This window comes from Shewanella oncorhynchi (genome assembly GCF_030848765.1).
Lineage (GTDB): Bacteria > Pseudomonadota > Gammaproteobacteria > Enterobacterales > Shewanellaceae > Shewanella > Shewanella oncorhynchi.
Genome location: NZ_CP132914.1, coordinates 1,672,469 through 1,730,139, shown reverse-complemented (window position 1 = coordinate 1,730,139; position 57,671 = coordinate 1,672,469). Strand labels below are relative to the sequence as shown.

Below are 57,671 nucleotides of genomic sequence, written 5' to 3'. Positions count from 1 at the left end.
ATTTACCAATAACGACTGGACGCCATGAATCCTTGGATTTTAGCAATAAGACCCCGTACGCTACCCGCGGCCATAGGTCCCCTACTGATAGGCAACATTCTCGCCCTGCATCTTGAGAGTTACAGCTGGTTAATCGCTGCCACTTCAATGTTGTGTGCTGTCTTATTACAAATCGCCGTCAACCTCGCTAACGACTATTTTGATTTTAAAAACGGCATAGATACAGATGAGCGCTTAGGGCCCGTTCGCGTGACTCAAAGTGGTTTAATTTCACCAACAAGCGTTCGCAATGCCATGATATTTTGTCTCTTAATGGCGCTTGCCGTGGGATCATATCTGATTTGGCACGGAGGCTGGCCCATCGCCATTCTCGCCGCAGCCGCTATTTTAGGTGCTCTTGGCTACAGTGGTGGCCCCTATCCCCTCGCCTCCCATGGGCTCGGTGAAGTAGCAGCATTTGTCTTTTTTGGCTTAGTTGCAGTGGTGGGCAGTTATTATCTGCAGGCAGGCGATACGACTATTAATGCGTGGTTATTAGGTTGTGCGATTGGCTTATTTAACGCTGCGATTATGTTGGTGAATAACACTCGCGACATCCGTACCGACACCCAAGCGGGCAAGCATACTCTAGCGGTACGTATTGGCGAAGCTCAGGCAAAAGTGCTTTATCAAGCCTTAATCTATTTGCCCTTTGGCTTAGTCATCGCTGGCTTTTTATTCGGTATTTTACCCGGTTTACCAGTACTACTTGCGGGATTATCCCTGCTTATCGCCCGCAAACTCAGTAGCGATTTTTATGCCGTTTCTGGTGAAGCCTTAAATCCGTTACTCGGCCGCACAGCTAAGTTAACCATGATTTTCAGTACCTTGTTTAGCGTGGGTTTAGTGTTTACCGCATGAGGGTAAAACCATTAAGCTAGGACAGGCGATCCTGAATAAAAAAGGTTCATATCTTCGATAGATACGAACCTTTTTTATTGGACGCTGCACGACTTCAATTTGGCTTATTATCGACGAGGGCAATCCTCCCCCCATTTATTGCCAGATATAACCAGAGATCAGCGTGTTTAACAAAATACCATTAAAGTTGCGTTTGGCATGGGATGAACCATTATGGCCTGCACCAAAACACACATGTAGCGGTAATAAATGTTCTTCCCGCGGATGACTAAAACGCGCTTCAGGGGCTGATTGCCAATGAGTTAACGCTGTTTTTACCTCGGCAGCACTATCACTTGCCGTTAAAGTTTGCGTCAACCAATGATCAAATTCTGCACTGCGGCTTTGCACTGTGAGATCGCTTGAGAAAAAAGCCCGCATATTGTGAAACGACATGCCAGACCCCACGATCAACACCCCTTGGTCCCGCAGCGGCGCTAAAGCCTCCCCAATCGCTATATGGGTTTTAGGATCGAGGCTGTGGACTAACGACATCTGCACCACGGGAATATTCGCCTCAGGATACATCAACTTAAGTGGTACAAAGGTACCGTGATCAAATGCGCGTTCGCTATCTAAGCGGGCTGCGATGCCCTTATCCGCTAGCTTATTCGCAATCTGTGCGGCTAATTCTGGCTCACCGGGTGCAGGATATGTCAGCTGATAAGCCTCAGGTGGAAATCCATAGTAATCATACAAAATACTTGGCTTTGGGCTACTCGACAAAGTCACCACAGATTCTTCCCAATGGGCAGTGATCAACACAATCGCCTTCGGAGTTGGCATTGGCGCTGTTACTGAAGTTAAAAATGCACGCAACTCCCTATGATTAACATCATTGAGCAAAGGCATAGGGCCACCACCATGGGGCACAAATAGCACAGGCATACGACTCGCGTTAACTTGCATCATAATCCTCTCGTGTTGATTAACTTATATCTGTACTACTGGCTTTAAACTCGGCATTTCTCGCTTAACTCACTGTTCTACATAACACTTCAATGCACGCTTAAAATGCGGAGCGATTCAGCACCAACTGCCGCTGAAATTGCACTAAACGCTCAATAATTTCATCCAGTTTGATAACCAGAAAGAGGCCAGCCGATAAACTCAATGCCGGCAGTGCATTAATCGGCGCTTCATAGTTAAAGTGGAAATAAATCGCCCCCAACATAATCGCCAGTAAACCGCTCGCCGATAGCACTCGGTAGTCACGTAAACACAACCCAAGGGCGCCAATCACTTCCATCAAACCAATAAAATAACCAAAACCAGTGGGAAGATTCATTAATGTGAACGGAACATGGAACATAGACACGCCAAATAACTTGGCAAATCCCGAGATGAAAAACACTATGCTCATCGCCAATGTGACGGTTGCAGCGGCGCGATTGAGTGTATTGGCACAAAGGAATAACTTCTGTGTATCAACCTCTGCAACTAAGCCATTGATACTTGAACCCTTAGTATCACATAAGTTTGAAAATCGCATCGCACACACACCATTGATCTTAATATTGCCGTCAATCTTAGGCATAAATGCGCAGACGACGAGCGAGAATGGAGTAAATTATGAGCCGATAAAAGATAAATAAATATGGAATAAAATCTAAGATCTCCTAAACTAATAATTTATAACTTGCGAGCAATCCTTGTGACCTTAGACCAACTGCTGATGTTTAAAACCGTAGCTGAGGCGGGCTCACTCAAAGCTGCCAGTGACAAGCTACATAAAACCCAACCCGCCATTAGCCAAAGTATCAAACAGTTAGAATCCCAACTCGATCTTATCCTGTTTAATCGCGAAGGTTATCGACTCGCCATCACTGAGCAAGGTCGAAAACTGCTGCAACATACCCTGCGGGTACTGAATGAAGCGCAAGAAATGAAGCAAGTAGCGAAGCATTTAGCCAAAGGTAACGAAGCAAGCATCACCTTAGCTTTTGAAGCCTCCTTTAATCTCGCTCGAATTTTGCCGATTTTAGAGCTGACTCAAAATGAGTTTCCCTATACCCAAATTATTCTCAAACAAGAGTTTTTAACTGGTGCACTCGAAGCGCTGAATCAAGATAAAGCTGAAATCATCATCTCCGCAGGCGGAATTGAGCCCATACGTTCGAGCCATTTAGAATTAGCCTATCTTTTTTCCGGTAGCCTTCTCGATGTTGCAGCACCGCGCATGCTTGAGCGTCATCCGACACTGACCTACGCACGAGAGCTCGTTAATGAATACCAAATCGTGATCCAAGATACAGGCTCAGGCACTGCGAATATTGAGTTTGGGGTACAGGCGGGGCAACGACGTTGGTATGTTAATGATTTTTATACTAAGAAAATGCTTATTCAAAGTGGTATGGGCTGGGGCAAGCTGCCGCACTATATGATTGAAGATTCACTCAAACAGGGCGCGTTGATTGCACTGGATCTGCGTGAAAGGCAAAACAACATTCAACTCGATTACTATGTGATGCGAAAACCCCACTCACCTTTAGGCCCCGTCGCCCAAGCACTCTGGCAAAAGCTGATCGCCTTTGCTACTGATGAACTTGCATAATTAAAAAGTAAAAAGGGCCAACAGGCCCTTTTAAATCAAACAAAAACTACTGTATTTCTTGTTTGGCAATGGCACGATCTAACTTAGCTCGTTCAACTTCGGGTAACGCCTTAATCGCGTTCACTAAGCTGATGAGATCTGTGCCTTCTTCAGCGGCTAACAAGAGTAAATTACTCTTGTTCTGCCAATCCACTTTCAGGCCATGAGCTTTTGCAAAATCCGCAGCAGAAACACCAGGTTTGAGCTTAACAACTAATTTTCCTGTCATTTCTGCAAATGGCTTACCAGACTGAGTCACCACTTTTTGCCCTTTCGTCAACTGTTTTGCTTCTTTCACCACGCCAGCGTCAGTTTTGACAAAATATTGGCTGTCTAAGTTCAAGAATTGCGCTCGGCTCATAGTAACCTCTTTTACTTCTTCCTGAGGTTTATCCAAATCGATTTTGTCATGTGCCATAGCTTGTGCAGATAACATAAGAGCAACTGCAACTAATGATAGATTCAACGCTTTCATTTAATACTCCTTAAGATGCAGACTTGGCAGCGTGGCCATGGAAACGAATTGACCAACCTTTCAATTTACCATCAGCTTCGTTAGCAATAGAAATAGGAGTACGGCCTTTATCAAATTGAATAAACGAGTAGTCCCCGCTATTTACATCGATAAGCTTGATGGTCCATTCACCCTTTGATGATTCACCATAGAAAGCATTAGACAGCATAGGCGTCGCATCGAAACCTGTTACTAAATCTTCTAGGTTGGTTTTATCCATGACACCTTGATATACCAAACCATTATAAGGCGTCATTAACACACTTTTAGTTCCTGCTGGAGATATTAGCTCAACAGCCAGATCCGGTAGGCGTAAGTGATCTGCCGTTAACTCGATTTGTACAGCTTCAATCACTAAATCATCCGCCACCACTTGAGTATCACTGACACCATTGACGTCCGCATCAGGAATCGTTTTTGCCAATTCTTGACTTGCTTGCCATTCAGTTACCACGTATTCACCTAAATCCTCAGCATAGGATTTAGCCAGTTTTACCGCTTCGCTGACGTTAACACGGCCAAAACCATAAAAATTATGGAATGAATAACCCGCAGCATTTTGTTGCCATCCCGGAATAGCAGCATATTCTGGAGCACCTTCACCCTGACCAATAGTAACGGTTTTAGCCGCAATATCAGCTTTCACTTTGGTTGAAGTTTTGGCTAGAACATGACGTATATCGCGCCAAGTCAAATCTGGATTTGCACTCATGATCACAGCGACTGCACCTGAAGTATTTGGTGCCGCGGATGAGGTACCGTTCATCGTTGAAGTGTAATCACAATTTGAGTTTAAAGGATGTAACCCACCGTGGAACGGCGTGCTTGGACGATCTTCTGCAATCGCTGAACCACTCTTACACCCCATAAAATCCGTTGTTACAATCGCAGGATCATCACCCCCATCTTCACCACCGGGGGCTGTTACAAAAATATTCGAGCCCACAGATGAATAGCTAGAGAGTTCACCATTAGCATTAATCGCGCTAACGACTAAGTTATAAATGTTAGCATTGTCAGAGGACATGTTGGAATTATGGAAAGGTAAACCATGGTTAGCGGGATTTTCCGCCGTTGCCGTGAAGTAATCTCCCGGTATCCAAAAAGTATTCCAACGGTAGTATTTATAACCATTACCTGCCGATTTAACGAAGATACTGCCTTTACCATCGAAGCTTTGAGTTGCAATATCTTGATAAACTTCGGTTTCATCTTCATTAAATTTATCGGGAAATGGCACACTGTAACCATAGCTTTGGTTAAAGACACGCGCACTGTCGCTGTAGGCACTGGCACCATGTGATTTTGTAAAGTTTTCAAATGTTTGAACATTTTTAACTTTGCCTGTTGGGTCAGAATCTAAGAAGTTGAAACCAATCAATTTTGCCTTAGGCGCCACACCGCGACCACCGATACCATTCCAACCTTCGGCTGCAATAATCCCACCTACTGCAGTACCATGAGCAGCATCAGCAGAACCGGAGAAAGGTGTAGGGTCAACAGTACCAGTAATTAAATTGTATGAGCCACCATTCACACTGTTGTTCATCAGATCTGGATGAGCAATTTCTAAGCCGCTATCCACCACTGCGACGATCACGCCTTGTCCCATAAATTGGTCTGAAATAGCACCACTCACATTCATATCTTCACCAGCGACACCACGGTTTAGCGCAAAAGCATTCTGTCCTGTATTTTTTAAATGCCACTGGTAAGCATATAATGGATCGCCATTTCTGATATGGATCGTTAAGCTGGCCTCTGCTTGATACTGACCGTCAGATACTTTAAATCTGACAACTTCAGTACCTTCACTCGCATCGGAAGAATAAGTGAATTCACCAGTATTCTTATTAACTAGAGTAAAAGTACCTAGTTTTAAATCAGTAGGATCAACTAAAGAGTAAGTCAAACCACCTTCGACATCTGTCGCATCTAATTTGCCGGTGAATAATAGAGACTGCGACACATCAATGGTCATATCGACAGTTGTTGGTGCTGTGTTGACCTTAGCAACTGGCTCAGGAGCCTTTTTGTCACTTCCACAAGCCGTCAATAAGGCGGCCGTGATGCTTAATGCAACAATGGACATACGCATGGATAGACATTCCTTCTTGTCATTACATTTTATTATTTAATATTGGATAACTAGGATTTATTCGTTATTTATCCGCATTAAATACTGTTATTTTAATTATTATTGAACACCAAAAACCAACATTAGCATTTATTGGTGATACATCTTTTAACATATGAATAATGAGAATGAAAACGGCAATAAACAGAACGGTAGATTGAATATATATCTCCTAGCTATAAACCCAATAAAAATAGACATACTAAATTTAGTTTAACCTTTAAATCACAAGAAAATTAACCAATAAAATCATTAGACTAAATGTAATTTCAAGGAGTTACAATTAATAATACATCTGTTTGATTATATTTTAAAATTTAAAATATATTGTTACACTTTCATAAAAAATAAACATAACAACATGACGTACCAATTTAACCTCAAACAAATGGTTACACTTTAACAAGAGATAGAAATAACAACATGACGTACCGATTTAAATCTAATAAAATTCTGAATATCTTATAAATACATAACGAACTTAAATATTGAGTAGCAATTCAAACTATAAAAAAACATTAAAGCGTATTGAAATTAAATATTAAAAATGAACCGCTGAAAAACCATATATGCAGAAAATTAAAACCACAGACATGATCTTACTAACTATTAAATCTAATTAAGAATTTAACTCTAGGGATAAGGTCCGTCGCGAAAAAATAATAAAAAAGTCATAACTATTATCTTTGGAGATAATGAGTTAATTTTCAGTTCAAATCGATGTAGATCGGGCATAAAAAAACCCTCAATTATGAGTAATGCCGATCAGTTAAGACAGATCGCTTGACGATCTCGCTGAAAAGATCAAAATCCGATGACCTCATGTCATCGGATTTTTTTATGCAACTCTCAGAAGCACTCGCCCGTACTCATATTACCCGCCTAACCGAATTCACCTGCTTAGCAGATGTGTTAGAACCTGAGTTAATTCAATCTTGCCTAGACTCTCAGGGCGTTGCGACGTTAAGACGGCGTAAATTGCCGATGGACGCGATGATTTGGGCCGTTATCGGAATGGCTTTGTTCCGAGGGGAATCTGTTCGGTCACTCATCAACAAACTCGACATTGTTTTGCCGCAAGAGATTGATTATGTTGCACGCAGCGCCGTGACTCAGGCGCGTAAACGATTGGGCAGTGAGGTTATTAGAGAAGTATTTAGTCGCAGCGCCAATACCTGGCACGCGAGAGCTGAACATCCTCATTGGTGCGGCCTTAACTTGTATGGTGTTGACGGTGTAGTGTGGCGGACACCCGATAGTGTCCAAAATCAAGCCGCCTTTGCGCGTACCGCAAACGCTTCAGGCGAAGCTGCTTATCCGCAAATTCGCATGGTTTGCTTGATGGAATTAAGCAGCCATTTGTTGGTCAACAGCGCCTTTGATTCGGTTGCCGAAAATGAAATGAACTTAGCATCCCAGCTCATTCCTAGCATTCCCAATTACAGCCTAACCCTATTTGACCGAGGATTTTACTCGCTCGGCCTGTTACACGCTTGGCAGCAAGCGCAACCTGATAGCCACTGGTTGTTGCCATTGAAGAAAGGCACTCAATATGAGGTGGTGCGAACGCTAGGAAAGCATGATCAGTGGGTGAAACTCACCACTACACCTCAGGCCAGAAAGAAATGGCCGCAGCTGCCTGAAACTCTTGAAGCGCGTTTATTGACTAAGACAGTGAAAGGTAAGCCAGTCGCCATTTTGACCTCGTTGACAGACCCGATGCGTTACCCCAGCGAAGACATCGTCGACTTATATGCCCATCGATGGGAAATAGAACTGGGCTACAGAGAGATGAAGCAACATCTACTGGAGAGCCGTTTTACGCTCCGTAGTCAACTACCGGAGCTGGTGACTCAAGAGTTATGGGGCGTGCTACTGGCCTATAATCTCATTAGATATAAGATGTTGCTGATGGCTAAAAGCTTGCCATCGGTCCACCCCAATCAACTGAGTTTTCGAGATGCGGCGAGTTATATCATCTTCAAGTTGACACAACTGTCATCACAAACACCGGGGAATGTCCCGAGAGACGTATTGGATATAGAACGAAATGCACGGCAATTTAAGCTGGATGGTAAACGGGAAAGGGCATATCCACGAGTTCTTAAAATGAGCAAAAACAAGTTCCCGGTTAGACCAAAGAAAAATGCCGTTCACTCTTAAGTGAACGGCATTACTCAATTATGAGGGCTTTTTTATAATATTACGTACGAATTTTCACATTCACTAAACCTTAGCCAAGGTGCGCTCTTTGGCGCTCCAATCTAAGTGATATTTCTCGCCAGCAGGGGTATCGATACGCTCAAATGTATGGGAACCGAAAAAGTCACGCTGACCTTGGAGCAAGTTTGCTGGTAATGTTTCGCAGCGGTAACTGTCGTAATACGCCAGAGCCGAGCTAATACAAGGTGCTGGAATGCCTTGCATCACCGCAGTCGCGACTGCGGTACGCCATAGGCCTTGCTTTTCAGACAAGGCAGACGCAAAACTGTCCGCCATCAACAGATTGCTAAGATCGGCATTGTCTTCATAGGCTTGAGTGATTGATTGCAAGAACGTCGCGCGAATAATACAACCCGCACGCCAAATTTTTGCAATTTCAGCAAAGTTTAACTGCCATTTTTGCTCATGGGCCGTCATTGCCATCAACTGGAAGCCTTGCGCGTAACAACACACTTTCGCGCAATATAACGCACTTTCAAGGGCTTCAATCAACTGCGCTTTTTGCGCATCATCGATAGCAGGTGCATTTGGCCCAGCCAATTTCTGGCTAAGTTGTAAACGTAAGGATTTTTGGGTACTTACGGCGCGAGCATATACAGCTTCAGCAATCGTCGGTGCCGGACAACCAATTTGTAAACTGCTCACGGCCGTCCACAAACCCGTGCCTTTTTGGCCCGCTTTATCTAAGATCATTTCCACCAACGGTTTACCCGTTAATGGATCGGCCTGTTTTAAGACTTCGGCACTGATCCCCATCAAATAGCTGTTTAAGCTGCCTTTGTTCCAGCGTTCAAACACATCGCCCACTTCTGCAGCGCTCATGCCTAAACCGTCATGCAGCATTTGATACGCTTCGCAAATCAACTGCATATCAGCGTATTCAATACCGTTGTGCACCATCTTCACATAATGGCCAGAACCCGCAGGACCAATATAAGTCGTGCATGGCTCGCCTTCTGTCACTGGATTACCCGGCTCAAAGCGCTCTATGGGTAAACCTGTACTTGCATCAACCTTAGCGGCAATGGCTTTCCAAATAGGTGCAACGTGATGCCATGCATCGATATCGCCGCTTGGCATAAGTGATGGACCGAAACGCGCACCGACTTCACCGCCCGAAACCGCAGAGCTGAAAAATACAAACTGACCTTTGTAGCGCGCTTCACGCTCAACAGTGTCAGTCCATAGGCTGTTACCAGTATCGATAACGATATCATCGGACTCAATTCCGGCAGAAATCAAAGCACTACAGACACCATCGACGGGTGCACCCGCGGGAACAGAAAGCACAAGAATGCGGGGTTTTGTGAGACTGGCTAACATTTCGGTAAGATTAGCACAGCCAAGAATGCGAGGTTCGAGTCCAGCGCGTTCCTGTTTTTCTTGCTGTATAACACCATTAACTTTAACAGGATCGAGGTCAAATGCGCTGACGTGATATTGGTTATCCGCGATGTTTAGCGCGAGGTTTTTACCCATAACGCCAAGGCCAATTACGCCGATATCATTAAGATTGCTGTGGTTTTGCATTATATAATTCCCACGGGTCACAGAGGTTAGAGCTAACCAATTTTGAGGGGTAATTATACCGATCTTTGTAACTTAATTACCAGAGAGAAAAGGCGATGCATACGATTGGCAATCTCGATTACAGTGAGATTGCCAATCCCGTATTGCGAAACGGGTTAGTTAGAACTTAGCCCAAGTGATACTTGTATTGGCACGTTTATCGACAACTTAGTTTGCGAGTTTAAGCCCTAAAACCCCCAGTAATATCAGTATCAAACTGGTAATCTTAAGTAAGCTAACTCCTTCTCCTAACAGGATAATCCCTGCAATTGCGGTGCCCATAGCGCCAATACCGACCCACACGCCGTAAGCCGTACCGATAGGTAGCTGCTTAACCGCGAGTCCTAGTAGCACAACACTCACGGCCATCGACGCCACTGTAAAGATACTTGGCCACAAACGTGTAAAACCTTCGGTATATTTAAGCCCTATGGCCCAACCAATTTCGAATAAACCCGCAAGGACTAATAAGAACCAACTCATAGTGAACTCCTAATTAGGGGTCGTCCCCTACCAAATTAAGGCATGTTTAGGGTCGTCCCTAAGCCGGTGAGAATACAAAGTTGTCAGTGATGTGTATCTAAAATATCCATAGATACACATTGCTTCTAGTGGTGATTTTAGTTGAATGAATTAAACAATTGCTAATGCTCAATTCCCGCATATAAACAACTCAAAATAATGCAATTGAGTAGCAAAAACATTCAATAAATACGCGGCAAGAATAGCAAATCATAATGGACTATTGCTCAAATTGAGCGGGGATATTTGTTTCAATTCGCAACAGCAAGCGATTTTTAGAATGGGAATTTCCTACATGAAATCCCCATTCACTAAACGCAAGCTTAGATTAAGGCATCGGCATAACCCATGCGAGTGAGCGCGGTGCGCACTAGCTCTAAGGTCTGTGGATCTTCTATGGTCGCTGGTGCGGTATATTGCTGATTATCGGCAATTTTTCGCATAGTACCACGTAAAATCTTACCAGAGCGCGTTTTAGGCAATTTTTGAATCGCACTGACTAACCTAAAGGAGGCGACGGGACCAATTTCTTGGCGTACCAGGGTTATTAACTGTTTATGCAGCTCTTCATCACTGATCGTCACGCCTTTCTTGAGTACCACTAATCCGAGGGGAACTTGGCCCTTAAGCGCATCATCTACCCCAATTACCGCGGCTTCGGCCACATCAGGGTGTTGACATAACACTTCTTCGAAGCGCCCCGTCGATAGCCTGTGCCCCGCTACATTTATGATGTCATCGATACGACTCATAATGTAGAGATAGCCGTCTTCATCGGTATAACCCGCATCGCCAGTTAAGTAGTAACCCGGATACATAGACAAGTAACTATCTTGATAGCGTTGATCATTTTTCCACAGTGTCGTCAATGTCCCCGGCGGTAGAGGCAATTTAATCACTACATTTCCCGAAGTATTGGCCGCAACTTGCTCACCTAATTCGTCCAGTACTTCAACCGCATAACCCGGCACAGGTAAAGCTGGCGAACCTGGTTTAATAGTAACCGGCGCTGTGCCCATCAAGTTTGCGGCGACAGGCCAGCCCGTTTCGGTTTGCCACCAGTGATCAATAACAGGTTTAGCGAGTTTAGTGTGCGCCCAGACTAAGGTATCGGGATCGCAACGTTCCCCCGCCAAAAATACATTTTTAAGACAAGCTAAATCAACACCTTGTAGATACTCACCATCAGGGTCTTCACGCTTGATTGCGCGAATGGCCGTCGGCGCTGTGAAGAAGCTTTTAACTTTATATTTGGCAATCGTGCGCCAAAATGCGCCGGGATCGGGCGTACCGACAGGTTTGCCTTCATACATTAAGGTGGTGGCGCCCACCAGCAGCGGTCCGTACACAATGTAAGAATGACCCACAACCCAACCCACATCGGACGCAGCCCAAAACACATCACCCGCTTGAATATCATAAATATGCTGCATCGACCAAGCCAGAGCCACGGCATGGCCACCATTATCGCGTACCACACCTTTAGGCTGACCCGTGGTGCCTGAGGTATAAAGCACATACAAGGGATCGGTAGCCTTAAGCGCAACACAATCGGCCTTAGGTGCAGTTGCTAATGCGGCTTGCCAATCTAAGTCACGGCCCTCAAATAAATCGGCCTGATACTGGCTACGATTCAAAATTAGGCAGTGATCAACCTGATGTACTGACTGAGCTAACGCTTTATCTAACAGAGGCTTGTAAGGGATCACGCCCGAAGGCTCAATGCCGCAAGATGCCGACAAGACCAATTTAGGCTTAGCATCATTGATCCGAGTCGCGAGCTCATTGGCAGCAAAGCCACCAAAAACCACCGAATGAATCGCACCTATGCGGGCACAGGCCAGCATAGCGAAGGCGGTTTCAGGCACCATAGGCATATAAATCACCACACGGTCGCCCTTCCCTATACCAATAGATTGCATAAAGCCCGCGAGTCGGCTCACTTGAGCCTGTAACTCCCCGTAGCTAATGCCGTATTCAGTATCAGTAACAGGGCTCACATATTGGATAGCCACTTGGTCACCGCGTCCAGCCAGCACATGGCGATCAACGGCGTTATAACAAGTGTTCATCTCACCATCGGCGAACCAATGATAAAACGGCGCCTGCGATTCATCGAGCACCGTTTGCGCCGGCTTAATCCAATCGAGTGTTTTCGCCGCTTCTCCCCAGAATTCGGCTTTATTAAGCAAGGATGCTTGGTGCAACGCTTGATGTTTTTGTTGGTTCTGTTTTTGATTTGTGGCTTGCGCTACAGATGCATTTTGCTGTTCGGTCAACATATGTCCTCCAATCAGGACTGCGACTCACATCGTCAGCCGCAATAACTACCCCTTCCTGCTTCTATTATTAGCAAGGAGGTCTAAAGCCCACTATTAGACGTTAGCCTATAACCAGAAGATATTTGTGGTTTTATGTGAGAACACTAATTTAAAGCACACGTTTTAATCTCGCTGCACAGGCTTATGGCAATTGGGATTGACACTTTTTTGCCAACAGAATAAAAGCCAAAATCTTTACCTTTACGTAAACTTCATATATCTTGCTTAAAACTGATTATTTAGGGTGCATGAATGAGCGCAACGAACACACCACAAACGACTTACTCGATCAGTGATCTCTCAAAAGAGTTTGATATCACTACTCGTAGTATTCGTTTTTACGAAGACCAAGGTTTGCTTAAACCTAAACGCCGCGGCCAAACCCGTATTTATAGCCTCAAAGACAGGGTGCGTCTCAAGCTCATTCTTCGCGGTAAACGCTTGGGCTTTTCTTTGGCAGAAACCCGTCGCTTGTTCGAATTATACGATGCCGACAAGAGCAGCACCGCACAGCTCAATACCATGCTGGCGCTAGTGGAAGAAAAGAAGTCCGCCCTACAACAGCAAATGGACGACATCAAAGTCGTATTAATGGAACTCAATTCCGCCGAGCAGCAGTGCCGTTTAGCCTTAGAAGATAACAAAACGGCAAAAGCCTAAATCCCCGTTGACACAAAATCAAATCAATTTGATAGCGATAACGACTACGGATTTAAGTACAAGATTTAAAAGACTCAAGCACCTAAAAATCATAAAAACTATAACAATCTGAAATTAGAACATCTGAAAGGACACAAGCAATGAACTCTCTCTACACAAGTCTGAATTTTGGCCTAGGCGAAGACGTCGATATGTTGCGCGATGCAGTGCAGGATTTTGCCGCGAATGAAATCGCCCCAATTGCCGCGAAAGTGGATCACGACAATGCCTTTCCCAATGAACTTTGGCCTGTGCTTGGAGGAATGGGACTGCTCGGAGTAACTGTACCCGAAGAGTTCGGCGGCGCGAACATGGGCTACCTAGCCCACGTCGTTGCAATGGAAGAAATCTCCCGCGCATCCGCTTCTATCGGCCTAAGTTACGGCGCCCACTCAAACCTGTGTGTCAATCAAATCAACCGTAACGGTAATGCAGCGCAAAAAGCCAAGTACCTGCCAAAACTGGTGAGCGGTGAGCATATTGGCGCGCTGGCCATGAGTGAGCCAAACGCAGGTTCTGACGTGGTTTCGATGAAGCTGCATGCCCGTAAAGAAGGCGACCGATTCATCTTAAACGGCAACAAAATGTGGATCACTAACGGTCCAGATGCACACACCTATGTCATTTACGCGAAAACCGACTTAACCAAAGGCGCACACGGTATTACCGCCTTTATCGTTGAACGTGATTCGAAAGGTTTTAGCCAAGCGCAAAAGCTCGACAAACTCGGCATGCGCGGCTCTAACACCTGCGAACTGGTGTTTGAAGATGTAGAAGTACCAGAAGAAAACATTTTAGGCGGCCTCAATAACGGCGTAAAAGTGCTGATGAGCGGCCTAGATTACGAGCGTGTCGTACTGTCTGGCGGTCCGCTGGGGATCATGAATGCCTGTATGGACATCGTTGTGCCTTACATCCACGAGCGTGAGCAATTTGGCAAATCCATCGGTGAATTCCAACTAGTGCAAGGCAAGTTAGCCGACATGTACACAGGCATGAATGCCGCCAAATCCTATGTCTATAACGTGGCAAAATCCTGCGATCGCGGTGAAACCACCCGTAAAGATGCCGCAGGCGCCATTCTTTATAGCGCAGAACTCGCCACCAAAATGGCACTGGATGCAATTCAACTGCTAGGCGGCAATGGCTATGTCAACGAATACGCCACTGGCCGCTTACTGCGTGATGCCAAGCTGTATGAAATCGGCGCCGGCACCTCAGAAATTCGCCGCATGCTGATTGGCCGCGAACTGTTCAATGAGTCGAAATAACGCGAGTTTAAATAATCTCTCACAAGTGAATGGGTTGCACCTCACTGTAACTTACAGTTTGCGCCACCCATTCGAGCAAGGTGATACCGAGTTTCCGCTTTATAAGGACAATCAAAGTGACGCAATTAAGCAGTCGTATCAACGCCCGTAGCGATGAATTTAAAGCAAAATCAGACGATATGGCCGCCCTAGTGGCCGATCTTAAAACTAAACTCAATAAAATCGAACTCGGCGGCGGCCCTGTGGCGCTAGAGCGCCATTTATCCCGCGGTAAATTGCTGCCACGTCAACGGGTTGAAAAGCTGCTTGATGCAGGCTCGCCTTTTTTAGAGCTATCACAATTTGCGGCGTTTGAAGTTTATGACGAAGAAGTGCCCGCAGCAGGCATTATCGCTGGTATCGGCCGTGTGAGCGGTGTTGAGTGCATGATCATCGCCAACGACGCTACAGTTAAAGGCGGTACTTACTACCCGATTACCGTTAAAAAACACCTACGCGCCCAAGATATTGCCAGCCGTTGTCACTTGCCTTGTATCTATTTAGTCGACTCGGGCGGTGCTAACCTGCCCCGCCAAGATGAAGTCTTCCCCGACCGTGACCATTTCGGCCGCATCTTTTACAATCAAGCGCAAATGTCCGCTAAAGGCATACCGCAAATTGCAGTGGTGATGGGCTTATGTACTGCAGGCGGCGCCTATGTGCCGGCCATGGCGGATGAATCGATTATCGTAAAAGATCAAGGCACTATCTTCTTAGCCGGCCCACCATTAGTCAAAGCGGCCACAGGTGAAGAAGTCAGCGCCGAAGAACTCGGCGGCGCCGAAGTGCACACTAAAATTTCCGGCGTAGCGGATCATTTAGCCCAAAACGATGAGCACGCATTGGAGCTTGCCCGCCGCGCGGTATCACGCCTGAATCATCAAAAAGAAATCAAATCACTCTTAAGTCCTGTCAAACCACCGAAGTTCGACATTAGCGAACTGTACGGCATTGTCGGCACCGACTTGAAAAAGCCCTTTGATGTAAAGGAAGTGATCGCCCGTATCGTCGATGATTCTGATTTTGATGAGTTTAAAGCCAACTATGGCGCAACCTTAGTATGCGGTTTTGCCCGTATTCACGGCTACCCAGTCGGCATTGTCGCCAACAACGGCATTCTGTTCTCTGAGTCGGCGCAAAAAGGCGCGCACTTTATCGAACTGTGCTGCCAGCGCAAAATTCCACTGCTGTTCCTGCAAAATATCACCGGCTTTATGGTGGGTAAAAAGTACGAACACGAAGGTATAGCCAAACACGGCGCTAAGATGGTGACCGCGGTTTCTTGTGCCAATGTACCTAAATTCACTGTGATTATTGGCGGCAGCTACGGCGCGGGTAACTACGGCATGTGTGGCCGTGCGTTCGAACCGACCATGATGTGGATGTGGCCTAACGCCCGTATTTCTGTGATGGGCGGAGAGCAAGCCGCAGGCGTTCTCGCCACAGTGCGTCGCGACGGTTTAGCCCGTAAAGGTGAAGAGTGGTCACTTGAGGATGAAAAAGCCTTTAAAGCGCCGATTGTCGCCCAGTACGATAAAGAAGGTCATCCGTATCATGCCAGCGCCCGTTTATGGGATGACGGCATTATTGACCCAGCGCAAACCCGCGATGTGGTCGGCCTTGCGCTATCGGCGGCATTAAATGCCCCTATCGAAGACACCCGCTTTGGTGTGTTCCGTATGTAAACCATACGTATACACAGCAAATCAATAAGATAGGGAAACAGTTATGACAAATTTACCAATAACGCCACAGGATTTAAGCAACTTGCAGCACGTGAGCCATGCGCTCAATCACGGCGTTGCCGAGCTTATCCTTGACCGCAGCGATGTACACAACGCCTTCGATGAAGTGATGATTAGCGAGATGATTAGCGTCCTTAGCTATTTTGCTGAACACAAGCAATGCCAAGTGCTGGTGCTCAAAGCGAACGGCAAAAACTTCAGCGCCGGCGCCGATCTCAATTGGATGCGCAAACAAGCCAAAATGGACTTTGAGCAAAATCTAAATGATGCCAAAGCCTTAGCAAAACTGATGCAGGATCTTGATACCTTTCCTAAGCCCACCATTGCACTAGTGCAAGGTGCAGCCTTTGGCGGCGCACTGGGGCTGATTTGCGCCTGCGATATCGCTATCGCCACGACGCGCGCCAGCTTTTGCTTGAGCGAAGTGAAACTCGGATTAATTCCAGCAGTAATTAGCCCTTACGTTGCCCGCGCTATGGGTAATCGTGCATCGCGCCGCTACATGCTGACCGCCGAGCGTTTTAGTGCAGAAACCGCATTAAAACTTAACGTCATTCATGAGATCAGCGATGACTTAGACGCCGCCGCAAAGCCTATGATTGACGCGTTACGAGCCAATAGCCCGCAAGGCATGGCATGGGTAAAAACTCTGCTGTCGCATCTTGAAGACGGCGTGATAGACCAAAAAACCATTGATTACACTAGCGAGCGTATCGCCCGCATTCGGGTATCGACCGAGGGCCAAGAGGGCTTAAACGCCTTTTTTGAGAAACGTCAGCCTAACTGGCAACAAGCACACTCAACGCCCTCCAAGCCCATGCAAAAGCCAAGTGATACCCAAGGAGCCCTTTGATGTTGACCAAGCACATGTTTACCAAACTATTGATTGCTAACCGCGGTGAAATCGCCTGTCGCATCATCAAAACGGCCCATGCCATGGGCGTTCGCACCGTTGCCCTATATTCCGATGCCGATAAAGAAGCGCGCCATGTCTCCATGGCCGACGAATCCTTCTATTTAGGCGGCAGTGCGCCGGCAGACTCCTATTTAAAGGGCGATTTGATTATCGACATCGCCAAAAAAGCGGGCGCACAAGCGATTCACCCAGGTTATGGTTTCTTGTCTGAAAATGCCGACTTTGCCCGTAAATGTGAAGCCGCTGGCATCGCCTTTGTTGGCCCAGGCAGTGATGCTATCGATGCCATGGGCAGCAAAAGCGCCGCTAAATCTATTATGACTGCGGCAAACGTGCCCTTAGTGCCGGGTTATCACGGCGATGACCAAACCGATGCGACCTTAAAAGCGGAGGCTCTGAAAATCGGCTTCCCTATGCTGATTAAAGCGGCTTATGGCGGCGGCGGTAAAGGCATGCGTATCGTCGAGAATGAAGGCGAAATCATGGAAGCCGTTAACTCGGCGCGCCGTGAAGCGGCCTCTTCTTTTGGTAACGATAAGTTATTGATGGAGCGTTATTTACGCCAGCCGCGCCACGTCGAAGTGCAAGTGTTTGCCGACACCTTTGGCAACGCGATTTATTTATCGGATCGCGATTGTTCGATTCAACGTCGCCACCAAAAAGTGGTTGAAGAGGCGCCAGCACCAGGGTTAAGCGATGCACTGCGTGCCCAAATGGGTGAAGCGGCCGTCGCGGCAGCCAAAGCCATCGATTATGTTGGCGCGGGGACTGTAGAGTTTCTGCTCGACACAGACAATAGCTTCTATTTCATGGAAATGAACACCCGTCTGCAGGTTGAGCATCCAGTGACTGAGATGGTCACAGGCCAAGATTTAGTGAAATGGCAATTGATGGTCGCCAGTGGTCAGCCACTGCCCCTTAAGCAAGATGAAGTGCGGATCCACGGCCATTCCTTTGAAGTGCGAATTTATGCCGAAGATCCACAGAATGAGTTTTTACCCGCCAGCGGTAAGCTCAACTTTTTACGTGAACCCGAGCAAAGTAAATACGTGCGTATCGATTCGGGTATTCGCGAAAACGATGTGATCAGTAACTTCTACGATCCTATGATTGCCAAGCTTATCGTCTGGGATGAATCGCGCCCGCGCGCCCTGCAACGTTTAGTGCATGCCTTAGAGTCGTATCAAATCAGCGGCCTTAAGCACAACATTGAGTTTTTAGCGAACATTGCCGAACACCCAGCGTTTGCCAATGCCGACTTTAGCACTGACTTTATTGGCCGTTATGGCGATACCCTGATTGGTACAGCTTCAAGCGAAGCCGACACTGCCCTTGCCTTTGCCGCGCTGTATCAAGTGCTTGCCCGTAAAGAAGCCGCCAAAGCGCAAGCGATCAACAGCGCCGATCCTTACTCGCCTTGGGGTCAAGTGAGCGGCTTTAGACTCAACAGTTGCAGTCAGCACAATATTGCCCTGCTCGATGATGCCCATGAATTGCAGCAGTTAGTGATGCTCGATTTAGGCGGCATGTATCAGCTACCGCTGCACGGTCAAGATTGGTTACTAAATGGCGAGCTGAAACAAGATTTACTGCTCGCCGAAATCAACGGCCATAAGAGTAAAGTGCCCGTTAGTGCCCAAGGTGATGACTTTACGCTATTTTTATCCTCTGGCAGTTACCACTTTAAAGCAGTGCAAACACTCGTGGTCGAAGAACAAGCCAGCAATGCTGACAAGTTAAAAGCACCGATGAACGGTACGGTAGTGACCCATTTAGTCGATGTCGGCACACAAGTGAAATCGGGCCAAGGTTTGCTAGTGATGGAAGCCATGAAGATGGAATACACCATCGAAGCCCCCTTTGATGGCATAGTCACTGAGTTCTACTTTAAAGCGGGCGAGCTGGTCACCGATGGTGCAACCTTGCTTAACGTTGAGCCGTTAGAGACAAACGAGCCAACCGCGATCAAGGAAGCCTAAGATGTCGTTAGCCAATCTAAGCCAAGCAGCGAACGCCAAAGACAGGGTCAGTATCTTCGAGATGGGCGCACGCGACGGCCTGCAAAACGAAGTCGCAGTGCCGACGGCAGCTAAAATCGCCTTGATTGAATCGCTGGCAGGTGCGGGGCTTAAGCGTATCGAAGCAGGCAGCTTTGTGTCACCTAAATGGGTGCCACAAATGGCCGATTCTGCCGATGTGCTCAAACAAATACATCGTCAAAGCGACGTGGTGTATAGCGCGCTCACACCCAACGTCAAAGGCTTTGAACTGGCACTGGATGCAAAAGCGAGTGAGGTGGCAATATTTGGCGCCGCCTCACAAAGCTTTAGTCAGCGCAATATAAACTGCTCGATAGAAGAGTCGATTGAACGCTTTATCCCTTTGATGGAATTAGCAAAAAAACACAATATCCCAGTGCGTGGCTATGTGTCCTGTGTGCTCGGCTGCCCCTACGAAGGTGAGATAGCGGTCAGTGAAGTGGCCCGTGTGTCTGAAATCCTTTACAAAATGGGCTGTTACGAAATATCGCTTGGCGACACTATCGGTGTAGGCACGCCGCAAAAAGCCCGTAGAATGCTGCAAACCGTTGCTGAACATGTGCCTATGGACAAACTGGCGCTACACTTTCACGACACCTATGGCCAAGCACTCGCTAACATTTTGACCTGCTTAGACTTAGGTGTGCGGGTGTTTGACTCCTCGGTTGCAGGTCTTGGCGGCTGCCCCTATGCCAAAGGCGCGTCGGGCAATCTTGCCACCGAAGACTTAGTGTATATGCTGCACGGCATGGGATTCGAAACGGGTATCGATTTACAAAAACTCGCGTTAGCAGGACAAGCTATCAGCACGCAGCTGAATCGCAACAACGGCTCGAAAGTGGCTACGGCCCTGTTAGCAAAATAGAACAACAATAATTAACGACAACAACCGTTATTGAAAACGCGCGTTATTTCCCGCGCGTTTTATACAGCATAAAAGGACATCACAATGGCAGGACTCAATAAAGTCGTCAGCAGCTATGAAGAAGCGTTAAACGGCTTATCAAACGACATGACCATTATGGTCGGCGGCTTTGGCCTGTGCGGCATTCCCGAAGGCTTAATCAATCAAATGGTTAAGATGGGCGTTAACGGTTTAACGGCGATATCAAACAACGCTGGCGTTGACGACTTTGGCCTTGGCTTACTGTTAAAACATCGCCAAATCGCCACTATGATCGCCTCTTACGTGGGCGAGAACGCCACTTTCGAGCAACAAATGCTCTCTGGCGAACTGAACGTGATTTTAACGCCCCAAGGCACGCTGGCGGAAAAGATCCGCGCAGGCGGCGCAGGTATTCCGGCATTTTTCACCGCTACAGGCTACGGCACGCCAGTCGCTGATGGCAAAGAAACCCGCGAAATCAAAGGTCGCCATTACGTATTAGAAGAGTCGCTGACCGCAGATTTTGCCTTAGTGCGCGCATGGAAAGCCGATACCATGGGTAATTTGGTGTTCCGTAAAACCGCCGCCAACTTTAACCCTATGATGGCGACCGCGGGCAAAATCACTGTGGTTGAAGCCGAGTTTATTGTTGAGCCGGGCGAGCTAGATCCAGATCATATCCACACGCCGGGCATCTATGTTGACCGCGTTATTCAAGGCAAGTTCGAGAAACGTATCGAGCAGCGCACGGTAAAAGCCGCGAAATAAAAGGCGCTGGCAAAACCTTGAAACACAGTTAACGCAATTGGCACTTAGCTCCCTAAAGTAAAAAAACTAAGGGTAAAATCCTAAGATTAAAGGCCAAAGCGTCAAAGCCAAATAGAAAGGATAGATATCATGGCATTATCAAGAGAACAACTGGCTCAGCGCGTCGCCAAAGAATTAAAAGATGGCTACTACGTCAACCTCGGCATCGGCATTCCAACACTGGTCGCTAACTATATTCCGAGCGGCATGGAAGTCATGCTGCAATCAGAAAACGGCCTACTCGGCATGGGTGAATTCCCGACCGAAGACACCATAGATCCCGATTTAATCAACGCGGGTAAACAAACCGTTACCGCAGTCAAAGGCGCTTCATTTTTTTCATCGGCGGAAAGCTTTGCCATGATCCGTGGCGGCCATGTGGACTTAACCGTGCTCGGCGCCTTTGAAGTCGATGTGAACGGCTCTATCGCCTCATGGATGATCCCCGGCAAACTCATCAAAGGCATGGGCGGCGCGATGGATTTAGTCGCGGGCGCCGAAAACATTATCGTGACTATGATGCACGCCGATAAATACGGCAATTCTAAACTGCTACCCGTGTGCGAATTGCCGCTAACAGGTTACGGCTGCATTAAACGTGTCGTCACAGATTTAGCCTTTATAGAAATCAAAGATGGCGCATTCCATTTACTTGAGCGCGCACCAGGTGTCAGCGTCGAAGAAATCGTCAGCAAAACTGCTGGCAAGTTAATCGTGCCAGAGCATGTACCAGAAATGGTGTTTTAAGCGTTCTCTAAAATGCGCAAGTAACGTATAGCGGCTAAGGTTGAAACTCAAGTTAGTTTGAAGCTTTAACCTAAAGAATTTTGAGCGTTAACCGACGTTTTACGATACCAACAAGGCCCAAAAAATGATTCTGGGCCTCGTTGCTTTTGTTGTCCCCACGAAGCGGAGAACCATGAGTAAAATTCACCACCAGCTTGTTCACTACAAACCTTGTTTTCTGTGAGCTTTTGCAGTCTAGGTACTTTTTGAGAGCTTATCGCCATAAACAGCCCTTCTGCTCTGGCGACTCGCCGTAAACCCATCCTTGGGGGCTCAACGAAAAAGTCCCTTTTCCCGATGGTCGCCAACGCAAGAGTGCGGTTTACTCCCCATCCCAGCATATTCAATAATGAACAATGTCGCGCATTAAACTGATAACACCATATGTTAGCAAGGTTCTTTGCTGGCGAATGTGTGTTCACCATCGCTACAACGGAGTCGCTTAATGCTTGCTTCAAAAATGCTACAGATAGTCATATTTAGCGCCGTTGCGGTAAACTTGCCGCAGCCTAAATAATAAGGATGCTCAAGATGTTAGCCAAATTTCTCAATAAGCGCAGTCGCAGTCGTAAACATATGCGCGATTATGCCAAAAACGTCTTTGAATATGACCAGTATTTACTACCTCTTTATATTGACAGCGGGGTAACAGAAGGTTTTGAGAGAATTAAGCCATACCGCGAGTTTGATGAGGACTTTCGCCAGTGGGAGTTGTTTGGTGCCGAATTCGGCGTGCCCGAATGTTATTTGGCCGATGTGGCGCAACTTGCGTATATAGAATCTGGCAGGCTTGAGGCGGCGCCGCTGATGCGCTCGCTCGCTTACGGTTATTTTGCAACCGCCATTGATTACTATAAATATTGCTCATCGATAGAAAAAACTGACGGGATAGCAAACGCTATGTGGTCTACAATCAGCGTGTTTCGGCTTGTGCTGATGCTGTTAGCTGGGCTTAAACGCGAGGCGGACGAGCTGTACCACGCTGATGCAACCGCGCGGCGTTCGGGCTGGATTGTTCGCTCCCATGGCTTTATTGGCGATTTTTTGGTGCTGCTGTATGGCCGTTATCTGGGGCATATCGAGCCGCCTTTTACCACTGAAGTGCAAGTGACACTGCGAAAAACGGCTCCTTTCCCCTATGCGCCATTTTTAGATAACTGGGACACACAGGATATCGAATTCATCAGCACTATGCTGCAAACCCTGTGTGATCATCAGGTAGAACAAGCAGTTATTGGGGATAAAAAGTGTTTTTTTGAGTTCCACAATGGACATCTATCATACATACCGTTGACGGCGTTAATGCTGCTAAAGCTTCGTGACCTCAGGGGCTTGCCTAATCCGCAGTTCAGTCATCCGGCCTTTGGCGATATCACAGCTTTGTTTGAACAAGTCTGCACAGCGTTTAGCGACTATGTCGCAGCAGAGAAGATCCTGCGGATTGAAGATGCAGCCGATGAAGTGTTAACCAACACATTAACCAGAATGCAAAGCCAAGATTTTGATGCCCATGCTATTTTCGCCAAGCGACTGCCATCGTTTAGTGCTGGTTAATATTTTGATTAACCAAATTTTCATAAAAAATGGATAACCAATAAAATCATGATTCTATTCATATTGAGGACCCAAGGCTTAAGGTTGAGCATATTCAAGCCTTAAGTCATCCACAATACAAGCCAGAGGAAAGCTTATGTACCAGATTGCGATTGTGATATTTGATGAATTTACCGATATCGATTTCTTCTTAATGCGCGATATTCTCGGCCGTACAAAAACCGATTGGACAGTAAAAGTACTCGGGACCAAACCTAGCCACAGATCGAGTTTAGGGATGACGGTTGCAACCGATGGTCATGTGGCCGAAGTCGCTGATGCCGACGTGGTATTATTCAGCAGTGGTTACAAAGGCGTACCTGCGGCACTTGCTGATACTGAGTTTATGTCCGCCCTTAAATTAGATCCCACACGACAATTGCTTGGCAGTATCTGCGCTGGGTCATTCTTCTTTGCCAAATTAGGACTACTCGACAATCTTTCAGCAACGACTCACCCCGATGCAAAACCTGCCCTAGTTGCCATGGGCGTCGATGTAGAAGACTGCGCCCTCGTGATTAATGGCAATATTGCCACTGCGGGTGGCTGCTTGTCCTCACTCTATTTAACCGGCTGGGTTGCGGAGCGCTTATTCGACAGTGCGAAACGCCGCGAAATTCACAGGCAGCTTATTCCAGCGGGGCAAACAGATATTTTTGAAGCATTAATCCAATCCTCCATCTCCGCGGCCATTCGTTAAAAGTGATGTAGATACTCTCGATGAATGAAAAGGATCCCATGATAAAACTTAAAAATCTTCTCGAGGCTATAAAAGCCGAGCATCAAATAACCACCCAGAATGAGCTTGTGGCTTTGCTATCGCAAAATGAATTACTCATTCAGCAAATCCAAGCTGCTGATGCGCAGCATTGGGTCAATTTTACTAAGAATACCTTCGATGGTTGGTATTGCATTCGAACACCTATGCTCGGTACCTTTCATGTTTATTACCAAGAACGTGGACAAAACTGCTGGGGAGAAGATGTTTTTACCGAGCAAAGTGCAGCCATAGCTGCGGTTATTTTTATGTCAGGCATTTGGGATCAAGTCCCCTAGCACTAAGCAAGTAAAAGCCTGCTCACTCATCCGATATCTTCACCTTCACGAATGGCGATATGTAACGAATCATTACGCGACTTTCAATATCGAAATCATCCTGTTAGGGTGAGTGCTTAGATTGACTCATAATAACAGACACATTTTTAGCGCTCTGTTTAACTCTCTCATTGTCCAAAGGAGCGGTATCTATGGACTGGCTTATTATTGCACTCGCGGGCTTTTTAGGCGGCATGCTCAATGCAGTTGCCGGTGGAGGCAGTTTTATTACCCTATTAGCGTTAGTGTTTGTCGGGGTTCCACCGATTGCGGCGAATGCCACGGGGACAGCCGCGCTGCTGCCTGGTTATATCGCCAGCGCATGGCGTTTTAGAAAGGATATCGAATATCCGGCGAGTCTTAGCCTTAAGAATCTGATCTTAATTGCTTTAATTGGCGGCAGTATTGGCGCGGGTATTTTGCTGACCACCAGCGAGCAAGTCTTCGCAAAGCTGATCCCTTGGCTGATTCTACTGGCCACCGCGGCCTTTATTGTTGGCCCTTGGTTGCTCAAACGAAGAATCGCTGAGCAAGGCGAAAACACCTCTACGCCAATGTTAAGTCCGATAACGGCACTGATAATGCTGTCGGCTGTGTGTATCTATGGCGGTTATTTTAATGGTGGCTTAGGCATCATACTACTCGCAAGTTTTGGCCTGATGGGGCAAACCAATCTACATGGGATGAACGGACTTAAAAATCTGATTTCAGCCCTGCTCACCGCCATCGCCGTTGTGGTTTATGCCGCGGGCAATGTTATCGATGGGCAATATCTGTTGCTGCTTGCCGTTATGGCGATTGTCGGTGGTTATGTGGGGGCGGCGCTGGCCTACCGTATTTCACAGCCCTTGCTACGCGGCTTTATTGTGATCGTCGGTTTAGCAATGGCCTTAGGCTTTTTCATGCGCTAGTTTTTCATGCGTTAGTTTTCATACGTTAGGCTTTTGATTTGTGAAGCTTAAACTCATAAAAGCTGGACAGACGAATTTTCGATACAAGGTCTCGCCGATAAATTGCCCTTATGTGACTGACTTGTTACTCTGATCCATCCTATAGGAGAACACTGTGATTAAGGATAGCGATGAAACTGATGACCTTGAAGCTGAGGACCTTGAGACTGAGTAAATTAATGCCAAAGACCTTGAAACTAAGCACCTTAAATCTTGCCCTGTGTCTTATTGCATGCTCACCGGCTATTTACACCGAAACCGCTAGCGCAGCGACCATTAGCGTCAAAACGGAAACGGGTAATATTCAGGTAAAAACCATAGCCCAAGGGTTAGAGAATGTCTGGGGTATGGCATTCTTACCCGACGGCAGTATGCTCGTGACTGAACGCGCCGGCAGAATGCGCATTGTCAGCACCGCAGGCAAAGTGGGTGAACCCTTAACGGGTTTACCGCCTATGTATGCCAAAGGTCAAGGTGGTTTACTTGATGTCGTGCTTGCGCCCGATTTTGCAAGCAGCAAAAAAATCTATTTCAGTTATTCAGAACCCGCTGAAGGTGATACGCTCAATAGCACAGCGGTCAGTTTTGCCACGCTCAATGGTAACAAGCTTGAAAATCTCACCCGCGTTTTTAGTCAACAACCTAAAGTCAACAGCGGCCACCATTTTGGATCTCGTTTAGTGTGGGCGCCTGATGGCACACTGTTTATCACACTCGGTGATCGCTATAGCGAAAAAGATAGCGCACAAACATTAGACAATCATTTAGGCAAAGTGGTGCGTATTCATGCCGATGGCTCAGTGCCTAAGGATAACCCCTTCGCCAATACGGTTGGCGCCTTACCCGAGATCTGGTCTATCGGTCATCGCAATATGCAAGGCGCGGCCATTAATCCCACCAGCAAAGTATTGTGGACGGGCGAGCATGGCCCCCAGGGCGGCGATGAACTCAATATCGACCAAGCGGCTAAAAACTATGGCTGGCCAGTGATTACCTATGGTGAGAATTATGGCGGCGGCAACATCGGCGAAGGTACCCATAAAACGGGAATGGAGCAACCCGTCTACAAATGGGTTCCGTCGATTGCCACGGCGGGCTTTATGTTTTACACAGGTGATAAATTTCCACAGTGGCAAAATAATCTGTTACTCGCCAGCCTAAAGGAAAAAACACTGGTGCGTTTAGTGCTTGATGGCGACAAGATAATTAAAGAAGAACGGCTGCTGAAAACTGAATTAGGGCAAAGATTACGCTCAGTCGTGCAAGGGCCAGATGGACTGATTTATCTCGTAACCGATGAAGCTAAATCAAAAATTTACCAGTTATCGCCGCAGTAATCTTAATCGCTGCACTTTTATCACAGTGCTTTAACTAACCCATGTTAACCACAGCAATAAACTCAATCGATAGAGAATTTAAGCCTTAAAACGACAAAGAGTGTTCATCTGGAACACTCTTTGTCGTTGGCGTGGCACTTATTAATTCATGCCTTTATTCGTTCACCACACACATGCCCTGCTCGGTTTGTACATAGGGAGCTAAAATAGGCATCATGCCCTTCATCACCTGCAATGGCAGCGCCGAAGTAAAACTAAAATCATCAGATTTACTGCCGGGCACGAAGGCGGTCAAAGTACCGAAGTATTTGTCACCTAGATAAAACACGAAGGTCGCAGTGCGGTTCATCGCCGTAGTCGCCACTTTTTTACCTTGCTGCATCTGAGTCACAATACGGTTATCACCGGTGCCGGTTTTCCCGCCTATGGCTAACATGCCACCTTTTTCATCGGTAAAAATGCCCTTTAAACGACGTGCGGTGCCGTTTTGCACTACGTTCGCCAGCGCTGCTTTTAAGGCTTGTGCTACTTCATGGCGCATTACCCGCTCACCTTGGGTGTTCTGATTCTGCAATCTCACTTCATAGGGCGTATCTGCGGCGAAATGCAGCTGATTGATACGCACTGTGGGCAAACGATAGCCGTCGTTTTGAATAATGCCCATCAGCTCGGCTAAGGCTGCGGGTCGGTCACCCGAGCTACCCAGTGCTGAGCCTAAGGATGGCACCATAGAATCAAAGGGATAACCTAAACGCGCCCAACGTTGATGTATGTCAAGGAAGGCTTCAACTTCAAGCATCACTTGCACTCGTACGTCACGGGCGTTTTTATGCCGCGTCCTAAACAACCAACGGTAAACCTCTTGACGTTGTGCTTCACTCGCCTGCTTAACATCGTTCAAGTTGGCATCAGGATTATGATTAAGGTAATCCAGCACCCACAATTCCAAGGGATGCACCCGTGCGATATAGCCTTGATCTGGCAAATTATATTTATCCGGACCGTACTTGTTATATAAGCTCTTAATACGACCATCGGTATAGCTTACCTGTGGCAGTCTTTGCTTCAAGAAAGCCTTAAATGCCGCCATAGGTTCATCGGGCAGTAAATAGCGATACGCCGCCGTCAACTGCTGCTCCGACTGGGACAAACCGTCAAAAAACATGTCGAAACGCTCATTCGCAGCCACTTTTTTGTACTTGCGATAAAACTTAGTAACGAAGGTATTACCTTCTCTATCAGCAAATACCCGCAGATATTCGTCACGGCGCGGATCTTTATCATTACGCAGCAACTGGGCCATATTGCCCTCGTTTTGCATACTACTGCTGTAATTCACGATATCGCGCATGAGACGCACAAACGGCAAGTTAACCGAATCCTGCAGGGCTTGGTAAAGTGTTGGCGTTTTTAAATCTTCTGTTTTTTTAAAGTTATTAAACACATGCAACCCACCACCGGTAAAAAATTGTTCACTGGTTGAGGCCGAATATTCTCGCTGTAACGCCGCATCTAACATGCGGTCTAAACGTCTGTCGGGATTCAAAATCAAGTAATCAATCGCCCAACGGGTTAAATGATCCCTAGGTTCGATAATGATGGATTCCAATTCAATCCCATGTTTCTTGGAATACTTGTCGTGGATCTCGGCAATGATTTCTAAGTAGGTCGCCATCACCCGCAATTTAGCGGTTGAGCCCAATTCCAACTTGCTGCCCTCGTTAATATCAAAAGGCTGATCAGTACTATCCGTCTGCACTCTAACTCGGTTGGCGGTATCAGTGCGCTCATAAAGCGTAAAGCTATACAGCACGTTTTGCAGTTGGCTTGGGTCGAGTAACCGTTCGCCAAGCAGACCCACTTGCTCCGCGGTAGGCACTTGCGCCAGACTGCGTAAGTAGTGACTGACTTTCTGCTGTAAGTCACTGTGTAAGCTACTATTGACCGTCAAATCAAGCCTGTCTAAATCATACAGCCCCACATTTAACATGCCAGCGGTGCGAATGCGAACTGTGTTCACGCCCTTATCTGCGCCAGATTGGGTATTACGCTGCGGCTTGGCGACCTTAAACTGCAATTTCTGCGCGAGTGCAGCATCACGTAGACCACGATCAATCAAATAATACTGGCCGAGTAAACGGATATGGCTATCGACTAAGTTTTCAAGATCTTCATGACCTTGTAATAGATAGTAGGACGGACGACGTTGGGCGATCATCAAGGCAACCACTTGCCGGAATACTTGTCCGCGCTTGGTGGCATTACCTTTGATCTGCGGCGATGCTAACAGCTTGTTTGCAGTATCGAAATCGGTACCAAACCACGCCCACAATCCATCACCAATACCATGAACTTCACCATGATTTGGCGCCGAAGATAATGGCACGGTATTCAGATAATCTTGAACGATGCGCTTACGAGCAGGTTCAGTGTTTTCACCTTGTTGGTACACGCGCACACTGGCCGAGCCAATTTGCAGTAACTTATCTTTAATGCTCAAGGTTAAACCTTGGGAAGAATGGCGGAATTTCTCAATCTGAGTCGCGAGTGTACTGCCACCTGCGGTAGAGACATTCATACCAACCATTTCAGCAATTTGACTCATACCTGCCACCACAAAGCGTGGCCAGTCGATCACAGGATTGAGTTTCTCTTCCGTCGTCCATAACTCGCGGTTTTCAATAAACAGTAAAGTATTAACGATTTCATTGGGGATCTTATCGTCGTCCTGATAAACCCGTTTAGGATAGGCAAATTCGTATAAATCAGTATTGCGGCAATCGAGCAGCGTCAATCCAGATTGGGCCTTTTCATGGTAAGGCGGAAAAAATCCAAGTTGAGCGTATTCCTGCAACGCTGGCGAAAACGCCACTTGTTGCGTTACCTGAAAATTCCGTTGCAATAACCTATCAATATACTGAGGTAACTTACTGTAGCCATGGCGCTCATCAAAAGGACCATAACTAGGATAAATAACCGCTTGGCTCGGTGAGCTTTCTAATTCATAGGTGAGCGTCTTAGCATATTGATTGATGAATTTTGCTTGATAAAACGAAGTTTTAACCTCAAGTCCAATCAGCAATGCAGCGCAGCAAATCAGAATGAAAAATAAGAACCAGACCCTGCCCTTTGATCTGGCTTTACGCGGCGGCTTAACCTTAGCTTTAGGCTCAGGTTGTGGTGGACGAGGACGATAATTTTCGAACTTCATCTCTGATGTGGAATTAGGCAAAACAGCTCCAAAAAAACACTAAAATATTCATCTTTCATGCAACTCAGCAAATCCGTTGCCACTCAGTAAAGCAAGATATCAAACTCATCTAGCCATTATCCGGCTCTATTAATTAGTCTTAGTACCCATTATGTTCCACACTTTATCAAACCTAACTTCACTGTAAAGAAGGGTGCCTGTGACCCACAACCGCCACTAATCAATACTAATGTTAAGCTGATAGTACATTTTGCCAAATATTAATTTGTTGATATCAAGGTATTTTCAGTGATTAAGGCAACAGACAGTATGACTTAAAAACAAAACGAGCTAATTTAAGTCGCACAAAAAGAATGAGTCGCTCAATAATCACACTATTAACGAAGCCTCATCCCACATATTCATGCGCATCCCAGATAAATTCACGAAAATGTTTGCGACAGACAGACTCATAACTTTCATTACCGCCAATCGCCACTTGCTCACCCTCGCGCATCACCTTACCTTCACCATCAAGACGCACCACCATGTTAGCCTTACGCCCACAATGACAAATAGTCTTCAACTCAACTAATTTATCGGCCCAAGCTAATAAATAATGACTGCCGCTAAAAAGTTCGCCTTGAAAGTCCGTTCTTAGGCCATAGCAGAGTACAGGAATATCAATATTATCGACCACATGCGTCAGCTGCTTAACCTGTTCTTTACTCAAAAACTGACACTCATCCACCAGCACACAACTTAATGGCGTAGCTTGATGCACATCGCTAATCATTTGAGTTAAATCATCTTGGCTACTAAATACCTGTGCTTCGGTTTCAATGCCAATACGTGAGGCCACTTTACCTTTGCCATATCTGTCATCTATGGAGGCTGTCATGACCAAAGTATTCATACCGCGTTCACGGTAGTTATAGGATGACTGTAATAGGGAAGTGGATTTACCCGCGTTCATTGCCGAATAATAAAAATACAATTGAGCCAAGACTTATACCCTTTAAAAACGTTAGCGCTTACGCGTCTGCTACCAGAGCCAAATTGAGCGCTAGTCTAACATTGCGCTTCACATCAGAACACTAGCAGCCGCTAAGCTTTTATCATGAAATTCTGCAATGACACCAACTTATCAATCATTTTAATCCCCAATCGCCTCCTGAAATATTTCGAGTCCACTTCATTTAATACTCTTCCCTGCAAAAAACATAAAAAACGCCCCAATGCCGTTCAATTGTTAATGAAAGCTTAACTGAAACTTAAATGTTGTTTCATAAGGAAAAATTAGTAAAAGTTAAATTTAAAAAGTGCGATCTACCTCCAAAGTAATAGGTATAAATGGGCTTGCGCTCAAAAAATAAACATAGCGTTAACAGTAATATTTCATTCGAGACAAAACGTGCTCAATTAAAAAAAGAAAAGTATTCGATAGCTTGCAAATTGAGACCAACGGTCAAAGCACTAATCTACCCTGCAAACTTTAGTGCTCCACTCCGTCCTTTATTCGCATATTGGATCAAATGGAGATTATGATGAGAATTTTCACCTCTAGAAAACTGGCATATTTAGTTGCCTTAGCACTAACTGGCGCCCTTGTTGGCTGTGGCGATGATGGTAAAGATGGTGTAGATGGAGCACCAGGAACGCCCGGTATCCCTGGAACACCCGGTGAACCTGGAACACCCGGTGAGCCTGGAACACCGCCCCCAGTCACCAGTTCTACTATGACTAACGTCAAAGTGATCAACTATAGCTTTGGCGAAGGCAGTATCACTTACGAATTTGAAATTACAGATGAAAACAATAACCTAATCAACGGACTGTTAAATGCTCAAGCCAAAGTGGCGGCACTAACAGATAAAGGCTTCATCACTAACCGCACCGAAGCTGATAAAAATGGTGTTGCAGATAACGTCCATATTGGCGGTGAAGCAACTCAAGCAACCGTCGGCGCAGAATTGACCGCTTTAGCTGATGGTCATTACCAATTTAAAGTACCAATGAAAGGGGTTAATCCAAGTACTGAAGGTATCGTTTGGTTACGTGTCGGTGGTAATAATGGTATTGCGACCTCTAAACCTCTGGTCGTTAACAAACCTGAAGGCACCCATTCAACCACAACTGATAGTTGTTACTCTTGCCATATCGACTACTCAACAAGCCCTCGTCGTCATGCAAGCTATGTCGCTACTGGCATGGACAGCGAAGTCACCTTCGTGGAAGGCTGTTTAGTGTGTCACGGTTCAGTCAGCCGCGCAGTTGTCAATGCTGAAGGTTTCTCTACGGGTGGCTATGCGACAAACACCCTATCTAAAATTGGTCATATCAATCACCAAGATTTTACTAAAGACTTTTCAGTACAAAACTGTACATCTTGTCACGTTGAAGCACCTAAAAACATCAACGTAGCCGGACCAGGTTGTATTGATTGCCATGACAGTGGTGGCGTACCAGGGGCTATTATCCCAAGTAATGGTGCGGATCTGCGCATTATGCACGAAAGCAAAGCGGGTATAACCGAACGCCAAGCGATTCGCGCTAAGTATAAATTGAGTCTATCAACACCTGTTAAAGTAGATGATATTTCTACCAAGACAGACCACTATGCGCCGACAGGTGCTGCGGCCGCAGTAACCGCCCCAGGCTGGTGTACAACACTGACAGTGAAAGACACCGATGGTAACGTCTTTAGCATTAAAGACAACTTTAACTATTCTAGCCCGCTAGTATATGACGCTAAGAAACCCGTAGTTTATGCGGGCGCTTATTTACATTCCTATGAAAATGGCAGCTTAGTGGGTCGCCCAGGTAACCGTACTAACTACTACTATGGTTACAACACTGACGGCACTAAAAATATCTGTCATTTACTGACGGATATCAGCGCAGTGAATGCTAACTATGTTTATTCTGCCCGCGTGACATTCAGTACCGCTGGTTGGATGGAATATGATGGCAAGCAACGCTACCAAAGTAATGGCAGCCTAAGAGCGACAGGTTATGATGGTTCTATGGGCATATCCTTTACGGCTTACTCAGATGTCGTTAACCCTGTCACCACTCAAAAGGTCTCTGGCTTCGAACGTCGTGAGATAGCGAGTACTAACAGCTGTACTACTTGTCACAACGATGCCACTGCGTTCCACAAAAATGGTGCCTTCGATGAAGGTGGTAAAGCTTGTATCGCCTGCCATGACAACGGCATGGAACGTACTTCAGCAGCCTTAGGCGCAGGTTTTGGTCCTATGGTGCACAGCTGGCACTGGGGTAATGGCGCTAAAGTCGGTGAAGTTAAAGCTGATGGAACTCAAGCGCAAACCGCTAACGGTGCAGGCGCGATTGAAGCCTCTACTAGCTGCGTTGCCTGTCATGAAAAAGCGATTGATTTAAGCAAAGTGCCAAATCAATACATCGCTGAGCCAGGTAGCAAAATGACAAGCCCAGTCACCGCTAACTGTTATGCCTGCCACACTAGCGATTCAGCTAAGGCGCATATGGCAAGCAACGGTGGTGAAATCAGCATACCAAAGGTTGCTGACTGGTTTAAACAACCGACCTCTGAATCCTGTGCAGTATGTCATGACACAGGTAGAAGTTCTGGTATTGATAAATACCACAAGTTTACTCGCTAATTAATCATCTCATCATCGCGTGATTAAGAAGTAAGTAAAAAGCGGTACCTATTTTCCCTGCAAGGAAATAGCCAAAGGAGTCTCGCTAATGCGAGGCTCCTTTTTTACTTAGACATTCCCGATAACAAGCCATTTTCAGCCCTATTTAAGTTACTAACGTTACAGTCCTAAAAAAACAACAATTCAAAGGAAGTCACTCAATTATGCGTAAAAGTTTTATTGCCATCGCCATCGGCGCCACTCTCACCGCCGGATTCATGGCAGGTTGCAGCAGCACAGAAACTAAAGCACCTAACGTTATCTCGGTACAAACCCAAAACCCGCTGTTCCAAGCCAGTAACCTGCAATATCAAGCCCCTGATTTTAGCCTCATCAAGAATGAGCACTTCGCGCCAGCCCTAGAGCAAGGCATGGCTGAGCAGTATCAAGAAATTCTCGCAATAGCCAATAATCCGGCAGCAGCAACCTTCGATAATACGATTGTGGCTATGGAGAAAAGCGGCGCTCTACTCAACCGTGCATCAAGCGTGTTTTATAATTTAGCAGGGTCGAATAGCAATCCAGAACTGCGTAAAATCCAAGGCGAAATGGCGCCCAAAATGGCGGCCCACTCAGATAATATCAACTTAAACCCAGCGCTATTTGCCCGTATCGAAGCCATCTATAACGACCGCACTAACTTAGGGTTAACCCCAGAAGTCGTACGTTTGGTTGAGGTATATCACCAACGCTTTATCATGGCTGGCGCTAAACTTACCGATGAACAAAAAGTTAAAATCCGCGCGTTAAATGAAGAACAATCAACACTAACGAATGAGTTCTCTCAGCGTTTATTACGCTTAACCAAAGAAATCGCCGTTGTGGTGGATTCAAAAAGTGAACTTGCTGGATTAACCGACGGTGAAATAGCTTCAGCCGCGAACGATGCCAAAGCTGCCGGTCACGATGGCAAGTATCTGATTAACATAACCAACACCACTCGCCAACCTGTGTTGGCATCACTGGAAAACCGTGAGCTACGCCAGCGTATTTGGGAAGCCTCAGCGAACCGTGGCTTAACTGGTGAAAACGAAACTGCGTCACTCGTATCTCGTTTAGCGAAACTCAGAGCCGAGCGCGCAACACTATTAGGCTATGAAAACTGGGCAAGTTATCGATTAGCACCGCAAATGGCCAAAACACCCGAAGCGGTTTACAGCATGTTTGGTTCAATGGTGCCTGCGGTAGTTGCTAACACAGAGAAAGAAGCGGCCGACATTCAAGCGATGATCACTAAAACCGGTGGGAAATTTGAACTGGCACCGTGGGACTGGGAGTTTTACGCAGAAAAAGTCCGCCAAGAAAAATACGCTCTCGATGCCAATAGCATTCGCCCATACTTCGAATTTAACCGCGTGCTCGAAGACGGCGTATTCTACACACTCAAAGAACTCTATGGCGTCACCTTAAAACCACGCCCAGATTTACCGGTTTACCATCCCGATGTAAAAGCCTACGAAATGTTTGATGCCGATGGCTCAAGCATGGCCATTTTCTACGCCGACTATTTTGCCCGTGAAGGTAAACGTGGTGGCGCTTGGATGAGTTCGTTCGTCGGTCAATCCTTCCTCGAAGGCACTAAACCTGTGGTCGTCAACGTGATGAACATAAAGAAAGCGCCCGAAGGTCAACCCACATTCGTCAGCTATAACGAAGTCACCACTATGTTCCATGAAATGGGTCACGGCACCCACGGCATGTTCTCTAAAGTGACTTATCCAAGTCTGGCGGGTACCTCGGTTTCACGCGACTTTGTCGAATTTCCATCGACGTTTGAAGAAGATTGGGCCGCCCATCCAAAAGTGTTAGCGAACTACGCGAAACACTATGAAACAGGCAAACCCATTCCCGATGAACTGCTGCAAAAACTGCTGAAATCTGGCAGCTTCAACCAAGGCTTTGACACACTGGAATACATGGCCGCCGCATTAGTAGACATGGAATGGCATTCATTAAGCCCTGATACGCCGCTGCAAGATGTACCAACCTTTGAAGCCAATGCCCTGAAAAAGCACGGCTTAAACATCAGTGCCGTACCTCCGCGTTATAAGTCGACCTATTTTGCCCACGCCTTCCCCGGCGGTTACTCGGCAAGTTATTACGCTTATATGTGGAGTGAGATTTTAGCGGCGGATGCGTTTGCGTATGTACAAACCCAAGGTGGGCTCAATCGTGAAATCGGCATGAAGTACCGCAAAACGATCCGTGAAGTGGGTAATAGCATAGCGCCAATGGACGCCTACAAAAACTTCCGCGGACAAGAACCAACCACGGAAGGCTTACTTAAACGCCGCGGTCTAGATCAAGCACGCTAAGCTAAGAGTTGGTAGCCTTAATGCGATAGGCTAAAGATAAAGACAAACTCAGCCTTAACCAAAAAAATCAGCCAGCATAATGCTGGCTGATTTATTTTGACTTATTTGACGTGAACGTTTGCAGTGAAAGGTTTCAATTAACGTCTAGCTAATTGCGCCTTTAGATTTGATTTTAAGTACGATAATACTAATCACAAATGCCACACTACAAGCCACTAAACCCGCGACAACAGACTCGGTAAATCCAAGTGCCACATAACCCACTAAGCTAATAAACGCCGCAATGAGTGCATAAGGTAGCTGAGTCACCACATGGTCAATGTGGTGGCAACTGGCGCCCGTAGACGACAAGATAGTCGTGTCGGAAATTGGTGAACAGTGATCGCCAAATACAGCCCCTGCCAGCACAGAGGCAAGCATAGGCAACATCATGCCTGTGTGACTTCCCATAGCCATATCAGCAGCAATCGGCAACATGATCCCGAACGTACCCCAGCTAGTACCGGTTGAGAACGCAGTAATACCTGCTAGCACAAACATTAAGGCGGGTAAAAACGCGAACGGAATATTTCCTGTTGCTAAACTCGCCATAAACTTACCGGTTTCGAGTTGACCAATCACACCTGCGATTGTCCAAGCAAATAACAGGATGTAAATCGCCGGCAGCATAGAGCGAGCGCCCTGCACTATACCTTTGACTATCATCAATTTCTCAACGCCTTGCACTAAATTCAATATCAGCGAGACCGCTAGACCAATTAATGCACCAAAGAAAAGTGATGAACTGACATCGGTTTTCTCAAAAGCAGAAATAATATTAAATTTAATCCCTTCCGCCGCGAGTACTTGAGCACCACTGTTAATCATGAAATAGAGGGTTGCAAATACCAACACGGTAATCGGCAGGAACAGACCTAAAATCTTACCGGTTTCGGCTTCAGGTAAATCTGCGTTCGCCCCAGGCGGTAATCCTTTAGACTCATCGTATAAATTACCACGTTGGGCATTGAGCTCATGCTCACGCATTGGCCCAACATCTAATCCCATAAAGACAACAAAAAGTAATAATAACAAGGAGAAGATTGCGTAAAAGTTCATCGGGATCATTTGAATAAAAATACTCAAATGACCCGTATCAGCAAAACCATGGGCAGTTAATATCCCGCCAATGAGTGCGATAATATAAGCGCCCCAGCTCGAAACTGGAGAAATAACGCACACAGGCGCCGCAGTAGAATCTAATAAATAAGCTAACTTAGCGCGGGAAACATAATAACGATCGGTAACAGGTCGAGCGACCGAACCAACAACTAAACTATTGAAATAATCATCAATAAAAACTACGCAACCTAAAAACATGGTCAATAGTTTAGCGTCACGTTTATTACGTATATGTAAACGAGCCCAATCGGCAAAAGCACGCGCGCTGCCACTTACGGTAATTAACGCTGTGATCATTCCCAGTACAATTAAGAAACCGAGAATATATAAGTTCCACGAATTTAGACCTTTATCAGTCCAAAAAAGCCCTTTAACGCCATTAAATACAAACTCACCCGTTGCTAAAGGTGAAAATTGATTGAGCAATAAAGCACCAATTAAAATACCTAACCCCAAAGAAAGCAGTACACGGCGAGTCAAGATCGCCAACACGATAGCCACCGCAGGCGGCAACAAGGAAAGTGCCGAATCGGCATAATTCATAACAGTCATTGATTATTATCTTCGTTAAATACGAATGGAGGGCGACTGAACTGGTGGGAAAAGGCAATAGATACCCAAGGTCACCTGTCCTATCAGTAGCGCTCCATAGTAACTATTCCCAATATCCATATCGGAAAATACTATGGCAGTGCTGCACCTATTAGGTACAACCCCAGCAGTCGATCGTGATAAATCGAACCACTTCGGCACCAAATCCTTTCGCAATCGATCAACGGAATCACCCTACTGATCACTACTAATATTTGGCGCGCCTCTACTTCTAAGAACGCCCTTGCACGGGCGTGAGGCACATAAAAACATAAGCGGCTTAGCAGATGCTACCGCAAAGCCACTTAATGTGACCTAGATCACAGATAAAATCAACTGAGACTTGTAATCAGCTCAGGAACCACCTCAAACAGATCTGCAACGAGTCCATAATCGGCAACTTGAAAAATCGGCGCTTCAGGATCTTTGTTGATTGCAACGATGACTTTAGCGTCTTTCATGCCGGCTAAATGTTGAATCGCGCCAGAAATACCGACGGCAATATACAAGTTTGGCGCAACGATTTTACCGGTTTGACCCACTTGTAAATCGTTAGGCACAAAACCTGCGTCAACTGCAGCGCGTGATGCGCCAACGGCTGCACCGAGCTTGTCAGCAAGTTGTTCTAACATGCCGAAGTTTTCACCACTGCCCATGCCTCGGCCGCCAGATACGATAATGCCAGCATTGCCTAACTCTGGACGGGCAGAAACTGTCAGCGATTGAGAAACAAACTGAGTTCTCGCTTCAAACACTTTATCAAGTGTCGTCACAGCCGCACTGTTACCTTCTGGCGCAGCGTCAAACGCACTGGCACGCACTGTCATCACTTTAATGGCATCATGGCTTTGCACTGTCGCTAAGGCATTACCCGCATACACAGGGCGCACAAAGGTGTCCGCATTGACGACGGTAATAACTTCTGAGATTTGCGCGACATCTAATAATGCCGCCACGCGCGGAAGCGTATCCTTACCTAAACTTGAAGCCGAGGCCAGAATGTGACCATAGTTTGGCGCTAAGTCCACCAGCAATTTGGCAAAATTTTCCGCTAAATGCGCTTCATACACGCTGGCATCGGCAACGAGTACTTGGCTAACGCCTTGTAGTGCCTGCGCCGCTTGGACAACCGCGCCACATTGGTGACCCGCAACCAAGACATGTACTTCATCGCCTATGGCACGGGCGGCGGTAACAATTTTTGCCGTATCGAGTTTCAGTGCTGCATTATCATGTTCAGCTAATACTAAAATGGCCATTTAGATCACCTTCGCTTCATTTTTTAACTTTTCAACTAGCTCAGCTACCGACGCTACCATGATGCCCGCTTTACGTTCAGCTGGCGGAGTGACCTTCACAATCGTTTGGTGACTCTTTAACGTCACGCCTAAGTCTGCCACAGTAAATACTTCTAATGGCTTACGCTTAGCTTTCATTATGTTAGGCAATGAAGCGTAACGGGGTTCGTTCAAACGTAAATCGGCGGTCACAACAGCAGGTAAAGGCAGTTTAAGAGTTTGCATGCCGCCGTCAATTTCACGGGTGACTTGTAATGTATTCGCTTCTAATTTGATTTCTGAAGCAAAGGTCGCCTGTGGCATATCCATTAACGCGGCAAACATTTGGCCAGTTTGGTTATTATCACCATCGATGGATTGCTTACCAAAAATCACCAGCTCTGCTTGTTCTTTGTCTTGTACCGCTTTGAGCAATTTGGCGATAGACACTGGCACGAGCTCTTCTTCAGTATCGATATGAATTGCACGATCTGCGCCTAATGCAAGCGCGGTACGCAGTTGTTCTTGCACGGCTTTATTACCAATACTGACAACAACCACTTCAGTAGCGCTACCCGCTTCTTTTAAACGAACCGCTTCTTCTACTGCGATTTCACAAAAAGGGTTCAACGCCATTTTTAGGTTTGCAGTGTCAACACTTGTATTGTCAGCTTTGACCCTGACCTTCACATTGGCATCAACAACGCGCTTAACGGGCACCAATACTTTCATAGGGTTTCCTTCCTACACTTTCATGTACATGGACAAAACATTGGTTAATACCAATGCAGAATAGAGCAACTTTACGTCCTGTTAACGTTAACGTCAACCAAAGTCAAACGCCTGTTTGTATTTTTTAATCCGCTGCAACGGCCACTTTTTTGGACACTTATTTGATGGAATAAGAAAAGTTCAAAAAATAAATAATATTTAATTTCCTTAAAACGCATAATTTTATTTGATTCGAGCTATATTAGTTTCTATCATTTAGGTGTTGTTCACCATTATCCTGTATTAAAAATAGAGTGGGACGAAAATAGATATGAGCGAATTTTTAGAGATATTAACTCACGGCCGTCGTTTTAAAGCTGCAGTAAAAGAACTTAGCGTTGAAGAGTTACGTGATTTAGCCGACAAATTAGATAAAATTTTAGTAGAACGCGAGTCTATGGCTGAGGAAGAAGAACAAGCCATGGCAGCTCGTAATGCTAAGATTGAAGAAATCCGTCAACAAATGGAAGCCGTTGGTTTATCAATTGATGACTTAGGTGGCGTAGCTGTTAAAGCTGCTGCGAAGAAACGCGCTCCTCGTCCAGCCAAATACCAAATTGAAGTTGACGGTGAAATGGTTCAATGGACTGGCCAAGGCCGTATGCCTACCGTATTTAAGAACGAGATCAACAAAGGTCGTTCTATGGAAGATTTCTTAATCTAATCCAACCAAGTGTGATGGCGCTAATTGCCAACACAAGTTTGCATAAAAGCTCGCATTAGTTGCGAGTTTTTTATATCCATCAATCATTTCAAACTTAAACGACAGCCGTTAATTCCGCACCTCACTCCCACTCAAATTACGTTACAATTCAGCCTTAGTATTTACATCTGCTTTCAGTTACTCTTTGCTCACCCTTACTCGATTGAATAAAATAATGCAGATAAACAATAAGATAATGATAAGCTGCAGCATAATCGCTAGCTTAATATCACAAAGCACATTTGCCCAACTCAATACTGGAACAACATCCAGTAAACTCACTGCATTTACCCATGCTGAATTAATTATTGCCCCGGGAAAGCGTTTAAGCGATGCCACTTTATTAATTGAAAATAATCGAATTAAAGCCATTATTGAGCACAACGACATTCCCGCTGGCGCATTTAGAATCGATTTGAGTGGTTATACAATTTATCCCGGATTTATCGATCCTTTTACCGATTATGGGATTGAATTCGAATATCCCAAACTTAAGCTCACTCGCCCCGTCTATGATATAAAGCGTATCGGTGGTAATGCGGAAAATGGTGCAATTCATTCTGAAAAAGAATGGTTTAATTACGTTTACCCCAATAAAGAACGCGCAAAAGAGTGGATTAATAATGGTTTCACCAGTGTGCAAAGTAGCAAACTCGACGGTATCTTCCGTGGGACGGGTGTCAGCCTTTCATTAGCAGACAAAACGGCTAATGAAGTGATTTATCGCGCCCGCAGTCAACCTTTTATGGCATTTGATAAAGGCTCGTCTGAACAAGATTATCCCTCATCATTAATGGGCAGCATTGCACTTATTAGGCAAACCTTTGCCGATGCAAATTGGTATAACCAAAATAAAAACAAACCTGCCAATGGCGCAATAAACAATCAAGTCGAATTTAATATCGCCTTTGAGCGTTTAGATAATTTAGCCGATAAGCAAATTATCTTTGAAACCAAAAATCTCAACGACCAATTACGTGCAGCCCATTTACTCAAAGAACATAAACTGCCAGCCAACCTGCTTGGTAATGGTCAAGAATACTCACGCATCAATGAGTTAAAGGCGCTGAACTATCCGTTGATCTTGCCTTTAAACTATCCGCAGGCACCCGATGTCGGGACAGATGACGCTGATCGTGAAGTATCACTGGCGGATTTAAGACTGTGGGAACGTGCACCAACCAACCCTGCGGCGGTAGCTAACGCAGGTATCCCCTTTGCGTTAACGCAGTTTGGGATTAAGACCGATGCCTTCTGGCCGCGCCTACGCCAGGCTATTGCCCAAGGTTTAAGTGAAGAAAACGCTCTCGCGGCACTCACCACCCAAGCCGCAGAGATGACAGGCACCGCCGACTTTACCGGTAAACTCGCGCCCGGTTATATGGCTGACTTTGTTATCACTAAAGGCAATATCTTTAAAGATGGCCAGATCTACAGTGTTTGGTTGCAAGGTCAGGAGCAAAGTCTACGCTCACTTCCCCAAGCACGATTACTGGGAGATTACCAATTAAGCCTCAATAACCTCACGCTAGATTTATCGCTACATGATGAAAGTAAAAGTGATAAACCCAACATCCAAGGCAATTTAAGCAGTGGCGAACAAAGTATCTCACTCACTCAACTTAAGTTAGATGATAACGGAAGATTGAGCTTTACTGCCGATTTGAGCGCCGCAGGCATTAACGGCCTTAGCCGCTTTACGCTGTGGATGGCCGATGACGGCATTCAAGGTCGTATGGTCGATGCAAAAAGTCGCACTACAAATGTTGCCGGTGTCGCTTTAACTCAAACTGCAAAGCTCAAAAAAGCAGACCAAGCAAGCAATCATGCTCCCAACAATGAAGCCAACACGAGCCTAGTGAGTCACCTCACCTTCCCTAACGTCGCTTACGGTCTAAGCGAAGCGCCTAAGGTTGAGAAGCTGCACATCAAGAATGCCACCCTGTGGACATCGGATAAGCAAGGCATTCTCGAACATGCTGATCTCTTGATGGCCAATGGCCGCATCGAAAAAATTGGCCAACAATTAAGTACGCCATCAGGTTATCAAGTCCTCGATGCAACAGGTAAACACCTCACCGCCGGCATAGTCGATGAACACTCGCATATCGCCATTAATGGCGGTACTAACGAAGGAACAGACGCAGTAACCTCTGAAGTACGCATTGGCGATATTATTAATCCCGACGATATTTCAATCTATCGTGCCTTAGCGGGCGGCGTCACCAGCGCGCAATTACTCCACGGTAGCGCCAACCCTATCGGTGGACAATCACAACTGATCAAAATGAAATGGGGCGAGTCGGCCGAACAACTCAAATTTACTAACGCGCCCGCCAGTATCAAATTTGCTTTAGGTGAAAACGTCAAACAGAGTAACTGGGGTGAGAAATTTGTTCAGCGCTTCCCCCAGACTCGCATGGGAGTAAAAGCGTTATTTGAAGAAACCTTCGACGCTGCTATCGCCTATGAAAAGGCGTTAAAAACCTATGATAATCTGCGCTCCAGCGATAAAAAGAAAACCGTCGCTCCGCGCCCAAGTTACCGTCTGCAAGCAGTGGCCGAAGTATTAAATCAGCAGCGTGATGTGCACATTCATTCCTATGTGCAGTCAGAAATCCTGATGTTTATCCGCTTAGCCGAGGCCTATCACTTTAAAGTGCAAACCTTTACCCATGTGCTCGAAGGTTACAAAGTGGCGAGTGAACTAGCTACCCATGGTGCTGGCGCATCGACCTTTGCCGATTGGTGGGCCTATAAGTTTGAGGTGTATGATGCGATTCCGCAAAACGCGTGCCTGATGCAAAACAAGGGGGTGACCACCAGCATTAACTCAGACGATTATGAAATGCAGCGCAGACTCAACCAAGAAGCGGCTAAGTCTATGATGTATTGCAATATGTCGAAGGAAGACGCTTGGAATATGGTCACTATCAATCCAGCCAAACAATTAAGAGTCGATGAGTTTGTGGGTTCACTCACCCCAGGAAAAATGGCCGATATCGTACTCTGGAACGCAGAGCCTCTGTCTATTTACGCCAAAGTGACGCAGGCATGGGTTGAAGGAAAACGCTATTTTGACCGCGACCAAGACCAAGTTGCCCAACAAGCTGTGGTGAACGAGCGCGCCGCACTTATCCAAAAAATTCTCAGCAGTGATGACCAAACTAGAGCGGGTGAAAAAGTCACGCCACTCAACGAGCCACAGTGGCACTGCGACACCCACTATCAGGCATGGGGCCACGCTCATGAGGGAGCCAAATAATGCAACATTTATCTAAAACCGTTTTGTTTGTGGCGCTACTCGGCGCAATTTGCACCACGCTGGCCCCAGCTATGGCAAGCGATATTGTGCCTACACCTAAACAAAGCCGCAACGTACTGATAAAAAACGCCACAGTGCACACAGTCACTCAAGGCGTGCTCAGCAACACAGACGTCTTAATTGAAAATGGCAAGATCACGGCCGTTGGGCCTCAACTGACCAGCCAAATCAACAATGCAACCGCAGAAACCAGTAACACTCAAATCATCGATGCCAGCGGTAAACACTTGTATCCGGGCTTAATCGCCCTAGACACCAGCTTAGGCTTAGTCGAAATTGAAATGAGCCGCCCAACGGTCGATAACGCCGAGGTGGGCTACATCAACCCGCAGATCAGCACGGCCACAGCTTACAATCCGGATTCGGAGCTCATCCCGACCATACGTTACAACGGAATTACCCATGCACAAATCGTCCCGAGCGGTGATGGGTTAGCTGGACAATCGGTACTGGTGGATCTCGATGCATGGACGATTGAAGATGCGCTGACGCCAAGTGCTGGACAGTTCCATGTCTATTGGCCGCAAATCAAACGCATGCCAGAAGATGAAAAAGAGAAAGCCAAGACTATCGAGAAAAATCAGCAGGCGATCGACAAGCTCAATATCGCCTTTGAAGATGGCTATCGCTATTTCTTAAGTGATAAGGCCAACGGTAAAGACAAAAACCAGGATGAAGATCCCCAGTCCGCGACCAACGACCTGCGCTGGCAGGCTATGCTGCCGCTATACCAAGGCAAAGCGACACTGTTTGCCCATGCCGACAGTGTTGGCCAAATTGAGCAAGTGATCGCCTTGACGAAAAAATACCAATTCAAACTGGTAATTGTCGGCGGATACGATGCATGGCGTTTGGACTCAAGCCTAAGGGAAGTTAAAGCTGGGGTCATTTACCCTCATACCTTGAGTCTCCCTAAACGTAAAGATGAGCCAGTCGATTTACCCTTTAAGATCCCATCTTTACTCGCCAATGCAGGTATTCCCTTCGCCCTTGGGTTCTCATCGGACTGGAATAGCCGTAACCTCCCCTACGCCGCAGGCTACAGCGCCGCCTATGGTTTAACGCCTGAACAAGCACTTAAGTCCATCACCTTAGATGCCGCAAAACTGTTAGGTGTGGAGGATTTAGGTGCGATAGCGGTGGGATACCAAGGCAGTGTCGTGCTGTCAGAGGGGGACATTCTCGACCCTATGACCAATAAAATTGAGGCAATCTGGATTGAAGGACGGCAGATAGATCTGAATAATCGCCATCAGCAGCTTTATCAAAAGTACCTTAAGCGGTAGAATTTACTCAGATAATAATATCGCATCGGCGCAGCCTACCAAGGCTGCGCAGTTTTCTCCTCAACCTCAGGTCAAACCATGAAAATTATCCTCTCAAGTGCATTAGTGCTCCTGCTCAGTGCCTGTGCAAGCGACTACAGTTTTAACAGTAATTTGGACAGTGAGGCGATTAATGACTATTTCAAGGCATCCGATGTCATCCTTTATGAAGGTGATACCTTGCCGAAAGGTCATTATGAATTAAAAGGATTGGTCGAAGGTGAGTCCTGTCAGGCCGATACCAACGGTGCGCCCGCATCACTTGCCGATGCCAGAACCGAAGCCCGTCGCAATGCCGCAGATAAAGGAGCTAACGGCATTATCATCAAGCAATGTGTCATATTTGAAGAAGCTGCCCAAGGTTGTATCAGCCGCGCATTATGCGTTGGTCAAGCAGTAAAAACGGCTACAACAGAGTAAGCCTCACGCATATTAAGCATACTGCTCGCGGCGTGATCCTATAGTGTTCTAAGATTGCCCCTATCAACCGCTTAATGGCTAACGCTTCGTGACCAATGCTGCATTATTAGCACACAAAGATGGGCCTTAATAATGAGCTTAGGCGGTTGTTATACTTACCCTTTAGGTAATTTTTTGCATGATATTTACCAACCAAATTATCGCAGTGGCAACATGCCGCACGCCCTATAAACAAAAATTTGGCATTCCAAGACAACCCGGACTTGTTGAAGCGCGTGGTTATGTCGAACTCGAACCCCATGTGAATCATATCGATGCGGTGCGTGGCATAGAGCAATATTCACATCTGTGGTTACTGTTTTGCTTCCATGAGAATCTTGCCCAAGGTTGGAAAACCACAGTGCGCCCGCCGCGTTTAGGCGGCAATGAAAAACTCGGCGTGTTCGCAACTCGCTCCACTTTTCGCCCCAATGGTATAGGTCAGTCTGTGGTGAAACTGCACGGCGTAGTGCAGCGCAAGGGCAAAGTTTGCCTTGAGATTTCCGGTATGGATCTGGTCGATGGCACGCCGATTATCGATATTAAGCCTTACATTCCTTTCTCGGATTCGATTACCGATGCAGTCGGCGGCATTGCTCAAGACGCCCCAAAACTGATTTCAGTGGTGTATTCCGATAATGCCAAGGCACAGATTGAGCGTTACGTCGAGCAGGAAACCTACACAGATTTAGCTCTGCTTATCCGCGGTGTGCTCGGCCAAGATCCACGTCCCGCCTACAAAAAAGCCAAGGACGATCCTAAGTTATACCAAGTCGCCCTCTATGATTTAGATGTGTTCTGGCACATGGCGGTCGATGATAATGACCAAGAATACATCTTGGTACTGGAACTCAAACCGGGAAAATGTGGCTAAATGTCTGCGCCAACGCCTACATCAAAACCTGATTATCAAAGCCAGCATAAAAAGCGGCTCTCTTGGATGCCGTGGCTGTATTTTTCCTTAAAAGAGAAACATTTAATCTGGGCTAAACCTTGGCAAGATGATATTCAAGCAAGACTTTGCGCCCTCGAAACGGTAACTATCGGCGAGCAATGCTTTATCGCCCCCGAGGCGCAGTTATTCGCCGAACCCAATCGTGATATCCGCATGGGTAATCGCTGCATGATCGCCGCCGAGTGTTTTTTGCATGGGCCTATCACGCTAGGGGACGAAGTGGCGATTAATCATGGTTGCTCCTTCGATGGCGGCAGGGTCGGGATTCAGATAGGCAATCAAACCCGCATCGCCAATAATGTCACCCTTTACGCCTTTAACCATGGCATGGTGCCAGATACCCCCATATATCAACAAGCTGCCAACTCCAAAGGTATTGTTATTGGCCAAGATGTGTGGATTGGTGCTCAGGCGGGCATAGTCGATGGTGTGACCATTGGCGATCACGCTGTGGTGGGTATGGGCAGCATAGTGACGAAAGATGTACCCGACTGGGCGATAGTGGCTGGCAACCCCGCCAAAGTGATTGGTGATAGACGGGATAAGTAAGCAGTAAGGATAATCTTGATACTAGCAGTGACGAAGTCACACTCTAACAGCACAGCGCTCTTCCTTGCGTTATCCGTTATCCGTTATCCGTTATCCGTTATCCGTTATCCAGCATCAAAAAATGCTATTTATCTCCCAGCTAGTTGAATTTAACCTAAATCCCTAGGTGACATCACCAAAGCAGGTGATAAAATGGTAACCATTCAACTCAAATTTGGACATCGGTAATGCGCGTCAGCAAGTACCTGCTATCAACACAGAAAGAAACTCCTGCCAACGCAGAAGTCATTAGTCATCAATTAATGTTACGTGCGGGCATGATCCGTCGTAATGCGTCGGGCCTTTACAGCTACCTCCCCACGGGCTTACGCGTATTGCGTAAAGTCGAAGCCATTGTTCGTGAAGAAATGAACAAAGCCGGTGCAATTGAAATTCTAATGCCTATGGTGCAACCGGCAGACTTGTGGGTAGAAACAGGTCGTTGGGAAAAGTTTGGCCCCGAGCTGCTGCGCTTTAAAGATCGCCACAATCGCGACTTCGTACTGGGCCCAACCCACGAAGAAGTGATCACAGATCTCATTCGTAAAGAAGTCAGCTCATACAAGCAATTACCGCTGAATCTTTACCAAATTCAAACCAAATTCCGTGACGAAGTTCGCCCACGTTTTGGCATGATGCGCTCACGTGAATTCTTGATGAAAGACGCCTACTCTTTCCACCTTGACGTCGATACCATGAATGAAACCTATGAGGCTATGTACACAGCCTATAGCAACATTCTATCGCGCATGGGTTTAGCTTTCCGCCCAGTTTTAGCTGATACGGGTTCAATCGGTGGCAGCATGTCACACGAGTTCCATGTTCTAGCACAAAGCGGTGAAGATTTAATTGCTTACTCAACGGGCAGCGATTACGCGGCTAACATTGAGAAAGCTGAATCACCTATGCCAACTGAACCACGCGGCGCAACCACTGAAGCATTGCGTTTAGTCGATACCCCAAATGCAAAGACCATTGCGGAATTAGTTGAGCAGTTTGGTTTGGATATCACTAAAACGGTCAAAACCTTAATCGTAATGGGTGCGACAGAAGCGACGCCTTTAGTGGCGCTGATTGTTCGTGGCGACCATGAACTCAACGAAGTCAAGGCTGACAAGTTAGACTTAGTCGCATCACCATTGGAAATGGCGCCAGAAGCGCTGATCCGTGACGCCATTGGCGCAGGTCCAGGTTCACTTGGCCCTATCGGTCTTAAAATCCCTATCGTTATCGATCACAGCGTTAGCGTAATGAGCGATTTTGCCGCCGGTGCTAACGTTGATGATAAACATTATTTTGGTATCAACTGGGAACGCGATCTGCCGACAGCGCAAGTTGCCGACATCCGTAACGTAGTCGAAGGCGAGCCAACACCTGATGGTTCAGGCACTTATGCTATGGCACGCGGTATCGAAGTGGGCCATATTTTCCAACTGGGCACTAACTATTCTAAATCGATGAACGCGACTGTACTTGACGAAAATGGCAAGTCACAGGTGCTACTGATGGGTTGTTACGGTGTCGGCGTGAGCCGTATTGTGGCAGCAGCCATCGAACAAAACTTCGATGACCGTGGCATCATTTGGCCAGAAGCGATTGCACCATTTAGCGTGGGCATTCTGCCAATGAACATGCACAAATCGCACCGCGTCACCGATATCGCCGAGCAGTTATACAAAGACTTAAACGAAGCGGGTATTGAAGTGTTATTGGATGATCGTAAAGAGCGTCCAGGCGTGATGTTCGCTGATATGGAACTGATTGGTATCCCACATACAGTGGTGATTGGCGATCGCAATATTGATGCTGGCGTATTTGAATACAAAAACCGCCGTACCGGTGAAAAACAAGATATTCCATTCGATCAACTGCTCGACTTCCTGAAAAACGCAGTTAAAGGCTAAGCCTCAACGCGAAATGTAGACAAGCTGAAGATCAAAAACGAAACGCACTTGAGCCCAGCTTAAGTGCGTTTTTTATTGGACTTTTTATTGACCTTCATCGTTCACATTGGCTCGCAACATGACTTTTTATATGCGGCTGTTTACCGCTGTATTTTGGGCAAGGTATTTTGTGCTAACAGGTACTGACTCGGAGCGACACCCATCAACTGCCTAAACATATAACCAAAGGCTGAACCCGAGGCATAACCTAAGGATAACGCTGTAGTGAGCACAGATTCACCTCGGCTGAGCATTTGAATCGCCACCTGCAATCTAAGCCTTTGCAACCATTGGCTATAACTCAGCCCTGTTTGCTGTTTAAATAATCTCGCTAACGTGCGGGCAGAGGCACCGACCTCCCGCTGCCAATCAACCAAAGTACGTTGCTCACTTGGATCGGCAAGCAAAGCCTCGGTAATGCGCAGTAATTTTTTATCCCTAGGATAAGGTAAATCCAAGGCGACCTTAGGGGCGAGTACCATAAAATCACGGATCACCATCAAGAGCCGCATGACGCGATCCTTAAAATCGGGATCAATTAGCCCAGCCTCACTCTTCACTAAGGCATTAGCCTCTTGCAGTAATAACTGCAAAACAGGCTTCACACTCAAACAAGTACAGTCGGGTGGAAACCCGCCTATCCGGGTTTCATCCAAATACAGACTACTCAATTGCACCTGACCTAGCGCGATAACCTCATGATCGACAAAGGGAGGCACCCACACCGCTTGCTCAGGCGGCACAATGTAACGCCCAGCAGGCGTGATCACACTCAACACACCTTGACTGGCATAAATGACCTGTCCCCAAGAATGACTATGGCGCTGCACATGTTCAAACGGCTTGAGTGTTCGCTTAAGCAACATGATGGAGGCACTTAGCCCTGCGGCAGCTAAACGTGAAGGCGCGACCTGCGTGTGCTGAGTAATATGCAGCTGGGATAAATGCGTGTCAGTGACTTGATTCAAGGTGTTATCGCCCAAAGTGATTTTTATATCGAAGCTTCTTTTCATATTATCGAGCCTCTTCCGTATAGAAGCGCCTCTTCATATAAAAGTACTTTATATTTGTAGAAGTGTCTTTATATCTAGATATTAAGTCAATCTATCGAGCCCAAGCCAAAGCAGCAAACGCTAACATGTCATATCAGGCTGAATTAATTGGAGATGACATGAGTATCCACATGGATAAAAACCGCGTAACGCCCGTTACATTACAAAAAATGAAAGGTAAAACCCCCATAGTTGCTCTCACCGCCTATGAAAAACCGATGGCAGAAATTATCGATCCCCATGTGGATATGATTATCGTCGGCGACTCCGTCGGCATGGTGGTTTATGGGCAAGACTCTACACTCGGGGTTACCTTAGAAATGATGATTAATCATGGTCTTGCTGTCAGTCGCGGCGCAGCACATGCCTGCGTTATTATCGATATGCCCTTTGGGAGTTATCAAGAATCGCCTCAGCAAGCCTTCAGACATGCCAGCCAAGTATTAATACGCACAGGCGCGCAGGCGGTAAAACTCGAGGGTGGCGCAGAGATGCTCGACACCACTCGTTTTTTAACCCAGCGAGGGATCCCTGTAATGCCACACATAGGATTAATGCCGCAACACGTGAATCAATTGGGTGGATTTAAAACCCAAGCAAGGGATGCTGCCGCCATCGAAGCCCTCGTTAGTTTAGCGAAAGACTTTGAGCAAGCAGGCGCTTTTAGCATACTGATTGAAGGCACATCCGAGCTCGCGGCGCGCACAGTGACGGCAGGAGTCTCAATCCCAGTTATAGGCATTGGTGCCTCACCCGCCTGCGATGGTCAAGTGCTCGTGACTGAGGATATCTTAGGCTTATTTTCTGACTACACGCCTAAATTTGCTAAACGCTATATCGACTTAGGACCATTGATCACTAAGGCCTGCGCCCAATATGCCCAAGAAGTGAGAACGGGTGAGTTTCCAACATCGGAGCATTGCTTTGGCCTCAGTAAAACGACTAAGGTTACTGCGGAGTAATTGTCTAAAGCGAAATGTTCCAGCAATCGAATAAACGATAAATCGAAATTTACAACTAATTGAGTTTACCGACTTGCTTTTTATAGGGGGGCGTTGCTTTAATAAAACTATTAAAACAATAAATTGAGTCTGAAGATTGCCTACATCAACTGCATTAGTCTTAGGCGGTGGCGGCGCTAGGGCCGCCTACCAAGTCGGCGTGCTAAAAGCACTGGTCCAGCTTTATCCACGCAATCATGGTATTCCCTTTAAAATTATTTGCGGAACCTCTGCGGGTGCCATCAATGGCACCGCTATCGCGACCCATGCCTCTTGCTTTCACCTTGGTGTCAGAAAACTCGAATGGGTTTGGCGTCACTTTGAAACTCGAAAAGTCTACCGAGCTTCGATCACAGGCGTTCTCAGCCATCTAACGAAAATGGCCCTCAAAGGCATGCAAGATGATAAGGTCAATACCGATGCAGGCAGTCTGCTCGATAATGATCCGCTCAGAGGCTTACTCAATGAGCTAATCGACTTTAAACGTATCGACCGTAATATCCGTAATGGCTCACTGACCGCGCTGAGTGTGGATGCCTCTTGTTATAATAACTCTCGCTCAGTGACCTTTTTCCAAGCCGCGAAAGAAATCGAAAACTGGACCCGTGCCCGTCGCAGTGGCGAACGTATCATGCTCAATACCGAGCACCTACTCGCCAGTTCTGCAATCCCTATGGTATTTCCATCCATTAAACTCAACCAAGCCTATTATGGTGATGGTTCAGTCCATCAGCTAGCACCGCTCTCAAGCCCTATTCATTTAGGCGCCGAAAAACTCTTAGTCATTAACTTAGAGAGCCCGCACAAGCACTTTCCGATGGAACTAGAATATCACCCAAAAACGGCGACCATAGCGGGTCATCTGCTCGATACCATCTTTTCAGATACCTTAAATAGCGACCTTGAGAGACTAGAAAGAATCAATAACACTTTAAGCCTGATTCCTGAGTCAAGTCGTAACAAACTCGCCTTGCATCCGATTAAAGCCCTAGTCATCAAACCTAGCGAAGATCTCAGCAAAATTGCTGCCCGCTTCTATGATGACATGCCATGGGCCGTCAAAACCTTACTCGGCTTCATCGGCATAGATAGGCAGTCAGACTCAAGTATTGTGTCCTACCTACTCTTCGAAAAAACGTATACCAGCGCTTTAATCGACTTAGGCTATAAAGATGCCATGGAAAAAATCGATGAACTTAAAGATTTCTTTTGTTTAAAATAAGCTAACGACTTAATCAGTTTCTTCACTAAAAATCATGCCAAATGGATAGATATAGCTTGAATATTAGTGCCGAAATTCAAACTTTCGCATGAGCAAGAAGATGGATTTAACATTGATAATTTTGTTTGCATCGCTTACTATGCTGTACTAGATTATCAAAAAATCATGCACATTTTTTCAAAAAGGGAATCACGATGAAAAAAACTTCACTAGCACTTATCGTTGCAATGACAGCATTCAGCTCTATGGCTGCAAATGCAGTTGAAGGCAAAGCAGCAGGCGCTAACGCTGCAGCTAACAGCACTGGTTTAATCGTTGCTGGTTCTGTTGCTGCTGGTGCTGCAATTGCCGGTGCTGTTGCAATCTCTAACAGCTCTGATGGCAACCCAATCACGAGTACAGGTACTAACACTACCACTGGTACTGGCAACTAATCAGTCTGATATAGCTATCAAACAACCGCCTACTGGCGGTTGTTTTTTTTGTTTCTCTAGAGAAACGTGAGAATTACTCCATTTCTTGAAATAAATCTCACCTCTCTCTACATTTGATATTTATGACTATTGAGAATAAGCAACTCGGATGCGTATAAATAAAAAACTACTATCACTACTCACAGCCTCCATTGCATTAATGGGAATTTCTGGCTGTAGTCAACGAATTAGCGCCCTCAACGATACGATGAAATTGGCTTTCGTTGGAGATAGCGATGTTAAGCTCACAACCGAGCAAGTGAAAGCTAATCCCTATGCCAGCATTTATGTCAAGATTGATGACACCCCCCAAGCATTTGTTGTTTTAGCCTTTGCGGAACCGAAACAAACTCTCACCCCAGTCAGACCCGTACCGGAAGTAATTGAGCTAAAATGGCTCTCCGCGGATAACGCTATGTTAGTGACGGTGAACGGACGTTTAGTAAAAACTCAAAGTCTACTTACTGGCAATTTAGCCGCAATAGAAAGCTCTGAACCCGATCCTATTCTCTTGGGCTTGCATTTAAGCAGTACTCCTAAAACTTGGACTCGAACTATTGATTGGCAGCCAGGATACCACTATGGATATAAGATTAAGTCGCAGTTTGCTTTTATTGCCGAGGAAGAGATACTCATCAACGATACGCCAACTCAAGCACTGCATTACAGTGAGCTAGTATCAGTGGAAGGCCTGAATATCCAGTATCAAAATGAATTTTGGTTAAAGCCAGATAATGGACACGTCATTAAAAGTCGCCAGAAGATAGCACCAAATCTACCTTTTATTGATATCACTTTACTTAAGCCATTTGCATCCTAGTGGAACCATTATGAGATATTACATAGCGCCATTGGCACTTGTACTTAGTTCGGTATTAACGACAACTGTTCAGGCTGAAACTCAGCTATTCATCAGCACATCAACAAATCAAGATGCTCAGGTTCAACTGAACTATCCTGCAGCAGTGCGTATTGAGCAAATAGTGCAAGATGGATTAGTCCAACTTCCAAAATATAATAAAACCAATCAAAATGAAGTCGTGCCTATTTATTGGTTAGGTGCTGCATTACTCGATATTGAGAATACCACCGTATTAGAGACTAAACGCCAGCAAGTCTTAACCCTACTATCCAAAATGGGCGAAGCTAAAGACGACAGTGCTTACATCGCCAAGCTAGCTAAACTTGCACAATTCATTCGCAACTTAAAACTTGGACAACGTGTAATACAACCACTAGATGTTGATGTTATTCGAATTAATGATTCGTATAATGCGCTGATTAATGGTCGTTTTATATTAGTTTTACCGCCTCGCCCAACAACCATCACCGTACTTGGTGCAGTGGCTCAAACGGGGAGTTTTACATGGCAGAATAAACTAAGTAGCAAAGATTACCTTAAGCAAGCAGGCATACTAGATAATGCTGAGACTAGTTTTATATGGATAATTCAACCCGATGGACAGGCAATAAAACAACCTATCGCCTATTGGAACCATCAGACTCAGGATATTGCACCTGGGGCAACACTTTACGTTGAGTTTTCAAGCGGCTTTGGTGACGACACGAGTTTGAATGAAAACATGATTGAATTACTCAGAAATCGGGCTCTGTAATGAAAAACTCTCTCCATTCTTTAGGTCGTCTATCCGCACTATCTTTGGCACTTTTGCCACTATTACATGCGACTGCCGATGAATTTAGCTATCCCACACTCTTAGCCTCGCAATCAGATTTTGGCGGTGTTGGTTTAATGCAGATGCCAACGGGGCGTATGGCACCTGAAGGCGAGTTTAATTTTGCCACTAGCTATAACGACGAATACCAACACTTTACGGCCTCTGTACAACTTTTCCCTTGGTTTGAAACCACAGTTCGTTATACCCAAGTACAAGACTTACTCTATAGTAGCGACCCCAGTTTTAGTGGAAACACAAAATACACGGATAAGGGCATAGACTTTAAAGTCCGTCTACTTGAAGAAAGCAACTGGCTACCAGAAACCTCGATTGGTGTCCGTGATTTTGGTGGCACCGGATTATTCGATGCTGAGTTTATTGCAGCCACTAAACGAGTTGGGCCGTTAGATTTCACCTTAGGTATTGGCTGGGGATATATCGGTAATAGCGGCAACCTGACATCGGATAAAAAAGATCTCAACTATAACTGCGATCGAGATACGTCCTATGGTGGTAAAGGTGGCACAGTTGATTATCAACGTTGGTTTAAAGGTTGCGCGGCCCTCTTCGGCGGTGTCGAATATCAAACGCCTTGGGACCCACTACGCGTCAAAGTCGAATACGATGGTAACGACTACCAATCCGACTTTCCAGTTGTTCGCGGCGGTATTGCTATGCCACAGGACAGCAAATTTAACTATGGCCTATTATATCGGTTCGGAGACTGGGGAGATCTGCACTTAAGCTATGAGCGCGGAAACACTTGGACGCTTGGTTTTAGCCTACAAACGAATTTTAATGAGTTAACACAGATTAAACGCGATCCTGCTGCAGCGAAATATAAGCCAATTCCTGCGGCACCGTTAACACATGTGCAAACAACCAATACGCCATTAGATAGTGTTAATTCTTCTGAACAAACGCCTGCAATAGCCAGCGCCACCTTAGATACCGCAACAGAAATCGCTGACGTTCATTTAATGCAGCCACAAGAGGGCATGTTAGAAACAGCAATTAACTGGTCGAAAGTAGCACAGGATCTACAATCCATTGCAGGCTATAACAATCCTAAAATTTACCTCGACTCTGACAGCATCACTGTCGTTGGTGAGCAAACTAAGTTTCGAGATAGAAATGAAGCCCATCAAAGGGCGGCAACCATACTCGCCAACAGTAGCGATCTAACTCGAATCAAAGAGTATCGCTTGATTGAAACTCACTATAGCCAGCCAATTACCGAAACTCGTATTGATGCGGAAAAATTTGCGCAAGTAGCAAGTTTTGGCTATCTGAATGCGAAGATTACAGACGCAAGTCAAGTCAGTGTCCCTTCATTACCTCAAGGCCATCTAGTCACACACTCAGACAAAAATTGGTTAGACAAGCTTGGCTTTGATATTTCACCGACTATGGTGCAATCCTTCGGTGGTTCAGAAAGCTTCTACATGTTTAATATCGGTGTTACAGGTAGTGCCAACTATCGATTTACCGATAACTTCGAATTTGGCGGTTCTCTCTACCTTAATTTATACGATAACTACGATAAGTTTTTATATGACGTGCCACCAGACGGCACCGACTTAAAACGCGTAAGAACCTTAATCCGTCAATATGTTCACGATAACCCAGTGAGAGTTAATAACCTGCAACTCACTTGGATGGACAATCTTAGCGATAATATTTCCTATCAAGCCTATGGTGGCTATTTAGAGATGATGTATGGCGGTGTTGGTACTGAGTTTCTATATCGCCCACTTAATAGTCAGTGGGCCTTTGGGTTCGATGTTAACTATGCTAAGCAGCGAGATCCCGATAGCATGTTTGGGTTCTTTAAGGATGAAAATCAATTTGACCCTCTCACCAATCGTGCCTATCGAGTTCAGACTGGCGTAGTGACTGGACATGCAACGGCTTATTACCAACCGGAGTGGTTTCCTAACACCTTACTCAGAGTCAGTGCTGGACAATATCTCACCGAGGATAAAGGCGTGACGGTTGATTTCTCTAAACAGTTTGATAGTGGTGTTATCGTCGGCGCATTTGCGACTAAAACTAATCTATCGGCAGATGAATACGGTGAGGGAAGCTTTACCAAGGGATTCTATATTTCAATCCCATTCGATCTAATGACGGTTAAGTCTACCCATAGTCGTGCTTTCCTATCATGGATGCCGTTGACCCGTGATGGCGGTCAAATGCTTGGCCGTAAGTACAACTTGTTCGATGTGACTGATGCACGTGCGCCTTGGTATACCAGACCCAGTGTTGACCCCATTAAATAATTAGTACGCAGTAAAACCTCAAAACGGGCAAGATAATTCTTGCCCGTTTTGTTTTCTGCCATTAGGACTAACTTACAATAGTAAAATCTGCACAGCCAAATAAGCTCACTACTTTATTGGCGATTTAATCCCATGTGGCGATGAACGTAAGTACTGTGGCGGCGCTTTCACAGTTGCACCTAATATTACTGCCGCATGCCAAGGCCAATGTGGGTCATAGAGCATAGTGCGAGCAAGTGCAATAGCATCAGCCTGCCCGTGTGCCAGAATCGTTTCTGCTTTATTGGCATCCGTAATTAATCCCACGGCAATCACAGGTGTGTTTACCTCAGCTTTAATGGCTTCGGCAAAAGGCACTTGAAAGTGTTCTGCAACAGGAATTTGTTGTAATGGACTTAATCCACCTGTACTCACATGGATAAAATCACAGCCTCGGGCCTCTAATGCTTTTGCCAATACTAGGCTTTGAGCTAAATCCCAACCGCCATAGACCCAATCAGTCGCTGATATCCGCACACCGAGTGCCATCTTAGGCGATATCACTGCTTTAATTGCATCGAACACGGCCAATAATAAACTCAAACGATTTTCTAAACTGCCACCATATTGGTCAATGCGTTGATTCGATAATGGGGATAAAAATTGATGAAGTAAATAACCATGAGCAGCATGGAGTTCAATCGCATCAAGCC

45 protein-coding genes and 1 riboswitch (1 of these 46 cut by a window edge) are annotated in these 57,671 nt (G+C 46.1%); of the genes, 31 read left to right on the top strand and 14 right to left on the bottom strand.

Going from position 1 to position 57,671, the window contains the following annotated elements; genetic code table 11:
- Positions 1-24: 24 nt before the first annotated feature.
- Positions 25-900, top strand: a complete 876-nt coding sequence (locus RA178_RS07845) for a 1,4-dihydroxy-2-naphthoate polyprenyltransferase (RefSeq protein ID WP_028761099.1) — start codon at positions 25-27, stop codon at positions 898-900.
- A gap of 135 nt (positions 901-1,035) precedes the next feature.
- On the opposite strand, the gene RA178_RS07840 is transcribed toward RA178_RS07845, so the two are convergent.
- Together RA178_RS07840 and RA178_RS07835 are read right to left on the bottom strand one after the other, a co-directional pair.
- A complete protein-coding gene (locus tag RA178_RS07840) occupies positions 1,036-1,851 on the bottom strand; it encodes a DODA-type extradiol aromatic ring-opening family dioxygenase (protein WP_306685081.1) in 816 nt (271 codons plus the stop codon).
- A gap of 97 nt (positions 1,852-1,948) precedes the next feature.
- Positions 1,949-2,431 carry a DoxX family protein gene (locus RA178_RS07835; RefSeq protein WP_306685080.1) on the bottom strand — a complete coding sequence of 161 codons (483 nt, stop codon included), beginning with the start codon at positions 2,429-2,431 and terminating at the stop codon, positions 1,949-1,951.
- Between the two features lie 162 nt (positions 2,432-2,593).
- Between RA178_RS07835 and RA178_RS07830 the strand changes: the two genes are divergently transcribed.
- Complete coding sequence (locus tag RA178_RS07830; protein ID WP_168824327.1) at positions 2,594-3,493, top strand: LysR family transcriptional regulator; 900 nt, start codon at positions 2,594-2,596, stop codon at positions 3,491-3,493.
- A 46-nt stretch (positions 3,494-3,539) separates the two neighbouring features.
- On the opposite strand, the gene RA178_RS07825 is transcribed toward RA178_RS07830, so the two are convergent.
- Together RA178_RS07825 and RA178_RS07820 are read right to left on the bottom strand one after the other, a co-directional pair.
- A complete protein-coding gene (locus RA178_RS07825; protein WP_263186729.1) occupies positions 3,540-4,007 on the bottom strand; it encodes a serine protease external chaperone in 468 nt (155 codons plus the stop codon).
- A gap of 10 nt (positions 4,008-4,017) precedes the next feature.
- The gene (locus tag RA178_RS07820; protein ID WP_306685079.1) at positions 4,018-6,144 is read right to left on the bottom strand and encodes a S8 family serine peptidase; all 2,127 of its coding nucleotides are present in this window, start codon (positions 6,142-6,144) and stop codon (positions 4,018-4,020) included.
- An 879-nt stretch (positions 6,145-7,023) separates the two neighbouring features.
- Between RA178_RS07820 and RA178_RS07815 the strand changes: the two genes are divergently transcribed.
- Positions 7,024-8,346, top strand: coding sequence for an IS4-like element ISSba6 family transposase (locus RA178_RS07815; protein ID WP_259216148.1), 1,323 nt, complete (start codon positions 7,024-7,026; stop codon positions 8,344-8,346).
- Positions 8,347-8,409: 63 nt separating this feature from the next.
- Here the strand turns inward: RA178_RS07815 and gnd are convergent, their stop codons facing one another.
- The 3 genes from gnd to RA178_RS07800 form a co-directional block, all read right to left on the bottom strand.
- On the bottom strand, positions 8,410-9,936 hold the full coding sequence (gene gnd, locus RA178_RS07810; protein WP_306685078.1) for an NADP-dependent phosphogluconate dehydrogenase: 1,527 nt from the start codon (positions 9,934-9,936) through the stop codon (positions 8,410-8,412).
- 207 nt (positions 9,937-10,143) lie between these two features.
- A complete protein-coding gene (sugE, locus tag RA178_RS07805; RefSeq protein ID WP_306685077.1) occupies positions 10,144-10,458 on the bottom strand; it encodes a quaternary ammonium compound efflux SMR transporter SugE in 315 nt (104 codons plus the stop codon).
- 362 nt (positions 10,459-10,820) lie between these two features.
- Complete coding sequence (locus RA178_RS07800; RefSeq protein WP_306685076.1) at positions 10,821-12,779, bottom strand: propionyl-CoA synthetase; 1,959 nt, start codon at positions 12,777-12,779, stop codon at positions 10,821-10,823.
- Positions 12,780-13,070: 291 nt separating this feature from the next.
- On the opposite strand from RA178_RS07800, the gene RA178_RS07795 reads away from it, so the two are divergent.
- The 13 genes from RA178_RS07795 (at position 13,071) to RA178_RS07735 (ending at position 26,981) form a co-directional block, all read left to right on the top strand.
- Positions 13,071-13,478, top strand: coding sequence for a MerR family transcriptional regulator (locus tag RA178_RS07795; protein WP_006085528.1), 408 nt, complete (start codon positions 13,071-13,073; stop codon positions 13,476-13,478).
- 140 nt (positions 13,479-13,618) lie between these two features.
- On the top strand, positions 13,619-14,788 hold the full coding sequence (locus RA178_RS07790) for an isovaleryl-CoA dehydrogenase (RefSeq protein WP_113940993.1): 1,170 nt from the start codon (positions 13,619-13,621) through the stop codon (positions 14,786-14,788).
- Positions 14,789-14,904: 116 nt separating this feature from the next.
- Entirely contained in the window at positions 14,905-16,512 is a 1,608-nt protein-coding gene (locus RA178_RS07785; protein ID WP_105252050.1) for a carboxyl transferase domain-containing protein, read from the top strand.
- A 43-nt stretch (positions 16,513-16,555) separates the two neighbouring features.
- Positions 16,556-17,425, top strand: coding sequence for an enoyl-CoA hydratase-related protein (locus RA178_RS07780; protein WP_306685075.1), 870 nt, complete (start codon positions 16,556-16,558; stop codon positions 17,423-17,425).
- Complete coding sequence (locus RA178_RS07775; RefSeq protein ID WP_306685074.1) at positions 17,425-19,467, top strand: acetyl/propionyl/methylcrotonyl-CoA carboxylase subunit alpha; 2,043 nt, start codon at positions 17,425-17,427, stop codon at positions 19,465-19,467. Before RA178_RS07780 ends, RA178_RS07775 begins: the two co-directional genes overlap by 1 nt.
- A gap of 1 nt (position 19,468) precedes the next feature.
- Entirely contained in the window at positions 19,469-20,392 is a 924-nt protein-coding gene (locus RA178_RS07770) for a hydroxymethylglutaryl-CoA lyase (protein ID WP_306685073.1), read from the top strand.
- A gap of 84 nt (positions 20,393-20,476) precedes the next feature.
- Positions 20,477-21,181, top strand: a complete 705-nt coding sequence (locus RA178_RS07765) for a CoA transferase subunit A (protein ID WP_063884906.1) — start codon at positions 20,477-20,479, stop codon at positions 21,179-21,181.
- 129 nt (positions 21,182-21,310) lie between these two features.
- Entirely contained in the window at positions 21,311-21,967 is a 657-nt protein-coding gene (locus RA178_RS07760) for a 3-oxoacid CoA-transferase subunit B (RefSeq protein WP_006082325.1), read from the top strand.
- Between the two features lie 570 nt (positions 21,968-22,537).
- Positions 22,538-23,560 carry a hypothetical protein gene (locus tag RA178_RS07755; RefSeq protein WP_306685072.1) on the top strand — a complete coding sequence of 341 codons (1,023 nt, stop codon included), beginning with the start codon at positions 22,538-22,540 and terminating at the stop codon, positions 23,558-23,560.
- A 136-nt stretch (positions 23,561-23,696) separates the two neighbouring features.
- Positions 23,697-24,299, top strand: coding sequence for a DJ-1/PfpI family protein (locus tag RA178_RS07750; RefSeq protein WP_263265488.1), 603 nt, complete (start codon positions 23,697-23,699; stop codon positions 24,297-24,299).
- Positions 24,300-24,337: 38 nt separating this feature from the next.
- The gene (locus RA178_RS07745; protein ID WP_306685071.1) at positions 24,338-24,655 is read left to right on the top strand and encodes a cytoplasmic protein; all 318 of its coding nucleotides are present in this window, start codon (positions 24,338-24,340) and stop codon (positions 24,653-24,655) included.
- 191 nt (positions 24,656-24,846) lie between these two features.
- A complete protein-coding gene (locus RA178_RS07740) occupies positions 24,847-25,605 on the top strand; it encodes a sulfite exporter TauE/SafE family protein (RefSeq protein ID WP_105252043.1) in 759 nt (252 codons plus the stop codon).
- Between the two features lie 170 nt (positions 25,606-25,775).
- Positions 25,776-26,981, top strand: a complete 1,206-nt coding sequence (locus RA178_RS07735; protein WP_263265490.1) for a PQQ-dependent sugar dehydrogenase — start codon at positions 25,776-25,778, stop codon at positions 26,979-26,981.
- A 154-nt stretch (positions 26,982-27,135) separates the two neighbouring features.
- Here the strand turns inward: RA178_RS07735 and RA178_RS07730 are convergent, their stop codons facing one another.
- Together RA178_RS07730 and RA178_RS07725 are read right to left on the bottom strand one after the other, a co-directional pair.
- On the bottom strand, positions 27,136-30,213 hold the full coding sequence (locus RA178_RS07730; protein WP_131523137.1) for a transglycosylase domain-containing protein: 3,078 nt from the start codon (positions 30,211-30,213) through the stop codon (positions 27,136-27,138).
- Between the two features lie 367 nt (positions 30,214-30,580).
- Complete coding sequence (locus RA178_RS07725) at positions 30,581-31,177, bottom strand: thymidine kinase (RefSeq protein ID WP_028761119.1); 597 nt, start codon at positions 31,175-31,177, stop codon at positions 30,581-30,583.
- Positions 31,178-31,718: 541 nt separating this feature from the next.
- Here RA178_RS07725 and RA178_RS07720 point away from each other — a divergent pair.
- Both RA178_RS07720 and RA178_RS07715 read left to right on the top strand, forming a co-directional pair.
- Positions 31,719-33,818, top strand: a complete 2,100-nt coding sequence (locus RA178_RS07720) for a multiheme c-type cytochrome (protein ID WP_168824357.1) — start codon at positions 31,719-31,721, stop codon at positions 33,816-33,818.
- 203 nt (positions 33,819-34,021) lie between these two features.
- Positions 34,022-36,172, top strand: a complete 2,151-nt coding sequence (locus RA178_RS07715; protein WP_306685070.1) for a M3 family metallopeptidase — start codon at positions 34,022-34,024, stop codon at positions 36,170-36,172.
- A gap of 144 nt (positions 36,173-36,316) precedes the next feature.
- Here the strand turns inward: RA178_RS07715 and RA178_RS07710 are convergent, their stop codons facing one another.
- The 3 genes from RA178_RS07710 to RA178_RS07700 form a co-directional block, all read right to left on the bottom strand.
- Entirely contained in the window at positions 36,317-37,885 is a 1,569-nt protein-coding gene (locus tag RA178_RS07710) for a Na+/H+ antiporter NhaC family protein (RefSeq protein WP_306685069.1), read from the bottom strand.
- 79 nt (positions 37,886-37,964) lie between these two features.
- Positions 37,965-38,161: riboswitch (Lysine riboswitch) on the bottom strand.
- Between the two features lie 95 nt (positions 38,162-38,256).
- Complete coding sequence (locus RA178_RS07705) at positions 38,257-39,183, bottom strand: electron transfer flavoprotein subunit alpha/FixB family protein (protein WP_168824361.1); 927 nt, start codon at positions 39,181-39,183, stop codon at positions 38,257-38,259.
- On the bottom strand, positions 39,184-39,933 hold the full coding sequence (locus RA178_RS07700) for an electron transfer flavoprotein subunit beta/FixA family protein (RefSeq protein WP_028761124.1): 750 nt from the start codon (positions 39,931-39,933) through the stop codon (positions 39,184-39,186). It lies immediately after the preceding gene.
- Between the two features lie 310 nt (positions 39,934-40,243).
- Here RA178_RS07700 and RA178_RS07695 point away from each other — a divergent pair, with 310 nt between their 5' ends.
- The 7 genes from RA178_RS07695 to RA178_RS07665 all read left to right on the top strand — a co-directional run bounded on the left by RA178_RS07695 (position 40,244) and on the right by RA178_RS07665 (position 49,231).
- Complete coding sequence (locus RA178_RS07695; protein ID WP_028761125.1) at positions 40,244-40,636, top strand: H-NS histone family protein; 393 nt, start codon at positions 40,244-40,246, stop codon at positions 40,634-40,636.
- A gap of 214 nt (positions 40,637-40,850) precedes the next feature.
- Positions 40,851-43,940 carry an amidohydrolase family protein gene (locus RA178_RS07690; protein ID WP_306685068.1) on the top strand — a complete coding sequence of 1,030 codons (3,090 nt, stop codon included), beginning with the start codon at positions 40,851-40,853 and terminating at the stop codon, positions 43,938-43,940.
- Positions 43,940-45,286 (top strand): amidohydrolase family protein, encoded by a 1,347-nt coding sequence (locus RA178_RS07685; protein ID WP_306685067.1) that lies wholly within the window; start codon positions 43,940-43,942, stop codon positions 45,284-45,286. Before RA178_RS07690 ends, RA178_RS07685 begins: the two co-directional genes overlap by 1 nt.
- Positions 45,287-45,364: 78 nt before the next feature.
- A complete protein-coding gene (gene rcsF / locus RA178_RS07680) occupies positions 45,365-45,745 on the top strand; it encodes an Rcs stress response system protein RcsF (RefSeq protein WP_105252035.1) in 381 nt (126 codons plus the stop codon).
- Between the two features lie 178 nt (positions 45,746-45,923).
- Positions 45,924-46,658, top strand: a complete 735-nt coding sequence (gene tsaA / locus RA178_RS07675; RefSeq protein WP_306685066.1) for a tRNA (N6-threonylcarbamoyladenosine(37)-N6)-methyltransferase TrmO — start codon at positions 45,924-45,926, stop codon at positions 46,656-46,658.
- Positions 46,659-47,288: an acyltransferase gene (locus RA178_RS07670; RefSeq protein ID WP_306685065.1), complete on the top strand. Its 630-nt coding sequence runs from the start codon at positions 46,659-46,661 to the stop codon at positions 47,286-47,288.
- Positions 47,289-47,515: 227 nt separating this feature from the next.
- Positions 47,516-49,231, top strand: coding sequence for a proline--tRNA ligase (locus tag RA178_RS07665; protein WP_286993651.1), 1,716 nt, complete (start codon positions 47,516-47,518; stop codon positions 49,229-49,231).
- A gap of 140 nt (positions 49,232-49,371) precedes the next feature.
- On the opposite strand, the gene RA178_RS07660 is transcribed toward RA178_RS07665, so the two are convergent.
- On the bottom strand, positions 49,372-50,253 hold the full coding sequence (locus tag RA178_RS07660; RefSeq protein WP_306685402.1) for an AraC family transcriptional regulator: 882 nt from the start codon (positions 50,251-50,253) through the stop codon (positions 49,372-49,374).
- Positions 50,254-50,441: 188 nt separating this feature from the next.
- Between RA178_RS07660 and panB the strand changes: the two genes are divergently transcribed.
- The 6 genes from panB to RA178_RS07630 all read left to right on the top strand — a co-directional run bounded on the left by panB (position 50,442) and on the right by RA178_RS07630 (position 56,979).
- On the top strand, positions 50,442-51,284 hold the full coding sequence (gene panB / locus RA178_RS07655; RefSeq protein WP_306685064.1) for a 3-methyl-2-oxobutanoate hydroxymethyltransferase: 843 nt from the start codon (positions 50,442-50,444) through the stop codon (positions 51,282-51,284).
- Between the two features lie 136 nt (positions 51,285-51,420).
- Complete coding sequence (locus tag RA178_RS07650; RefSeq protein ID WP_028761134.1) at positions 51,421-52,545, top strand: patatin-like phospholipase family protein; 1,125 nt, start codon at positions 51,421-51,423, stop codon at positions 52,543-52,545.
- Positions 52,546-52,739: 194 nt separating this feature from the next.
- Positions 52,740-52,979: an exopolysaccharide production protein YjbE gene (gene yjbE / locus RA178_RS07645; protein ID WP_105252028.1), complete on the top strand. Its 240-nt coding sequence runs from the start codon at positions 52,740-52,742 to the stop codon at positions 52,977-52,979.
- A gap of 148 nt (positions 52,980-53,127) precedes the next feature.
- Positions 53,128-53,838, top strand: coding sequence for a YjbF family lipoprotein (locus RA178_RS07640; RefSeq protein WP_263166603.1), 711 nt, complete (start codon positions 53,128-53,130; stop codon positions 53,836-53,838).
- A 10-nt stretch (positions 53,839-53,848) separates the two neighbouring features.
- On the top strand, positions 53,849-54,634 hold the full coding sequence (locus RA178_RS07635; protein ID WP_306685063.1) for a capsule biosynthesis GfcC family protein: 786 nt from the start codon (positions 53,849-53,851) through the stop codon (positions 54,632-54,634).
- The gene (locus tag RA178_RS07630; protein ID WP_306685062.1) at positions 54,634-56,979 is read left to right on the top strand and encodes a YjbH domain-containing protein; all 2,346 of its coding nucleotides are present in this window, start codon (positions 54,634-54,636) and stop codon (positions 56,977-56,979) included. Before RA178_RS07635 ends, RA178_RS07630 begins: the two co-directional genes overlap by 1 nt.
- 108 nt (positions 56,980-57,087) lie before the next feature.
- Here RA178_RS07630 and RA178_RS07625 read toward each other — a convergent pair whose 3' ends face one another.
- A protein-coding gene (locus RA178_RS07625) for an NADH:flavin oxidoreductase/NADH oxidase (RefSeq protein ID WP_263139274.1) crosses the window boundary here: on the bottom strand, positions 57,088-57,671 show its 3' portion. Its footprint extends 511 nt past the window's final position; the window shows 584 of its 1,095 coding nt (coding positions 512-1,095); its start codon lies beyond the right edge, outside the window; its stop codon occupies positions 57,088-57,090.

Excerpts from the sequence above, each read along its gene's own strand:
- RA178_RS07790 (WP_113940993.1), top strand. The coding sequence starts at position 13,619 with ATGAACTCTCTCTACACAAGTCTGAATTTTGGCCTAGGCGAAGACGTC.
- RA178_RS07700 (WP_028761124.1), bottom strand. The coding sequence starts at position 39,933 with ATGAAAGTATTGGTGCCCGTTAAGCGCGTTGTTGATGCCAATGTGAAG.
- RA178_RS07765 (WP_063884906.1), top strand. The coding sequence starts at position 20,477 with ATGGCAGGACTCAATAAAGTCGTCAGCAGCTATGAAGAAGCGTTAAAC.
- RA178_RS07630 (WP_306685062.1), top strand. The coding sequence starts at position 54,634 with ATGAAAAACTCTCTCCATTCTTTAGGTCGTCTATCCGCACTATCTTTG.
- RA178_RS07795 (WP_006085528.1), top strand. The coding sequence starts at position 13,071 with ATGAGCGCAACGAACACACCACAAACGACTTACTCGATCAGTGATCTC.
- sugE (WP_306685077.1), bottom strand. The coding sequence starts at position 10,458 with ATGAGTTGGTTCTTATTAGTCCTTGCGGGTTTATTCGAAATTGGTTGG.
- RA178_RS07760 (WP_006082325.1), top strand. The coding sequence starts at position 21,311 with ATGGCATTATCAAGAGAACAACTGGCTCAGCGCGTCGCCAAAGAATTA.
- RA178_RS07710 (WP_306685069.1), bottom strand. The coding sequence starts at position 37,885 with ATGACTGTTATGAATTATGCCGATTCGGCACTTTCCTTGTTGCCGCCT.
- RA178_RS07720 (WP_168824357.1), top strand. The coding sequence starts at position 31,719 with ATGAGAATTTTCACCTCTAGAAAACTGGCATATTTAGTTGCCTTAGCA.
- RA178_RS07750 (WP_263265488.1), top strand. The coding sequence starts at position 23,697 with ATGTACCAGATTGCGATTGTGATATTTGATGAATTTACCGATATCGAT.
- RA178_RS07740 (WP_105252043.1), top strand. The coding sequence starts at position 24,847 with ATGGACTGGCTTATTATTGCACTCGCGGGCTTTTTAGGCGGCATGCTC.
- RA178_RS07715 (WP_306685070.1), top strand. The coding sequence starts at position 34,022 with ATGCGTAAAAGTTTTATTGCCATCGCCATCGGCGCCACTCTCACCGCC.
- tsaA (WP_306685066.1), top strand. The coding sequence starts at position 45,924 with ATGATATTTACCAACCAAATTATCGCAGTGGCAACATGCCGCACGCCC.
- RA178_RS07635 (WP_306685063.1), top strand. The coding sequence starts at position 53,849 with ATGAGATATTACATAGCGCCATTGGCACTTGTACTTAGTTCGGTATTA.
- RA178_RS07815 (WP_259216148.1), top strand. The coding sequence starts at position 7,024 with ATGCAACTCTCAGAAGCACTCGCCCGTACTCATATTACCCGCCTAACC.
- RA178_RS07800 (WP_306685076.1), bottom strand. The coding sequence starts at position 12,779 with ATGTTGACCGAACAGCAAAATGCATCTGTAGCGCAAGCCACAAATCAA.
- RA178_RS07705 (WP_168824361.1), bottom strand. The coding sequence starts at position 39,183 with ATGGCCATTTTAGTATTAGCTGAACATGATAATGCAGCACTGAAACTC.
- RA178_RS07755 (WP_306685072.1), top strand. The coding sequence starts at position 22,538 with ATGTTAGCCAAATTTCTCAATAAGCGCAGTCGCAGTCGTAAACATATG.
- RA178_RS07735 (WP_263265490.1), top strand. The coding sequence starts at position 25,776 with ATGAAACTGATGACCTTGAAGCTGAGGACCTTGAGACTGAGTAAATTA.
- RA178_RS07835 (WP_306685080.1), bottom strand. The coding sequence starts at position 2,431 with ATGCGATTTTCAAACTTATGTGATACTAAGGGTTCAAGTATCAATGGC.
- RA178_RS07825 (WP_263186729.1), bottom strand. The coding sequence starts at position 4,007 with ATGAAAGCGTTGAATCTATCATTAGTTGCAGTTGCTCTTATGTTATCT.
- RA178_RS07845 (WP_028761099.1), top strand. The coding sequence starts at position 25 with ATGAATCCTTGGATTTTAGCAATAAGACCCCGTACGCTACCCGCGGCC.
- gnd (WP_306685078.1), bottom strand. The coding sequence starts at position 9,936 with ATGCAAAACCACAGCAATCTTAATGATATCGGCGTAATTGGCCTTGGC.
- RA178_RS07665 (WP_286993651.1), top strand. The coding sequence starts at position 47,516 with ATGCGCGTCAGCAAGTACCTGCTATCAACACAGAAAGAAACTCCTGCC.
- RA178_RS07840 (WP_306685081.1), bottom strand. The coding sequence starts at position 1,851 with ATGATGCAAGTTAACGCGAGTCGTATGCCTGTGCTATTTGTGCCCCAT.
- RA178_RS07640 (WP_263166603.1), top strand. The coding sequence starts at position 53,128 with ATGCGTATAAATAAAAAACTACTATCACTACTCACAGCCTCCATTGCA.
- RA178_RS07820 (WP_306685079.1), bottom strand. The coding sequence starts at position 6,144 with ATGCGTATGTCCATTGTTGCATTAAGCATCACGGCCGCCTTATTGACG.
- rcsF (WP_105252035.1), top strand. The coding sequence starts at position 45,365 with ATGAAAATTATCCTCTCAAGTGCATTAGTGCTCCTGCTCAGTGCCTGT.
- RA178_RS07670 (WP_306685065.1), top strand. The coding sequence starts at position 46,659 with ATGTCTGCGCCAACGCCTACATCAAAACCTGATTATCAAAGCCAGCAT.
- panB (WP_306685064.1), top strand. The coding sequence starts at position 50,442 with ATGAGTATCCACATGGATAAAAACCGCGTAACGCCCGTTACATTACAA.
- RA178_RS07695 (WP_028761125.1), top strand. The coding sequence starts at position 40,244 with ATGAGCGAATTTTTAGAGATATTAACTCACGGCCGTCGTTTTAAAGCT.
- RA178_RS07780 (WP_306685075.1), top strand. The coding sequence starts at position 16,556 with ATGACAAATTTACCAATAACGCCACAGGATTTAAGCAACTTGCAGCAC.
- RA178_RS07775 (WP_306685074.1), top strand. The coding sequence starts at position 17,425 with ATGTTGACCAAGCACATGTTTACCAAACTATTGATTGCTAACCGCGGT.
- RA178_RS07745 (WP_306685071.1), top strand. The coding sequence starts at position 24,338 with ATGATAAAACTTAAAAATCTTCTCGAGGCTATAAAAGCCGAGCATCAA.
- RA178_RS07685 (WP_306685067.1), top strand. The coding sequence starts at position 43,940 with ATGCAACATTTATCTAAAACCGTTTTGTTTGTGGCGCTACTCGGCGCA.
- yjbE (WP_105252028.1), top strand. The coding sequence starts at position 52,740 with ATGAAAAAAACTTCACTAGCACTTATCGTTGCAATGACAGCATTCAGC.
- RA178_RS07690 (WP_306685068.1), top strand. The coding sequence starts at position 40,851 with ATGCAGATAAACAATAAGATAATGATAAGCTGCAGCATAATCGCTAGC.
- RA178_RS07770 (WP_306685073.1), top strand. The coding sequence starts at position 19,469 with ATGTCGTTAGCCAATCTAAGCCAAGCAGCGAACGCCAAAGACAGGGTC.